The organism is Marinobacterium mangrovicola, assembly GCF_004339595.1.
Lineage (GTDB): Bacteria > Pseudomonadota > Gammaproteobacteria > Pseudomonadales > Balneatricaceae > Marinobacterium_D > Marinobacterium_D mangrovicola.
The window spans coordinates 1,485,966-1,542,434 of record NZ_SMFU01000007.1; the positions used below are offsets into that span (position 1 = coordinate 1,485,966).

The following is a 56,469-nucleotide window of genomic DNA, read 5'->3' on the forward strand; positions in this document are numbered from 1 at the left end:
AGATGAACGGGACAGACCAACCTGTGAAAGTCGAACCTGCCCCGTACCGGCCTGAGGTAGCGCAAAGGAGATCAGCTGACCGGCATCAAGCCAGTGCAGCGACTACCGCATCACCCATTTCGGATGTGCTGACCTCACGCATACCTGCGGACAGAATATCAGGCGTCCGAAGACCCTGATCCAGCACCTTGCTGACAGCCTGCTCAATGGCATCGGCCGCTTCGCCCTGATCCAGCGAGTAGCGCAACATCATAGCGGCTGAGAGAATGGTTGCCAACGGGTTCGCCTTGCCCTGACCGGCTATATCCGGCGCAGAACCGTGGCACGGCTCGTACATACCCTTGCCGTTTTTATCCAGGGAAGCAGACGGCAACATACCGATAGAACCAGTCAGCATCGCCGCAGCGTCGGAGAGAATATCGCCGAACATGTTACCGGTGACGATAACGTCGAACTGCTTGGGCGCACGCACCAGCTGCATCGCCGCGTTATCGACATACATATGGCTCAGCTCAACATCCGGGTACTCAGCCTTGAGCTCTTCCATGATTTCGCGCCAGAGCACGGTCACTTCCAGCACATTGGCCTTGTCAACAGAGCAGAGCTTCTTGTTACGGGCACGGGCCGCTTCGAAAGCGACCCGGCCGATACGACGGATTTCGTTCTCGTCGTAAACGTAGGTGTTGTAGCCTTCGCGGATACCACCCTCTTTCTCACGCACGCCACGCGGCTTGCCGAAGTAGATACCGCCGGTCAGTTCACGCACGATGAGGATATCCAGACCGGAAACCACCTCTTCCTTCAGCGTGGACGCATGCGCCAGCTGCGGGTAAAGAATTGCCGGACGCAGGTTGCCAAACAGCTCCAGTTCAGAGCGAATACCCAGCAGACCTTTCTCCGGACGGATAGCGAAATCCGGGTTAGTATCCCATTTCGGACCACCGACAGCGCCCAGCAGGATGGCATCGGCAGATTTGCAGGCAGCCAGAGTTTCGTCTGGCAGCGGCTTACCGGTGGCATCGATAGCGGCGCCACCCAGGTGCGCTTCGCTCAGTTCCAGACCCAGGCTGAATTTGGCGTTGACGCTCTCCAGCACTTTGCGCGCTTCGCTAACGATCTCCGGGCCAATTCCGTCACCCGGCAACAGCAGTACATTCTTGCTCATTGTTCTATTCCTGAATCAGTTATGAATGGCATCGAACAACCAGGGAGCTTCCTGGCGACGGCGCTCTTCGTAAGCTTTGATCGAATCGGCATTCTGCAGCGTCAGGCCGATATCATCGAGACCTTCGAGCAGGCAGTGGCGACGGAAGCCATCAACCTCGAAGGCGAACTCTTCGCCCGAGGGAGACACGACGACCTGACGTTCCAGATCGATAGTCAGCTGATAGCCTTCGTTGACCTCCACTTCCTTGAACAGCTGATCTACCTGGGAATCGTTCAGCACGATCGGCAACAGGCCGTTCTTGAAGCAGTTGTTGTAAAAAATATCGGCAAAGCTTGGCGCGATAACAGCGCGGAAGCCGTAATCATCCAGGGCCCAGGGAGCGTGTTCTCGGCTGGAGCCGCAACCGAAGTTTTCACGCGCCAGGAGCACACTGGAGCCAGCGTAACGCGGCTGGTTCAGCACGAAATCCGGGTTCAAGGGGCGACCGGAGCAGTCCTGGTCAGGCTGGCCTTCATCCATGTAGCGCAGCTCATCGAACAGGTTCGGCCCAAAGCCGGCACGCTTGATCGACTTCAGAAACTGCTTGGGGATGATCATGTCTGTATCGACGTTGGCACGATCCAGCGGAGCGACAACACCGGTATGCTGGGTAAACTTTCTCATTTTCCTGCTCCTCTTACTGGTTCATCAACTCACGAACGTCAACGAAGTGGCCGGCGACAGCAGCCGCTGCAGCCATGGCCGGGCTGACCAGGTGAGTACGACCACCGAAGCCCTGACGGCCTTCAAAGTTACGGTTGGAGGTGGATGCGCAGTGCTCGCCCTGACCCAGCTTGTCCGGGTTCATGGCCAGACACATGGAGCAACCCGGCTCACGCCATTCCAAACCGGCTTCGATAAAGATCTTGTCCAGCCCTTCTTTTTCCGCCTGCTCTTTCACCAGGCCGGAACCCGGCACCACCAGCGCCTGCTTCAGGGTGGCAGCAACCTTGCGCCCCTTAACCACCTCGGCAGCAGCGCGCAGATCTTCGATACGGGAGTTGGTGCAGGAACCGATAAACACACGATCCAGCTGAATATCGGTGATCTTCTGATCGGCAGAAAGACCCATGTACTTCAGCGCACGACGAATTCCGTCGGCTTTAACCGCATCGGCTTCCGCTTCCGGGTTCGGCACGTTAGCGTCTACCGGCAGCACCATTTCCGGAGAGGTACCCCAGGTAACCTGCGGTTTGATATCTTCCGCGCGGATCTCAACCACGTGGTCGAATTCGGCATCAGCGTCTGACACCAGGTCTTTCCAGGCTTCTACTGCGCGATCCCACTGCTCGCCTTTCGGGGAGAACGGGCGACCACGGAAATATTCAATGGTCTTATCATCAACGGCCACCATGCCGACACGGGCACCCGCTTCGATAGACATGTTGCAGATGGTCATACGACCTTCCACGGAGAGGCTCTGGATAGCGCTACCGCCGAATTCCATGGCGCAGCCGGTGCCGCCAGCGGTGCCGATCACACCAATAATGTGCAGCACAACGTCTTTCGCGGTTACGCCCGCGCCCAGCTGGCCATCGACACGCACCAGCATGTTCTTCATTTTCTTGGCGATCAGGCACTGGGTCGCCAGCACGTGCTCAACCTCAGAGGTTCCGATACCGTGCGCCAGCGCACCGAAGGCACCGTGGGTAGAGGTATGGGAGTCACCGCAGACCACGGTGGAGCCCGGCAACGTCATACCCTGCTCAGGACCGACCACGTGGACGATACCCTGACGCAGGTCGTTCATCTTGAATTCAACAATGCCGAAATCATCGCAGTTGGAGTCCAGAGTTTTTACCTGAATGCGGGAGACCGGATCGACGATCTGATCAACGCCACCGGCACGGGCAGTTGTCGGCACGTTGTGGTCCGGCGTCGCCAGGTTGGCATCGATACGCCAGGGCTTGCGCCCAGCCAGACGCAGGCCTTCAAAAGCCTGAGGCGAAGTCACTTCGTGCAGGATCTGGCGGTCGATGTAGATCAACGCGCTACCATCCTCATTTTGACGAACCAGATGGGCATCCCAGAGTTTGTCGTAAAGGGTTTTACCGGCCATCAGCTTTAATCCCCGTATTCATTATGCTTTGACAGTGGCGCCATGCTATTGCAGTTGCCCCTGGTAGACAAATTCATTATTTTCTTAAATTAAATTCCTTATCGGAATATAACGATGAACCCTCAACTCGATAGCGCCACATTGCAGGCCTTTGCCCAGGTAGCCGACAGCGGCTCTTTCTCCATCGCCGCAGAAAAACTGTTCCTGACCCAATCCGCGGTCAGCAAGAGGATAGCTCACCTGGAGGAGCAGGTTGATTGCCGACTGTTCGACCGCATAGGTCGACGCATCACACTCACCGAAGCCGGCAGAACCCTGCTGCCCCAGGCACAAAAGATCCTCCACGCCCTGGAAGATGCAGCCCTGTCGCTGCAGAACCTTTCTGGCGAGGTCGCCGGCCCACTTTCATTGGCAGCAAGCCACCATATCAGCCTGCATCGCCTGCCGCCGGTACTGCGGGATTTCAGCACCCGGTATCCGGGCGTTGAACTCAAACTCAGTTTCGATGAGTCCGAGGTCGCCTATGACCATGTACTCAATGGCGAGCTGGAGCTTGCACTCATAACCCTGGCGCCCAGCAACGACCCACGCATCCATGCGGAGGTTCTCTGGATCGACTCTCTGCATTATGTGGTCGCCAAAGACCACCCGCTGGCAGCACTGGAAAAGCCGGACCTTGAAGCGCTGACCCGATACCCGGCCCTGCTGCCCGCACCCAACACCTTCACCCACCAACTGGTGCAGAGCCAGCTGTCAGAACAGGGGCTCAAACCAAATCTGGGCATGAGCACCAACTACCTGGATACGATTCGAATGATGGTCCGTATCGGCCTGGGCTGGAGTCTGCTGCCTGCAACCATGATTGATGAGGGACTAACAACCCTACCGATCGCCAGCGAACCCATTCCGCGCCCGCTGGGGGTGATTTATCATCGCGATCGCACCCTTTCCAACGCCGGACGCGAGCTCGTCGCATTGCTGCGCGATTATAAGCAGCACGCTAGCCTTGACCCGAACTAGCACGTAAGATCGCAAGTACATTTTCCTAGGACGGAGTGCCCTGTGGCCGATGATCTGCTGAAGCTGATGCAACAGTGGGCGACCTATCTCGACGAACAGAGCCGTAATGCCCCGGGAGGCAAGCCTTTTCCCTGGCCGCCAGCCGATAAAGATGGATCGGCATCAGTCCCTCAGGCCGAGCTCGTAGCACTGCTGACTCAGCAGTCGGTGGAGTTCGCCCGTTTCGCAGAACAGATAATAGAACTGCTGGAACAGCAAGGCCGACAGACCGAGCTAAGCACCGTCATCAACCACTTTCAGGACCACCTGAGACGCCTGACTCAGGAGTGGATTCTGAGCCGCTGGCAATTACCCGAGCAACTGGGCGCCCTGTTCCGCACCCACAGCTTTCAGGACGACCTGTTGCTGGACAACCCGTTTATCCACGGCATGAAAAGCCTGCTGAACACCCCAGATCAACTGGGACTTCAGCACAGCCTGCAGCAACAGCTGAAAAACGGTGTCGACCTACTGATCGATTACGAACAGGCACTGCGCCAATACAGCGCGCACTACAGCGAAATAAACTCCGCCGCGACACGCGAGTTTCTGCAGCAGATCGAGATCGCCGATCCCGCCATCGATAGCCTGGGTCAACTGCACGATCTATGGGTTGAGTCCTACGAGCAGTGCTACGGCAAAACGATCGTCAGCCTGGAATATCGCGAGGCACATGGCCGGATCAGCAATGCAGTCATGCGCTTACGCCTGTTTCTTCAACAGCTGCGCAACGCCCAACTGCAGCAGCTTGGCATCCCAAACGAAGATCAACTCAGTCAGATTCACCAGCAACTGCATGAACAGCGCCGCACCATTAAATCACTCAAACGCGAGCTGTCGGCGCTGAGCGAGTTGCGCGCTGAAGTTGCGGCACTTAAACGCGAAATAGCTGACAACCACGACGCGAAAGATGGCCGCAAAGGCGGTCCTGCATGAAAGGTCTGGCGCTATCGGTAGAAAAGGTTCGCGAAGAGCTGCGCACGTTCAATCAGCGCCTCGGACAAAGTTACGAGGTCCTGCAGCAGATCGAAGAGGTGGATGTTGGCGGCACGCCGCGGCAGGAAATTTTCCGCAACGACAAGGTTCGGCTCTATTATTACGCCCCTGCCGAGGCCAGTGGATCGCCAGGGTGCAGCCCGGTATTGATCTGTTATGCACTGGTGAACCGCCCCTACATTGCCGATCTGCAGCCGGACCGCTCGCTGATCGCCGCACTGACAGCACAGGGCGTACCTGTATACCTGATCGATTGGGGCTACCCCGATCCATCCGACCGTTTTCTTGACCTTGAGGACTATATCGAGGATTACCTCGACAGTTGCGTCAAAGCCAGCAGCACACACTCCGACCACGACAAGATCAATCTGCTGGGTATCTGCCAGGGTGGCACGTTCAGCCTCTGCTACACCGCACTGCACCCCGAACGGATCGAAAAGCTGATCACCCTGGTCACACCGGTGGATTTCCACACGGCAGACTTCACCCTGAGCCATCTGGCAATGGAGGTGGATGCAGATCTGGCAGTAGCAACTTATGGGAACATCCCCGGCGAACTGCTCAACGACACCTATAACTCGCTAATGCCGATGCGCCTTGGTGTGCAGAAGAACCTCGGCCTTCCCGCACAGCTCAGTGACAAGGAAAAAGCGCTTAACTTCCTGCGTATGGAGAAATGGATCAATGATGGTCCCGATCAGGCGGGCGAGGCTTTCAAAAGCTTTATAAAGCAGTTTTTTCAGCAGAATCTACTGCTTAAGGGAGAGGTGAAAATTGGCGAACGAAAGGTGGATCTTAAGCAGATTACCCAGCCGATACTGAACATCATCGGGCGACAGGATCACCTGGTGCCGCCCTCGTCTTCCAAAGCCCTCAAGAGCGCCACCTCAACGGACGAATACCGGGAACTGATCGTCAACGCGGGTCATATCGGCGTATTTGTCAGCTCCCGCGCGCTCAAGCAGGTTCCGGCGGGCATTGTCGACTGGGTTAAAAACTAACCAACCGACTTACTCCTTCACCGGCCCAGCCGCCGCGAGCCGTCAGTCTTTTTTCTTACCGCTTTCCTCGGATGTGTCGCCCGCCGCCTTGGCGGCGTCAGCCGAGCTTCCCGCTTCCTCTTCGCCACGCTGGGAGAACATATTCCACACCGCCATATTCTGGTCTGCAAAACGGTTCATCATCGTCAGCGGGTTCGCCGCACCCATCATGGTCTGCATCTGCTCGCGAATGCGGTCCTGATGCTCCAAAAAGGCGGCAATACTCTGCTCAAGATACTGACTCATCATGCCCTGCATACTGTCTCCGTAAAAACGGATCAGCTGTTGCAGTACCTGGTTGGTCAAAAGCGTACCGTGACCTTCAGCCTCCTGCTCGGAGATGATCTGAAGCAGGATATTGCGGGTAAGATCGTTACCGGTCTTGGAGTCCTGAACCTGGAACTGCTCGCCGTTGAGCACAAGCTGCTTGACGTCTTCCAGCGTCACATAGCAACTACGGGAGGTGTCATACAGCCGGCGATTGGTGTATTTCCTGAGAATACGCACGTCCGTCTCCTTCATTGCCTCTCTTTTTCCTCGAGCTTCAATCAGTCTTTTGAGCCGTCCTTACGACCGTATTGACTCATCATGGTGAATAACATTTTCTGCAGCGCCTCCATGGAACCCACACTGGAGTTCATGTAAGGCTTGAGAAGACTTAGAGGATCGTATCCCTCGGCGCCAGCATCCATCTGCTCGCGCACACGATTGACCATATCATCCTGCAGGCCGCTTACATCCGGCAGCCCCAAAGCGCGGCGCAGCTCTTCCGGGGTCATATCGACATTAATTGTGAATTTCATACGAAACTCCGAGTTAACCGCCTGACTGCTTGAGCCATCATCTAACTACTTGAACTATAGTATATGACCTGCATTGCAAAACAACGTCAAGCGGGATTTTGCTGCACTTTTTCCGGATAGATCCAGAGTGTTGCCAGCACTATAGCAACCAGACATCCCAGGGCCGCCATCATGAACGCAGGCATCCCACCACCCCAGGCCCAGACATAACCTGCCGCTACTGAGCCCAGAAAACCGCCAGCACCAAAACCGAGACTGGAGAAAAATGCCTGCCCCCGTCCCTGAGTCAGCGGCGGGAAATAGTGCTGAACCAGAGCAATGCCAACGATATGCAGACTACCAAAGCTCGCCGCATGCAGAAGCTGAGCGAACACAAGAACCACCATCTGATCCGGAAACAGTGCCGTCAATGTCCAGCGCAGCACACTGAGCCAGAGACTGGCGAGCATAATGACGCGATAGGACCAGCGCTCCAGCACCCGATGCATCCAGATAAACAGCACCACTTCAGCGATCACACCCAGAGCCCAAAGTACTCCGATCACACCGCGATCATGCCCCAGCGACTCGAGCATCGGACTGAAAAAGCTGTAATAGGGCCCATGACCAAACTGCACCAGGAAACAGATGGCAAAAAACGCGATCACCTGAGGCTGACGCATCACCGCGCCGACAGAAACGGCCGCAGACTCTTGCCGCACCTCCTCCGGACGCTGGCCGACGATCAGCGTGTTCAGCCAGATCAGCACCAGCAGCCCGAAGAGCACCAGCGGCAGACTACGGATATCAAGCCAGTCCAGCAGCCAGCCGGTGCCGATCACTGCACCGATAAAGCCGATTGATCCCCAGACCCGGATACGGCTGTAGCGATGCTTCTCCTTGCCCAGGTGACGCAGGGTAACCACTTCAAACTGCGCCAGTATCGCGTTCCAGAAAAAACTGAAACCCAGAGTAACCAGAGCGATATAGAACGGGGTCTCAGCCCAGAAAATCAGCGCAAACACCAGCCAGGCGCAGCAACCGCCCAGCCGCACAATCAGCATGCGTCGACCGCTGCGATCCGCCAGCCAGCCCCATAGAGAAGGCGCCAGAATCCGCGTCGCGTGCAGCATTCCCATCAGCACACCAACGGTCTCGGCACCAAAGCCGAAGGAACCCAGATAGAGGCTCCAGTACGGCACCAGCGCCCCTAGAAAAGCAAAATAGAAAAGATAGAAGCCGGACAGGCGGATTCGCGGAATCAAAGCCGCCCCGCTAACGAGCTAGAGCATCAAGGATATACTGCGGCAGCGCAAAGCTCGCCAGATGCAGCTGCGGGTTGTAATAGCGGGTATGAATACCACTGGCCTCGAAACGACGACGCAGCTCCACCCCATCTGACATCCGTAGCGCCGGATTATCGCTCGCCCAGGCAAAGGTCATGATGCCGCCCGCATAAGTGGGCACGGCGGCAGAATAGAAGGACTGATCGACAAACAGCGGCCCCAGCCTCCTGGCGGTCGTGATCACCTCATCGAGCTGCAGGAAAGCCACGCCGTTTTGCGCTACAAAGACACCACCCGGCTTCAGGCAGCGTTTGCAGCCGTCATAAAAATCACTGGAGAAGAGCACTTCGCCTGGGCCTATAGGATCCGTGCAGTCAGAGATGATGACATCAAACTGCTGCGCCGCCTGACTCACATAATTCACACCATCATCGATAACCAGCTCAACGCGCGGATCATCGAATGCGCCATCGGAATGATTTGGCAGGTACTTTTTGCACATCTCGATCACTGACGCATCGATCTCGACTTGAGTCACATGCTCAACGGACGAGTGCTTCAGCACCTCTCGCAACATACCGCCATCGCCACCGCCGATGATCAGAACGCTGCGCGCATCGCCATGAGCAAGCAACGGCACATGGGTGAGCATCTCATGGTAGATAAACTCGTCTGCCTCGGTAGTCTGCACGATGCCATCCAGCGCCATTACCCGACCGAAACTCTGATTACGAAAGATAATCAGCTCCTGGTGCTCAGTGCGATGCTCAAACAACATCTCATCGATACTCAGAGCCTGGCCGTAACCGGCGTGGAGATTCTCTTCAAACCTGAGTGTGCCACTGCCGGGCTGATCAACATCAGTCATCGCTATCAACCCTGCCACGCTGCAACTCTTTCACTTTAAGCTCTCGCGGCGCAAAGGCCGTTTCCAGCACTGCAATACTCTGCTCGGGACGAGCCACGCCACACATAAACACATCGAAGGCGGCAAAATCGCGCTCGGGCCAGGTATGAACACTGATATGGGATTCGGCCAGAACGGCAACACCGGAAATACCGCCATTCGGAGTAAAGTGATGCAGATGAATATGCAGCAGCGTCGCCTCTGAGGCCTCTACCGCTTCACGCAGTGCTCGCTCCATGCTCTCAAGATCATCAAGATTGGAGGCACCGAAGAGATCGATGATCAGGTGCGTGCCAGCAAACTGATAGCCGTCACGCTGAATAAAGTAATCCTTGCGCACCTCGTCAGCAGATCCGGTCGGTTCGCCTGGTGCTCCAACGATTTCGCCCGGGGCGTTATCGACAGGTTTCAGCATAGTATTCCCTCCGAATCAGTTGACCAAAAAACAGAACCACCCGCATCGCGAGTGGTTTTCCCGATAAGCAGAGAATCAAATCTCTGACCTATCAGTTTTAAGCGCAGCTCTATCCCTGGCTCTTTTCGAACAGAGACAGGCTCGGCCTCAGCTCAGCTGCGGCGTTGTGCGGGCTACATCAGCGTTCTGCGCCCGGTCGCGCAGCAGATGATCAAGCAGCGTAATCGCCACCATCGCTTCGGCGATCGGCGTGGCGCGGATGCCTACACAGGGATCGTGCCGTCCTTTTGTGACAACTTCGATAGGCTCGCCCTGCGCGTTGATGCTTTTACCCGGTAAGCGAAGGCTGGAGGTCGGCTTAAGCGCGATACCCGCAACGATATCCTGACCGGTAGAGATACCACCCAGAATGCCGCCCGCGTGGTTGGACAGGAAGCCCTCGGGCGTCATCTCGTCACGGTGTTCGGTACCTTTCTGCTCAATAACATCAAAGCCATCGCCGATCTCTACCCCTTTGACCGCATTGATGCTCATCAGACCATGCGCAAGCTCAGCATCGAGACGATCGAAAATCGGCTCTCCGAGCCCCACAGGCACACCAGAAGCTACCACATTGATGCGTGCACCGACGGAGTTACCCTCCTTGCGCAGTGCATCCATGTACTCTTCCAGCTCAGGCACAATCTCCGCATCGGGCGAGAAGAACGGATTGGTATTTACCGCATCCCAGTCGAAACGGCTCATATCCACTTTCACCGGGCCCAGCTGTGACATATAGCCACGCACCTGCACACCAAACTGTGCCAGCACTTTCTTCGCCACCGCGCCAGCCGCTACACGCATGGCAGTCTCGCGGGCAGAGGAGCGACCACCGCCACGATAGTCACGGATCCCGTATTTCTGGGTGTAGGTGTAATCGGCGTGGGCCGGACGGAAGGTATCCTTGATGTTGCCGTAATCCTTGGAGCGCTGATCGGTATTCTCAATCAGCAAACCGATCGCGGTACCGGTGGTCTTACCTTCGAAGACGCCAGAAAGAATACGCACCTCATCCGCCTCACGGCGCTGGGTTGTGTGGCGCGAGGTACCGGGCTTACGGCGGTCCAGCTCGACCTGCAGATCCGCTTCGGACAGCTCAACCCCTGGAGGACAGCCATCAATAATACAGCCCAGTGCAGGGCCATGACTTTCACCAAAGGTGGTCAGGGTAAAAAGTTTACCAATGCTGTTTCCGGACATATTTTCCTATCCTGCCTGGGGCCGATTACTTAGGCCCGATCAAATACTATCAGCGAACTGGCGCAGTTCAGGCGCCGTTATCGTAAACACACCGTTTCCGCCTGACTCGAGCTCAACCCACATCAGCGGCAGGTCGGGATACTGCTCCATCAGGTGAACTTCTGAGTTACCTACCTCGATGATCAGCAGACCATCGTCGGTAAGAAAGTCGGGCGCCTGCCGCAAGATACGGCGGGTAATATCAAGCCCGTCTGGCCCTGAACCCAACGCCAGCTCAGGCTCATGGTGAAACTCGGAAGGCATGGTATTGAGATCAGCTTCATCCACATAGGGAGGGTTGCTAACGATCAGGTCATAGCGCGTACCGGCGGCAATGCCGTCAAACAGGTCGCTCTCAACGGCATAGACCCTGTCCTGCAGCTGATGACGGGCGATATTTTTTCCCGCCACCTCCAGCGCATCGGCAGAGATGTCAACCAGATCGACCTCCGCCTCAGGAAACGCAAAGGCTGCTGCTATACCGATGCATCCGCTCCCGGTACACAGGTCGAGCACACGATCCACCGGGCCCGGACGCAACCAGGGCTCAAAGCTGTTTTCGATCAGCTCACCGATGGGCGAACGCGGAATCAATACCCGCTCATCCACATAAAACGGCAACCCCATAAACCAGGCCTCACCGGTGATATAGGGCAGCGGCTTGCGCTCCTGCACACGCTGACGCAGATACTCCAGCACACGCCGGCGTTCGCTACGCGTGAGGCGTGCGTCCAGCACTTCAGACTGGGTATCCCAGGGTAGATGCACCGCGTTTAGTACCAATTGCACCGCCTCGTCCCAGGCATTGTCGGTACCGTGACCGAAAAAAACACCATGCTCGTGAAAAGCACTGAGACTGAAACGGATATAATCGCGAATGCTTTCCAGCTCATCGAGTAGAGAAGCTTGATCCAGATTCATTACAGGTCCGATAATGGGAGGCTTAAACAGGCCGCACATGTTAATTAAATCACGCCCTAAACGCCATGTCTGATAAGCCGCAAAGCAACCCATCCGAGTTTTTCCAGGCCGTAGCCGATGTTTCGCCGCTGCAAAGCGATCGAGCACAACTGCGAAAAAATCAGAGTCTGCGTAAGCCCAGCGATGAAGCAACCGATTACCGTCGACAGGCTGCACAGCAGGAGCCGGAGGTGTTCGTGGACGGGCTGTCGACCACTGCCGTCGAGATCATCGAAACGGAACAGGACCTGCTGTTCGTAGGCCCGGGGATACAGATCCGCGAGATTAAAAAGCTGCGCCGGGGACATATCCCCTGGCACGCGGGCCTGGACCTGCACGGTTACACGCTGGAAGCCGCGCGCGAGGAGCTGTCACGATTTATCCGCGACAGCAAAAACTCAGGGATACGCTGTGTTCTGGTCGTACACGGCAAGGCCTATTCTCAGCCAGGACAACCGGCGCTGATTAAATCCCACGTCAACGACTGGCTGCGACAACTGCCTGCGGTTCTTGCGTTCTGCTCCGCGCAACCAAAGGATGGCGGCACCGGGGCCGTCTATGTCTTATTGAAGCAAAAGCCCTAGTACAAAACTGTGTTATCTTTACCTTCGTGGCCCGATGTCGTAATTTAGCCCACTTTTTTTACAGCGCAACCGAGAGAGATACCTCACCGATGGATTCAGAGATGGAAAACGCCTACGCCAAGATCATCGAGCGGCTCGGTGAAGATCTGGAACGTGAAGGCCTTAAAGATACGCCGAAACGCGCCGCCAAGGCGATGCAGTTTCTGACCCGCGGCTACCAGCAGTCACTCGAAGAAGTCGTTAACGGCGCACTTTTCCCGTCCGACAACAGCGAGATGGTGCTGGTCAAGAACATCGAACTCTATTCCATGTGCGAGCATCACCTGCTGCCGTTTATCGGTAAGGCCCATGTAGCCTATATTCCCAACGGTCAGGTTGTCGGTCTATCCAAGATTGCGCGTATCGTCGACATGTTCGCCCGCCGCCTGCAGATCCAGGAAAACATGACCAAGCAGATCGCAGAGGCAATTCAGGAAGTGACCGGCGCCCAGGGCGTTGGCGTCGTGATCGAAGCGAAGCATATGTGCATGATGATGCGCGGTGTTGAAAAGCAGAACGGCGAGATGAAGACCTCAATGATGCTGGGGACCTTCCGCTCCAATCCGGCCACCCGGAATGAATTCCTTTCCCTTGTTAACTAATCAGAGTTAACTGATCAGAGCCAAGTGATCACTGATCGACCGAGTCGAACTCGATACCCGGCTCCAGATCGCCCTGTTCGAAAGCATCCAGATGACGCCGCGCCATCTCCCGGCCGGCGTCGATCAACGCTTTTGCCCGATGAAATTCATGAAAACCACCTATATCCTTGGGCACACGGATAACCAGGTCTGGGCTATAGCCAGCGATCTTGTACTTGGTCAGCGCGCTCTGCATCACCTCAATGGTGCTTAGCAGTATTCCGGCCCGACCCAGGTTCCCCGCCCGCATCTGATTCAACTTCTGATCCTCCAGCTGTTCAGTCGGTAACTGACCGGCCAGCTGTTCAGTCGGTAACTGACCGGCCAGGGATAGTTGCCTGGCGTTTACATCTACCGCAATAATCAGATCCGCCTGTTGCGCAACTGCTGCAACGATAGGCAAGGGGTTGAGCACGCCACCATCCACCAACAGGCGACCACCCTGAACAATCGGGGTCACGATACCGGGAATAGCTACCGAGGCGCGCATGGCAGCAAGCAAACTACCATGCCGAAACCAGATCTCCTTACTGGAATGAAGATCCGTGGCAATCGCGGTATAACCTATAGGAAGAGACTCGATATCAGGATCACCAATCATCTCACGAATGCGACCAAACACCTTGTCGCCTCGCACGCTCACATCCCTAAAGCTCAGATCGAGCAGACGTACCACATCAATCCAGCGCAACGTTTCCGCCCAGCGACGATAGTCCTCAAGACCTCCCGCCGCATAGAGCCCGCCAACAACAGCCCCCATAGAGCAGCCAGACAGACCAACAATACTGTAACCGCGCGCCTCCAGCTCGGCGATCACTCCGATATGAGCATATCCCCTGGCGCCACCTGCGCCCAACACCAGAGAAACGGTTGCCATAGCTACATCCTCATCCCCTTACAGCGCCGGCACCTGTATCACCACCGCTAACTGCTTGCGACCGCCGAGGACCTCTGGTGCCAGCGCGCCGGCACCATAGGCCTGAATCCGGCGTGAATCGATGCCTTCAGCCACCACCTGATCCTTTAACCGACTGGCCAGCTCGCGAGATTGACGCAGACTCAACTCGATATCGCGCCCCTCCTGATGCAGTACCAGCACCAGATTAAGACCCGGCCTTTCGGTCAGTACCGAAACCAGATTCTGAATGGCTCTATCAGGCGCATCCGGCCAACCCGGCAGATCCGCATAGCCCTGCTGCTCCAGCGTCGTGACCCAGCCACTGCTATCTCCAGACTCGTCCTGGACCCAGTCAAGGTTAAGAAATACCCGGCCATTACCGCGGCGCACGGCATAAACTACCAGATAATCACTGCCTCGCCGGGCAGCCAGATAACGCTGGGTTTCATCCACGCCATACAAACGAGCCGTTTCGAAAAGATCGTTGGCCCAGATATTACTGGCACCGCACTGGCGACCCTCACATTCGAAGAGGATATCCGCACCGTTACGCTGCAGCTGATCCCGAAGGCTCCTGAAACCTGTTTCAGGCGTCTCTCCCGAAGGAAGCTGCCAGGTGGTACGTTGCAGCGAACCGGCCAACTTAAGCTCCCGGTCGGTGCGGATCAGACCATTGATCTTCAGCACCCTGCCCAACATCACCCGATAATCGGGCGCAGGCATGGCGCGATCCTGCACGACACTGCTTCTCGCCACCGGCTCAAGCCAGTCCGGCGATTCAGCAACAGCCGGCAAGCTCAGGCAAGACAACAGCGCAGCAAGACCATAACCCAAGGTACCTAATCGCATATTTCCGCCTTTTCCCTGAATTCGGTTTTTTCCATACTACGGTAGAACGTCGCGATCGTATCAACCACAGCAGCCAGCGTATCCTCTTCAAGATGCGGATGGTGACCACCTTTTATCTCGACGAGACGCACATCTTTCAGCCAATCCAGGCGCCGCATGGATTCCGGCGTTGCGATTCCACCATCCGCAAGACACACCAGCACAGGCTGAGCAATCTGCTCAAAAAAGCTTTTGACTTCCGCTTCTGTCAGCCTCGCCACGGAAGGAGCCAGCAAGCGTGGATCGTGGGACCAGCAATAGCCCCCTTCCTCTCTGACTACCCCCCGACTCACCAGCAACCGAGCAGCAGCCTCGCTAACGGGAAACCTGCCGAAAGTTCTTGCTCGAACCATACGATCCAAATCCTGATAGAGCGACGGAGCCTTAGGCGGCGCCAATCGCCACTCCAGCGCCTTGACCATCTGCAAACGCGCCTCTGCAGGACTCTGGGTCAGCGGCCCTAACCCTTCCAGCATGACCAGACTTCCTACCCGCTCCGGCAGCACCGCCGCGAGCATCGATAAAATACCGGCCCCCAACGAATGCCCCAGCAGATGCACCCTGTCGAGCTCCAGAAGATCCAGTGCCGCGTGAAGATCCAGCACATAGTCCCAGATTGCGTACCAGTCGCCCGGCGCACGCCACTCGGACCGACCATGCCCGGGTAGATCAAATGCAATTAAGCGAACATCCCCCAGACGCGGCGCCAGCAGAGCGAAACTGGCCGCATTATCCAGCCAGCCATGGCATGCCAGTATGGTTACCGGCGCCTGGGCCGAACCAAACTCAAGCCCCGCCAGGGTGCGCCCATTTACCTGAATTTTCAGCTCTTTTGGTTTCATCACTTCCCCTAGTTCTGCTTCCCCAAGCATAACCGATCCGCTAGGATCTCACACTGAAGCCTGCAAGGAGCCTTTATGCCAACCCTGGAACGTACCGCCGGCAACCGCGACCAGCGTGTTTTCTTTATCACTTTCACCTTACTGGCGCTTGTCGCCCCCTTTTATTACCAACCCAATATGGGCGGCGAGGGACTGTTCCTGCCTTATAACGCCAGCATCTGGACTGCAGGCTTGCTGGTATTGGCCTCTGGGGTTATGACACTGATGAACAGTAACCAGGTGGTGATCCCACGGCACACCTGGTTACTGATGCTATTCCCTGCGGGTCTGATACTGGGAGGTTTTCTCACCGGTATAGATCGGCCGTCTGAATGGTTGATCCGGCTTGGCGTCATTGCAGGCGGGATGCTGTTCTGGTTTTTCCTTTTCCAGCACCGCCTCAACCGTCGCCAGATTGATGCCGCCACCTACCTGCTCCTGTCCGGTATCATGCTGCAGGGAATGGTCGGACTGATCCAGATGTTGCCGGACAACCCGCTGCAGCAATGGATCCCCTGGGTCTCCGGCAAGACAGCACCTGCAGGCATCTACCAGCAACCTAATCTGCATGCATCCATGATGGCCACAGGCCTGGCACTTGCTCTCTACCAAGCCACTACACCGGCTTTTTCCAAGCTGCACTGGCCATTCAAGGCTCTGGTGTTAATGACACTATTTCTCTGTGCCTGCAACGTCATGCTCAGCGGTTCACGCGTGGGGCTGATCGGCGGGCTTGTTGCGGTGTTATTTATCCTGGCAGCCCGCTACCGCCAACTGGCGAACCGCAAACTTATAACCCTTGGGATTGTCGTAACGATCGGCGCGGGCGCGGGCGCCGGTGCCGGCACCGGCATCAACAGCGGCGTGCTTCATGCTTTATCAAAGATGGACCGTTTGACTGCCAGCGAAGGTGTCAGCTCCGACGCCAGACCTCATATCTACCGCATCGCATGGCGCAACTTTCTGGAAGCACCACTTAAAGGACATGGGATCGGCAGTTTCCAAAGGGAGTTTCAGGATGAGCGCCCTGCGTACTATGCCGAAACACCCAATTACAAACTCGACGACAAACGCTTCAGCCACCCGCATAACGAACTGCTGTTCTGGATGATAGAGGGCGGGGTGCTTGCCCTTCTTTCAATAGCCGCCGCTGCCATTGCCGTACTCTGGCAGCTGGTCCAGATGGGGTGGCAACGCGGCGTCGCCATGGCCGGGCTGCTCATTCCTATAACTCTGCATACCCAGGTCGAACTACCCTTCTACATCTCCAATGTGCACTGGTTTGTCTTCCTGTTCGTTCTGTTCCTGGTATTCCATCCCGGCAGCAAAACCAAGACTCTAAATATGAGCAGCTCTGCACGTAGCGTCTGCAGTGCATCCTCAGTGCTGCTACCCTCGCTACTGGCGGTTTTTCTGACCCACTCCCTGCTCGCCAACGCAGCTCTGGTGCAATACATGCGCAGCAAGGGCGCCGAGCTTAAACACCTGCAACCGGTACTGGACGATTTCTACTTCCGGGAAATAGGCCAGTTCTATCTGCTGCGCACGCTTCTCTATACCGATATTCACAACGGGACCCACAAAAACACACAAGACTTTATCGACTGGGCGGAAAATTTCCTTGCCCAGATTCCGGACAAGCAAACCTATCAGGATCTGGCGAAGGCCTACCTGCACCAAGGGGAAAAGTCCCAGGCTATAGCCACACTCGATGAAGTACACGCCATCTACCCGGACGACCAGCGCCTGGCGAACTATGCCGAACAGGTAAAAGCGGGAAAATTCAATTTGGGAAGTGGTGCCAGCGGCGCAGATAACCTAATCCAGCCGCCGGCCAGTCAAGGTCAATAACCGCCATATCGGCAGGAGAAAAAGCCCAGGGAGGGGCATGAAAGCCGTCACAGAGCAGCGCGGCGAGTTTTCCAACAAGAGGCTGATGCGCAACCAACAGCAACACATCCACCTCTACTGACTCAAGCCTCTCAAGAACAGCCTCAGGGTCGGCGGAAGGAAGCAGCAGATCAGTATGCTGCACCGTTTGCGCCGCTGTCCTTGACCGCATTAATGCAGCGGTTTGCTGAGCCCTGAGCCAGGGGCTGGCCAAGAGCTCACTCACCTCGGACAACGCCACCAAAACAGCCTGCCCCGGGTGAGACAAGGCCTTACAACCGGCCTCCGTCAGCGGACGCAAAGGGTCATCATCCCGACCAGGGACAGCCTCAGCATGACGCATCAGCAATAGACGCATAAGCTACCCTGCAGGTTACTAATCGGGCAAATGGGAGATTTAGTCCCTCGGCAGGACAAACTCCACATCACTGGGCTGTTCATTCATCATCATGCGGCGGGCCACCTCGCTGATGGGCGCATTTTCGAAAACCACCTGGTAGAGACCATCAACCAGCGGCATGTAGACGTCTTGTTCGGCCGCCTTCTCGCGCACCAGCTTCAGGGTATTAACCCCCTCAGCCACCTCACCAAGCGCCTCAACCGCCTGAGCCAGAGTCTTACCCTCACCCAGCGCATAACCGACGCGATAGTTGCGACTCAGCGGTGACATACAGGTAACGATCAGATCACCAACCCCGGCAAGCCCCAGGAACGTGAGAGGATTAGCGCCCATGCTGACCGCGAAACGACTCATTTCCGCAAGACTGCGGGTCATCAGCATGCTTTTGGTATTTTCCCCCATACCAAAGGCTGCACTCAGGCCCGCGGCGATAGCGTAGATATTTTTCAGCGTTCCGCCCAGCTCAACACCGTAAGTATCGCTACTTGCGTAAACACGGAAATAAGGACTGTGCAGAAGCGCCTGAATACGGTCGCGCAGCTCTTCATCTGCGGAGGCGATAACCGTGCCGGTCAGCTCCCGGCGCGCAACCTCCTTCGCCAGGTTCGGACCACTCAAAACACCGACCCTGGCCTGAGGTACCTCTGCGGCCAGAATCTCACTCATGAGACTGAAACTACCCGCCTCAATCCCCTTGGTGGTACTGATCAGCATCTGATGCGGCTTGATCAACGGTTTCACCCGCTGCATCAACTCCCTGACAGCACTGGAAGGTACAGATACAAAGATGATATCGACACCGTTGAGAGCCGCTTCAAGATCACTGGTCGCGCGGAGGTTCTCAGACAGCTCATACCCCGGGACGTAACGGGTGTTTTCCCGCACGGCATTGATCTTCTCGGCCGCCTCCACGTTACGCATCCAGAGGCGCGTTTCCACGCCCTTTTCCGCAACCATGTTGGCAATGACGGTACCGAAGCTACCGCCACCCAGTACTGCAACCGGCGCTGTCTCGGTCATGCCTGTCTCCTTCTCTACTCGATCTTGTCCAATAGACGATTGATGCCGTAGAAGGCCAGCTTCACAACACCAAACGCGACAGCCGCCAATACCGCGAACAACAGGAGCTGACGAATATCGTCGGTGCGCTGATAACCAGCAATACCTACCGCAGCAAAAAAGGCGCTGGCGATTATCGCCAGCAGATTACTGATTCGCGCCGTACGGTGTCGATCCACTGACTAGCCTCCGATTAACTCTGTTTTTCCCGCTCCAGATCAGCATCCCGAGCCTGATCGACCTGCTCCGGTGCCTCGCCCTCAGCGCTGTCATCGTCGGATTCAGTCTTCGCCTCAGACCCATTTTCAGATACCGATTCAGGCTCAGCAGAGGCTTCCACTGCAGAAGAAGCTTCCTCTGTATCGACTGCAGAATGCTCCACCTCGTTAGAATCCAACGCCTCAGGTTTTACCTCAGACTGCTCGTTGACCTCGTTAAGGACAGACGCCGATGTGCTGCTATCGCCCTGATCCTGGGAGACCTTTTCCTCAGCCTGCGGCGCTGCAGGCTCGGAATCAGCAACCACTTCAGACGCGCTGTTTTCGCCAGCCTCAGTGGAGCTTTCGACTTCGCTCTCAGGCTCAACCGCCGCTTCGACCGGTTTTTCGTCATGCGCCTCTTGGCTATCACTCTTGTCCTGAGTTACAACCGGCTCCTTCTTCTCGAGCGGTTTCAGCAACTCGGGATCAGGGTGCACGCACTCAAGCTTAACGCCGGTTTCTTCCTCAACCTGGGGAATCATGAAGGAATCATCCTCGCAGGCGAAGCAGATGGAGGTACCGCTCGCACCAGCACGTCCGGTACGACCGATGCGGTGGACGTAATCGTCCGCATCATCCGGCAACTGGTAGTTGATCACGTGAGTTACGCCGTCTATATGGATGCCGCGACCGGCCACATCCGTAGCCACGAGGACCTGGATTTTGCCACTACGGAAATCCTCCAGCGTCTTGAGGCGCTTGTTCTGCGGAATCTCGCCGGACATCAGCGCGGCACGCAGACCATCTTTGCGCAATTTCTCGGCCAGTGAGCGCGTTTCATGGCGACGGTTACAGAAAACAATCGCCCGCTCGATACCGTTAACCTGCAGATAGTTGATCAGAAGCTGGTATTTCTCATGACTGGAAACCAGGAACACCGTCTGGGACACGTTGTCCGTGGTTTTATGCTCCGACTCGATCTCGATATGCACCGCATCCATGGTCCACTGACGTGCCAGGCGCATCACATCTTCAGTGAATGTGGCGCTGTAGAGCAGTGTCTGGCGCTCCGCGCCCTTGCGTGGCGTCTGGCGGATAATAGTGCGCACATCCGGGATGAACCCCATGCTGAGCATGCGGTCCGCCTCATCAAGCACAAGTACTTCGATGTTGTAGAGATCGATCTCCTTGCCGCGTACAAAGTCGATCAAACGACCCGGGGTGGCAACAAGAATATCGACAGGCGCTTCGGACAACTGCTTGCGCTGCTTATCGTAATCCATGCCGCCGACGAGAGAGACGACACTCAGGCCTGCGTATCGGCAGAGCCCTTCCGCATCCGACGCGATCTGCAGAGCCAGCTCACGAGTCGGTGCGATGATCAGCGCTCGAGGCTCGGCCAGTTTACGTTCGCCCTCGATCTGAAAGTCCAGCAGGTCGGTGATAATACCGATCAGGAAAGCGGCCGTTTTACCGGTACCGGTCTGCGCCTTGCCGATAATATCCTTACCCTCAAGGGCGGGCTCAATTGTCTCCGCCTGAATCGGCGTGCAGTACTGATAGCCCTGGTCAGCGATGGCATGCATCAGCACATCAGGCAGACTGAAATCATGGAAGCGTTTTTTACCTTCCGCAGGCTCAACCTTGAAGCAGGCCGGAGTCCAGCCCTGCTGTACCGGCTTTTTCTTCGCCGCTGCAGGCTTGCGTGAACGGCGACGACGACGCGGTTTACGGTTTTTGTCGCCGTTATTTTCGCCGCTCTTGTCTGCGCTGTTGTTTTCCGGATTCGGCTGATTTTTCTCGTCTGTACTCAAAGGACTACCTATGTAATTTGTCGAATCAATATGCTATTTCGCGGCGAAACGGCGGCAAAGCGTCCAGAAGCAGTCGGCCGTAGCGCCGGGTCACCACTCGGCGATCCAGCAGCACCACGCGCCCACTATCCTCCTCTGTTCGCAACAGACGGCCCACCGCCTGGGTGAGCCGCATGGAGGCGGTAGGAACCGACCAATCGGAAAATGCATTCCCGCCCTGCTGTTCTATCCACTCCGCGAGTGTGGCATCCACCGGATCATCCGGAACGCCAAACGGCAATTTGGTGATAATAACTTCGGTCAGGTATCCGCCGGGCAGATCCACCCCCTCCGCAAAGGAGGCCAGACCGAAAATAACGCTAGGCTCTCCGCTGTCAACGCGCTGACGATGACACTTCAAAATCTCCTGGCGACTCAGATCACCCTGAGCGAGGACCCTATTCTTAATGGATTCAGGCTGGCGTTCAAGGGCTGTCCGCATTTGGCGCCAGCTGCTGAACAGAACGAGGGCTGCGCCAGCCTTGGCTAAACGCGCCGTGAGGATCTCTGCCACCTCTTCGGTGTGCGACTGAGGGTCGCCGGGATCGGTACGCATCGCCGGCACTTCCAATACCCCTTTATTGTAGTGATCAAAGGGGCTTTGCAGCTTCTCACAGAGCGTGTCGGCCGGCAGGCCCAGCTGCTCCAGCAGCCGATCAAAACGGCCCAGAGCCGTCAAGGTGGCAGAGGTCACCACCGCCCCAAAGCAGACATCCCATAGATGCTCCTTCAACGTATCGGCGGACGACACCGGCGCACTGCGCATTTCCAGATCGGTCAGGCCATTATTGTCGATCCGTGAAACCCAGCGCGCCGTCGGTGAGCGCCCTTCCAGGTCTTTGGTCGCAAAACTGCGAGCCAGCCAGCTAAGCTGCTGCACACGCCCCCAGAGCCTGCCAAGCTGCGGATACCAGCGTTCAGCAAGGCTTCGGTCCACCTCGGCGATTTCACCTTCCATCGCCTCTCGCAACACTGAAACAACCTGTTCAAGGTGCTGAGAAACTCGCTCTGATGAGCTTGTCAGGTCGCGACAGGCCAAACTCAGCGCTTCGGATACACGCCCCTGAGGGAAGCGCACACGAGAGGTCGACTCTTCACTGTCAAAGAGTGCATGCAGGATGGGATCTATCTGTTCCAGCGTTAACAACGCATCACTAACCGGCCGCTGCAGCCGCTCAGCCGGATCCCGCAAAGCGATCGCACCTTCCGCCTCCTCGACCAGCGCACCAAGCTTGCGGGGAATCCCCTGCAGCAGCTTCTGGCTGGCCCCGAGTCGCGCCGAAAACGCGAAATGGCCACTGGCTTTATCAGCCAGATGATGACCCTCATCGAAGATATAGATGGTATCAGCCGGATCCGGCAGTATTGCACCACCGCCAAGCGCCAGATCAGCCAGCACCAGGTCGTGGTTGGCTACAACCAGCTGAACACTATCCAGCTGTTCGCGGGAGCGATAAAAGGGGCAGGCGGAAAAGTTGACGCAGCGCCGGTTACTGCACTGCATATGATCGCTCGTCAGCGGCCGCCAGATCTGATCGTCCAGGGTATCCGGCAGATTGTCTCGATCGCCATCCCAACGACCGGAGGCCAGCTTGTCGACCAGATCCCGATACAGTGCGCGGGTTGCCGGGTCGAGCACCTCAGCTTCTTCATCTTCATAAAGCGCCATCTGGCCGAGATCGCCCTGGCGTTCCAGGTGCTGCTCTATCTTATTGATACAGAGATATCGCCCACGCCCCTTCGCCAGCTGGTAGTCGATAGAGATACCGGCATGCTCGACAATTTCAGGCAGATCCTTGTTAACCAGCTGTTCCTGCAGCGAGACCGTCGCGGTCGAGAGGACAACCTTCTTCTTCCGTGCCGCAGCCACCGGCAGAACAGAGAGCAGATAGGCGATGGTTTTACCTGTACCGGTACCCGCTTCTACGACAGTGACATGCTTCTCACCGAGGCGCTCACCTTTTTCACCGGTACCTATAGCCGCAAGACCACGAGCAATCACCGCGATCATCTGTTTCTGGGCGCCACGCGCTCTCAACCCCTTACTGCCCAGAAAACGGCTGTAAGCAGACTGAATACTCTCTTTAAGCGCTTTGTCCAGCAAACCTGGAACCTCCCGGATCGAAACGGCGGGCATCATAGCAAGAGCGCGCATATTAAAACAGACGATTGCTTGACGCAGAAAAAATACTGTATAAAACTACATGTACTGTATAAATAGACATATGACGATGAAACTAACAAAACGCCAAAGCGAAGTACTCGACTGCATCCGCCGCCACATCGATGAGACCGGCTACCCGCCGACGCGTGCCGACATCGCCCGCGACCTGGGTTTCCGTTCTGCCAATGCCGCTGAAGAGCACCTCAAGGCACTGGCCCGCAAAGGCGCCATCGAAATCACACCGGGCACCTCCCGCGGCATCCGCCTACCGGAAGCCCCGCAGGAAGCCGCCAACGATGGCTTGCCCATTGTCGGCCAGGTTGCTGCAGGTGAGCCGATCCTGGCCCAGGAACACATCGACAACTATTGCGCCATCGGCGCCGAGTTTTTCCGCCCCAACGCCGACTACCTGCTGCGGGTACGCGGCATGAGCATGAAAAACATCGGCATCCTGGATGGCGACCTGCTCGCGGTACATCAGACACCGGAAGCCCGTGAGGGCCAGATAGTGGTGGCACGCATTGGCGATGAGGTCACCGTCAAACGCTTTCATCGTGAAGGACAGATGGTTTACCTGATTGCGGAAAATGAAGAGTTCGCGCCCATCGAGGTAGACCTGGCTGAACAGGAACTTCAGATCGAGGGGCTGGGTGTCGGCGTGATCCGGCAAAGAGCCGACCTTTAAAGACAGACAGAGGTGCCAGCATGTACGCATCAGCGATAGATTACAGCGCCAATCCGGCTCAGGCTCATAACGCCCAGCCGAGCAATGCATTAACCGGACGGGTTACCGAGATCATCCAGCACAGCAAAGAGGTATCACTTGCTGGCCTGTTGCTGCCTATGCTGGCCCAACTGAGTCGTCAAAACCGCTGGCTGGCCATCGTTGGCGCACCCGCGGAGATCTCGCGCGAATCTCTGGCCGAAGCCGGTGTCGACATGGAGCACCTCTGGTTTCTCAAACCCAGCGAAAAACACTCCACGCTGGACCTGGCCAGAAGAGCCCTGGAAGCCCGTACCTGCCACGCGGTCGTATCCTGGCACTCAGATCTAGATGAGACAGGAATGAGCCAGCTGCAGCTCTCTGCGTCGGCCAGCGATACTCAGGGGATCGTGGTGCGCGGCGGGCACTAAGCCCGCCGGTGAATACCGCTACAGCCGCAGAAAATTCTCTACCACTCCAGCATGGAGCCGCGCAGACGCTCCACCAACTGATCCAACGCTGTAAACCAGCTGCGGTATTCCGCCAAAAGCTCCGGATCTTCAGAGTGATCTGGATTGACCTGCACCACGTGAATTTCCGACAGACTTTGTGATTGATCAGAACGCTGCGGGTGCCCATCCGTAGCCGACCAGCAGGCATCGTAGGCACGATAGAGCCTGCTCAGCCAACTCTCCCTTGAATCCACCAGCTGCACCAGCTCATTGGCCTCAGGAGCCTCCTGACCGGTCTGTTCCAGCTGTCGCTGGAGATCACTGACGCTACCGATCATCGACGGATCGATTCGATAACGTTCAGCGATCTCACGCAGGAAAGAGTGCACCGCGCCGGCAAGATGGAACAGCACCGACTCGTTATAGGATTCAACCAAACCATGCCTGTTCCAGCTGTTGCTCACCTGGGACGCATCGAGCGCCTCCAGGTGAAGCCGAACGAAGCTGAGCTTCTGGTTGGTCCGCGATAGATAGATGTCGCTCATCAGGCCTCCGCTGAGCAGCTACTTTTTCTTGCGCGCATGTTCTGTGCGCCACTGGCCGTCCACGTAATACGCGCGCCAGCCTGTAGCTTTACCATCCTTCTCGGACATCACATATTGCTCTTTCGTCTTGCGGCTGTACCGAACCACTGCCGGATTGCCCTCTTCATCCTTTTCAGGCGCATCAAGCAGGTAGTGATACTTGGGATCAATATCCGCGCGGTGCGGGATCAGCTCACTGACCAGCGGGGCACGGGTTTCCCGGTTTTTCGGGAACTGACTGGCCGCCAAAAACAGTCCACTGGCACCATCACGCAGCACATAGGTGTCATCGACTTTTTGGCACTGCAGTTCCGGCATCGGCACGGGATCGATCTTCGGCGGCGCCACTTCACCGTTTTTCAGCAACTTGCGCGTATTTTTGCAATCACCGTTCGTACAACCAAAGAACTTGCCGAAACGGCCAGTCTTAAGCTGCATCTCGGAACCACACTTGTCACACTCGATCACCGGGCCATCATAACCCTTGATCTTGAAGCTGCCCTTTTCGACCTCGTACCCCGGGCAGTCCGGGTTGTTACCACAGACATGCAGCTTGCGCTCAGTGTCGACCAGATAGGCCTCCATCGCCGCACCACAGAGATCGCAGCGATGTTTGTTGCGCAGAATGCGGGACTCCTCTTCGTCATCCCCATCCACGCTGACTACCTCATCCCCCGGAATCAGGTTGATGGTCGCCTTGCAACGCTCTTTCGGCGGCAGGTTATAACCCGAGCAGCCAAGAAACACACCGGTACTGCCGGTACGAATCATCATCTTGCGTCCACATTCCGGGCAATCGATATCGGTGGGCGTCGGCGTATTCGGTCGCATCCCCTCTTCAGGATCCTGCGCCTGCTCCAGCTTCTTCTCGAAGTCGGTATAGAAACGGTTGAGCAACTGTTTCCAGTCCATATCGCCCTGAGCCACCTCGTCGAGGTACTCTTCCATACGGGCGGTAAAGCCGTAGTCCATCAGATCAGAGAAGTTTTCACCAAGCCGCTCGGTAACGATATCGCCCATCTTTCTGGCATAGAAACGGCGTGCCTGAACCTCTACATAACCACGGTCCTGAATCGTCGAGATGATCGACGCATAGGTCGACGGGCGGCCAATACCCCGTTTTTCCAGCTCTTTAACCAGGCTTGCTTCGGTGTACCGCGGTGCAGGTTTGGTAAAGTGCTGCTTCGGATCCAACGCCTGCAGTACCAGCGATTCGCCCGGCTTCACATCCGGCAGAATCAGGTCTTCATCACCCTTACCCTTGCTGCCCATCACCCGAGTGTAACCGTCAAACTTGAGAATACGGCCCTTGGTGGTCAGTTCGAATTCGCCGGCTTTCACCTGCAAGCGCGTGCTGAGATAACGCGCCGGCGTCATCTGACAAGCCAGGAACTGGCGGCGGATCAGGTCGTAAAGACGCACAGCATCCGCATCCATACCGACCAGCGAATCGGGTGCCATGTTGACGTCGGACGGGCGAATCGCCTCGTGCGCTTCCTGGGCTCCCTCTTTGGAACTGTAACGAACAGGATCGGCGGGCAGGTATTCATCGCCGAACGTACTCTGGATATGCGCGCGACAAGACTCCACCGCCTCAGCACTGAGGTTGGTAGAGTCGGTACGCATGTAGGTGATATAGCCCGCTTCATACAGGCGTTGCGCCAGCGTCATCGTCTTCTTGACGCCAAAACCAAGCCGGGTGCTGGCAGCCTGCTGCAGGGTCGAGGTAATAAACGGCGCCGACGGCTTGCTGCTGGTAGGCCGGTCTTCCCGGTTGACCACCTCGAAAGTTTCACCGCGCAGCAGCTTGAGCGCCGCTTCTGTCTGTTCTTCATTGGTCGGGCGGAAGTTGGCGCCGGACTGTTTGACCACCTGAAGGCGCAACGCCTCTTCTTTGGGGGTTAACGCATCGGCATGCACTTCCCAGTACTCATCGGGCACGAACGCGCGGATCTCACGTTCCCGCTCGACAACCAGCTTTACCGCAACCGACTGAACACGGCCGGCGGAAAGGCCGCGGGCGACCTTTTCCCACAACAGCGGGGAAACCATGTAGCCGACCACGCGATCAAGAAAACGCCGCGCCTGCTGGGCGTTGACGCGATTCAGGTCCAGCTGACCCGGTTCCTCGAAAGCTTCCTTGATCGCTTTCTTGGTAATCTCGTTGAAAACGACTCGACGGAAACGCGAATCATCGCCACCGATGGCTTCCCGCAGGTGCCAGGCGATCGCCTCCCCTTCGCGGTCCAAATCCGTTGCGAGATAGATTTCGTCGGCGGAGCGGGCGAGCTTTTTCAGCTCATCAACCACTTTCTCCTTGCCAGGCAGTATTTCGTAGTGAGCGTCCCAATCTTTTTCGGGATCCACACCCATCCGCGCAACAAGCTGCTCTTTTGCCTTGCGCTTTTTATATTCCGCCTTGTCTTCCGGCGACATCTTACGTGTTAACGCTGCCTGCTTGGCGCGCTCTTTGGGATCGCTCTTGGTCGCACTGCCACTGGTCGGCAGATCGCGAATATGACCAACGCTCGACTTCACCACGTACTGGCTGCCGAGGTACTTGTTGATCGTTTTCGCCTTAGCCGGCGACTCCACAATAACGAGCGTTTTACCCATCAAGAAAAATCCTTAAACAAACTAAATCCGACCCCGGAAGCTGCGTGCATATATAAGTGTTGCCTGTACAGGGGTCAAGCAAAGGCGTTAAATCGGCCAACAATAGAGGAATACGGAGATGAAGGCCGGTAGATCGCAAAGTCAGCGCGGGCACTTTATACTTCATGGCGCTAACTGTCTCTTTTTTCAGAGTGCCAAACTTAATGCTGTCAGACAATCTACTCTATGTCGTGCTTATTGCACTGGTCGGTCTTGCCGCCCTGGCGGCGAACTATGTCATCACCACTCGGGAGGCCCAGAATAAGTTTCGCGCCAACCGCCTGAAGTGGCTTAAACAGCAATCCGAACATACGCTTAACGCACTCGCCGTCCTCAAGGAAGTAGGCTCCCGCCCGGACATCATCGACAAGCTCAACCAGCACGCTATGTCGCTTATCGAAGAGATCAATGCCCTGGCTCCAGACTCGGATCTAATGCAGGAGATCGTCCGCAGCAAGGAATCCACCGACCGTATTCAGAAGCGCCCTGGCGGACTGGAAAGCGACCGTGCGGTGCGTCGTGCACAAATCTATCTGAACTTTGCTGAAAAACTTCTGCTGGAGATGGGCAAGAAGGGACGCATCACGCCACAACTTGCCCAGGCCTATCAGCAGGAGCTGTACTGGCTCAACGTATCCATGGTCACCGAAGCGCACATCAACCAGGCGGAACGGATGCAAAAGAACGGCGAACGCCACGGCGCCCTGGCGCACTACAAACACGCCAAGGCGGTTCTGGTGCGCGCCACGGTGCCACAGCAACAAAAACAGGCACTGCAACAGCGCCTGCAGCAGGAGATCGACAAACTGCAACCCAAGCGCGATTACGGTGCTGGCGCTCTGGCCGATTCGCTGGACGATTATTTAAACCAGTAGACCAGTCACAGCTGCCGCTTCAGACCGGCTCGAAACGCGCGACCTGCTCTCCACTGTCCACCACTACCTTTTCGGTAAACATATCGTAGGGCCTCACCCAGAGACCGAAATCGCCATACAACGGGCGATAAACCACCAGCCACTCTTCGGTTTCCGAGTGGCGTGCCAGCCCGATAACCTCGTAGTCTTTTCCCTTGTAATGACGGTAAATTCCGAGCGCAAGCTGCGGGGCACTGCTCATTTCAGACCTCATATATCCGGTTTCCCATGCAGATCTCATTTAGATTCGGGCTTCGATCAACGGATCGATGGCAGCTTTGATCCGATCCAGCGCGGCTTCATCACCTTCTCGCCAGAATACATTCAGATGGATCGGGGTCGATTCCAGCGCTATCGCATCGGCTGGCAAATCAGCAAGCGTCTCACACAGTGCCGCCAACCGCGCACCGTCCAACCGGCCCTCGCCACTGATCCAACTCCAGCCTTGCGGCAACCCCTCTTGATCCAGGGTTTCTGCGCGGCAGACCTGCCAGCTCACCCAGCTATCTTTCTGCTGACTGCTGAGATTGGTGCGCACCTGACGGTAAACGGGAACACTGAGTGTCTCAGCTTCCGCCTCCCCTTTCTGGCGCGGCATTTTTAGCTGCGCGATCTGCACCTGAAACCCCAGCCCCCGGGCCTTCAAGCGCAGGTTAGCCTGAAACCTCTCTCTTGGACTCGGCATGACCCACATCACCGATCCCACGAGAGATGACACCACCAGGATGATGATTAACCATTTCATGATGTTATTATCCTTAAAGAGATACTAAAAAAACCCGGTCGTACCCCACGGCCGTGGTCCAGTCGACAAGGAGCCCAGACTATGGCCCGTTATTCTCGAATTCTGCTTGCCATCGACCTGTCCGAGGAGTGCCCTCAACTTTCGGATCGCGCGGTTGAGCTTGCCCGCATGAACCAGGCCCAGCTGAGTCTGATCCACGTGGTCGAGCCCCTTAGCTTTGCTTATGGCGGTGATGTGCCCATGGATCTCTCCACCATTCAGGAGCAGCTGGACGAACATGCCCGCAGCAAACTCAACGCCTATGCCGAACAGCTGAGCTACCCGGTAGACAAAAAGTTTGTCGTTACAGGCAATACCGAAACTGAGATCCACCAGGTTGCCAGCAACGAAGATACCGACCTGATTATCGTCGGCAGCCACGGCCGCCACGGCCTCGCGCTGCTGCTTGGTTCGACCGCCAACGGCGTGCTGCACGGCGCGCCCTGCGACGTGCTGGCCGTGCGCGTCAAGAAAGACTGACAGACCTGCCCGACCAGGCCGGGTCAAGACCCGGCCTGCATCTCCTCCAGCTCCACCCAGCGCTCCATCAGCGCCTCCAGCTTCAGTTCCTGGGCGCTTAGTGCCTCAAGCCGCTCAGTCACATGGGCATGATCCTGGCTATAGAAGTCAGCGGCACTGGTTTCCGCCTGCAGCGCCTCAAGCAGCGCTTCAGCCTCCTCCATCTGCGCCGGCAAGGCATCCAGCTCGCGCTGGAGCTTGTAGCTCAGTTTGCGTCCCGCCTTTGGCTTGTCTGCCTTAGCCTGCCTGGCGGCTTCCGAGGCTTCACTGCCGGCAGGTTTGACCGAAGCCGTCGCCGCCACTCTACGCTGGCGTAACCAGTCCTGGTATCCACCCACATATTCGGACACGCGCCCCTCACCCTCAAATGCCAGGGTGCTGGTGACCACATTATCGAGGAAACGACGGTCGTGACTGACCAACAGCAGAGTGCCCTCGTAACTGAGCAGAATCTCCTCCAGCAGCTCCAGGGTTTCCATATCCAGATCGTTGGTAGGCTCATCAAGCACCAGCATATTGGCGGGCTGACTGAACAGCCGCGCCAGCATGACACGGTTGCATTCACCACCGGAGAGCGCCTTCACCGGCGTGCGGGCACGCTCGGGGCTGAACAGGAAGTCCTGCAGGTAGCTGATAATATGGCGGTCGCGGCCATTGATAGTGATACTTTCACGGCCGCCGGAGACGTTATCGATGATGGTTTTTTCCGGATCCAGCTGGCCACGAAGCTGATCGAAGTAGGCCACCTCCAGCTTGGTACCGAGGCGCACCTTGCCCTGATCCGGTTGTAGCTCGCCAAGCAGGATTTTCAGCAGTGTACTCTTGCCGGCGCCGTTGGGACCAATCAGACCGACGCGGTCGCCGCGCTGAATCGCCAGGGTCAGATCCTGGATGATTGTCTGCCCTTCATAGGCGTGGGAGACGTGCTCAAGCTCTACCACCAGCTTGCCAGACTTGGACGCATCCTCAAGGTTGAACTGGGCAGCGCCCTGACGCTCACGGCGCTCACCACGCTCCTCACGCAGTTTTTTCAACGCCCGGACACGCCCTTCGTTACGGGTTCGTCTCGCCTTGATACCCTGGCGAATCCATTTCTCTTCCTGAGCCAGCTTCTTGTCGAACTCCGCATTGCGGCGCTCCTCTTCCTGAAGCTGCGCCTCTTTCTGCTCAAGATACTTGCTGTAATTACCCGGGAAGGAGCTCAGATGGCCACGATCAAGCTCGATAATCCGCGTCGCCAGGCGATCCACCAGGGCACGGTCATGGGAAATAAACAGGACACCACCACGGAAGGCCAGAATCTGTTCCTCCAGCCACTCGATGGTTTCTATATCCAGATGGTTGGTGGGCTCATCGAGCAGCAGCAGATCCGGCGCCTGCACCAGCGCAGCACCGAGTGCCGCTCGGCGACGCCAGCCACCGGAAAGCTCTGCCATGGTCTTATCACCCGGCAGAGAAAGACGGTTTAGGATCGTCTCCACACGCTGTTCCAGGTGCCAGCCATCGCGGGCTTCCAGCTCATGCTGAAGCGTTTCGAGCTGCGCCAGGGACGCCTGATCATGGCTGTTCGCCAGCGCTTCGTACTCGTTACGCAGACGTACGACTTCCGCAAGGCCCGACATCACCACATCTTCGACGCGGCGCTCATCGGCCGCCGGCAGCATCTGCGGCAGCTCGGCGATGCGGATCGCAGGATCCTGCCAGTACTGGCCGGCATCGGGATGCTGGTAACCGGAGACCACTTTCAGCAGGGTCGATTTACCCGCCCCGTTCAGGCCCACCAAAGCCACACGCTCGCCCGGCTCGATCTGCAGGTTTACATGATCAAGCAGCGTGCGTGTCCCGAAACTCACACACAATTCATCAAATTTAATCAGCGGCATAAAACGTCATGCACTCTTTTCAGTTTCAAGCGCGCTAGTCTACCTGAAACAGGGGGTAGAAATGAAAAACCCTCAACGATCGCACATTCTGCTCCAGTCACGGTAGACTGCTACCAATTAAAAAGCGTAACCCCAAATCGAGCTATCAGAGGATGAATCGCCGATGAAGCGCCAGAAGCTGCTACCCGTTATCTCTACTCTTTTGCTTCTCACCCCTTTATCGACCCAGGTCGCAGCCCTTACCCAACAGCAGGAGCTATACCGCGATACGCTAAAAGCCGCCCGCAGCAGCGACAACCCCCAGGTGGTCACAGGGCTCAAGCAGCTCGGCGACTACCCGCTCAAGCCCTATATTCTCTATACCCAGCTCCGAGCCAAGCTCGACCAGCTGGACGCACAGGACGCCCTCAACTTCAGCAGTCGTCACCCGGATATTCCTCTCGAGGGGCGTTTACGCTGGGCGCTGGCCAGCTCACTGGGCGAACGCGGCGACTGGCAAGGCTTTTCCCAGCTGTATGAAACGCTCGATCGACCCAGCACGACCCAGGAGTGCTATGCCGGTCGCGCGGCACTGGCGGCCAACCAACTGAATGAGGCATTCACCATCGCCGGGCGCCTTTGGGTTGAAGGCAAATCCCAGCCCAATGCCTGCGACCCGCTTTTCGAGCGCTGGATGCAGGCCGGAAAGCTAACCGACGCCCATGCGCTAAAACGCGTTTTGGCTGCACTCGAGGCGGGCAACCCTTCACTGGCAAAATACGCCGCCAAACAGGCCAAGAGCCCGGCAACCAAAGAACAGATCGCTTTTGCACAATCCCTGTACGAGAACCCGCTACAGCTGCTTGGCAACCCCGCGATCCTCACCAAAGCCAATCCTGAGCACCGCCGTCTGCTGATGCTCGCCGTTAACCGGCTGCGCCGCTCCGACCTGGATGCCGCCATCGACCTCTGGGTACGTGATCGCGACCGCCTGGCCGTGCCACTCGAGGAGCAGTACGCCATTACCGATCGTATCGGCACTTACAAGGCGAAACGCTTCCAGCAGGATTCCGCCCAGACACTGGCGAAACTGGACCCCAACTTCAGCCGCGACGATCTTACCGGTTGGCGGGCCCGCCTGGCGATGATCGAACAGGACTGGAAAGGCGTTGAGACACTGATAGGAAAGCTATCCGCCGAAGAGCGCCAGACAGAGCGCTGGCAGTATTGGCTCAGCGTGGCACAGCGCAAACAGGGACAGACGGTCAACGAACAGCTCAAACAACTGAGCAAGGACCGCACCTTCTACGGTTTTCTCGCCGCCGAGCTGAGCGACTCCCCCTTCAGCATGAATCACGAACCGGCGGCCTTGAATGAGGCCACGCTGACGCGCCTCGCTAACCTGCCCGCATTCCAGCGCATGCACGAACTGTTCGAACTCGGAGAACTGTATGACGCCCGCTCGGAATGGAACCAGATCACGCAGACACTGACACCGGCAGAACAGCACCTGGCGTCGCACCTGGTCAACAGCTGGGGCTGGTATACCCAGGGTATTCGCGGCGCAATCCAGAGCGAGCAGTGGAACGATCTGGAAATCCGCTTCCCGGACCCTTTCCGCTCCCTGTTTGACACAGCAGCGGAGCGCAACGGTATTACCAAGACCTGGGCCACCGCCATCGCCCGCCAGGAGAGCGCCTTCTGGATTCAGGCGCGCTCCCACGCCGGCGCCCGCGGTTTGATGCAGCTGATGCCTGCCACCGCGCGCGACACGGCGAAAAAGCACCAGCTGCCGCTGAACGGCCTGGGCTCACTCTATGATCCGCAGACCAACATCGACCTGGGTAGCGCCTACCTGGGTGAGATGTACCGCCGCTTTGACAGCAACCGGGTGTTTGCCACCGCAGCCTATAATGCGGGGCCACACCGGGTGAATCGCTGGCTCAGGGACCGCGGCGAGCTGCCGCTGGATATCTGGATTGAAACGATTCCGTTCGACGAGACCCGCAACTACGTCCAGAACGTGCTCTCTTTCGCCGTCATCTACGACACCCGCGCCGGACGTCCGGCACAGCTGCTTAGCGATAGCGAGCAAAAACTGCTGGCGTTCTATCAGGCAGATTGATCACCAGTAGCGCAGATAGCCGCAAGAAAGACGCTGAACTGGCCTTCATCAAAGGGCCAGTTTAGCTCCCTGCCTGATCGCGGCTCCCGTACAACGGGTATCCGCGTGGCGTAGGTGTCCATTAGCACCTCATCGAAAGCGATATCCACCAGGTCCACCTCCGCATCGCCAGGCTTCAGCACTGCGAGTAGCACAGCCACCGCCTCATCACAGAGGTGGCATCCATCGGTTGTCATCAATTCGAGATAAGGCATAAAAATCGTTTCCAGCGCTGTAGACATCTATTGGAGATCGCAGGATACCCACCCGAGCTTTCACACGCGACCCTGCAGAACACGAGGATCGTCCGCATCACCGGCGCAGATAGGGTATTTTTTTGATGTCAGCTTATGCAGACAATACCTTCGACGCTCTCACTATTCTCTGCATACGCAGCCTGTCGTTTATCTTCAAAAATCGCTCAAGGCTTTAACTGACGGGGCTTTCAGCCAACCGCCCAGAACTAAAAAAATGACGACAACCTTTCTGCAACAACCCTATGCCACTCTGTTTTGTGCGGATTTGGCGGATACAGACAATAACCTCTCATTATTTGTGGTTGTTCTCTCCAACGCCTGAGTCTATGCTCAAAAATCAGTCAAATGCTAAGGGCGCGAGCCCGCAGCTCCGGTACAGCACACCTATACCAGCAATGGAGTCGGCATATCTATGGATAAAAAAACAGAGAGCGGTAACTATTCCATCGATCCTCAGGAGTTCATGAACTACGTCGCACATGAAACCAACAAAGTGCTGGATATGTTTTCAGCCAGCGGTGGCGACGACATTTTTCGGCAGTTCACCCAGTCCTGGACCGAGCTGGCAACGCGCTCGCTGGAAGATCCGACCGTCTGGATAAAGGCTATCACCGATTATCAGCAGGCCCAGTTCAATCTCTGGCGCAACCTGCTCAGCGGCAATACCAGTGAAACTCCGGTAGCCCAACCGGAAAAAGGCGACCGCCGCTTCCAGGGCGAAGAGTGGTCCACCAACCCGATTTACGATTACATCAAGCAATCTTACCTGCTGACCTCCCGCATGCTGGTGGATATGGCTGCCAACGCCAAGCTGGCGCCGTCCGAGCAGTCCAAGCTTGAGTTCTACACCAAGCAGTATGTCGATGCCCTGTCACCGACCAACTTCGCACTGACCAACCCGGAAGTTCTGCAGCAGGCCCTGGAAACCAAGGGCCAGAGCCTCGTCGACGGCCTGCAGAACCTGCTCGCCGATATCGAGAAGGGCCGGATTTCCATGACCGACGAGGAAGCCTTCGAGCTGGGTACCAACCTGGCGACCACCGAAGGCGCGGTCGTGTTCCAGAACGATATTTTCCAGCTGATCCACTACAAGCCGGAGGGCGATCAGGTCTACGAGCGCCCGACACTGATCGTGCCGCCGAGCATCAACAAGTTCTATATTCTCGATCTCCAGCCGCACAACTCCTTCGTGCGCTACTGTGTCGAACAGGGTCAGAACGTCTTCCTGGTTTCCTGGGTTAACCCGACCGCGGATCAACGCGACCTGAGCTGGGACGACTACGTCCAGGACGGGGTATTGAAGGCGATCGAACTGACCAAAGAGATCGGTGGCTCCGAGAAGATCAACGCCGTTTCCTGGTGTGTCGGCGGCACGCTGCTCGCCACCGCTCTGGCATTGATGGCTAACCGTAAAGACGCCACCGTTGGCTCCGCCACCTTCCTGACCACCCTCACCGACTTCGAAAACCCGGGCGACCTCTGCGTTTTCATCGACGAGTACCAGGTCAAGCAGCTGGAAAGCAAGGTAAATTCCCAGGGCGTGCTCAACGGCAAGGAGCTGGCCACCTCGTTCAATATGCTGCGCTCCAATGATCTGATCTGGTCCTACGTGGTCAACAACTACCTCAAGGGCCAGACACCACCGCCGTTCGACATCCTTTACTGGAACAGCGATTCCACCAACCTGCCGGCCAACATGTACACCTTCTACATCAACAAGATGTACCTGGAGAACAAACTGTCCGAGCCGGACGGACTGGAAGTCTGCGGCGAGCCGATTGACCTCGGCAAGATCAAGATCCCCTGCTATTTCCTCTCCACTGTGGAAGATCATATCGCGCCGTGGAAAGGCACCTTTAAGGCGACCGAAACCTTCGGCAGTAACATCGAGTTCGTCCTCGGAGCCAGCGGTCATGTGGCAGGGGTTATCAACCCGGCCTCCAAAAACCGCCGCAACTACTGGATCAAGGGCGAGCAGGGCCAGGGACCGGACCACTGGCTGGAAACAGCCGAGCGTCAGGAAGGCTCCTGGTGGCCAAACTGGGCGGAGTGGGTTCGCCGTCGCGCCGGCAAGAAAATCGACGCGCCGAAAGAGTATGGCAACGAAACCTACAAAGCGATCGAGCCCGCACCCGGTTCATACGTGCGTCGTCGTATCACCTGAGCAGATCCCCTCGCGAAAAACCACCATTAACGGGGCGCCTTGAGCGCCCCGTTTGCTATCATGGCCTGCTTCGAATGTGACCGAGCGCTCGTTAAATGCTTCAGGCCAATACTCTTTCCGATAAAGGCTGCCGCGTTTGCCGCGAGACAGGCATGATCCTCGGCCTTGCCTGGCCGATCATGATCACCCAACTGGCTCAGGAGGCGATGGGCTTTGTCGACACCCTGATGACGGCCAGAGCCGGCACCGACGAACTGGCCGCCATCGCACTGGGCACCAGCCTCTGGCTACCGCTGATGTTGACGATGATCGGCACACTGATGGCCACCACCCCACTGGTGGCACAGCAGGTGGGCGCAGACCGGGAGGCGGCCACCGGCGCACACCTTGCCCAGGCCTTTAGCATCGCGGCCTGCCTTTCGATCCTTGCGCTATTTTTACTGAATAACAGCGAACCGCTGCTGCGCCTGTTTGAACTGCCAGAGCACCTGGCCCGAAAAACCGCTGGCTACCTGGAGGCGATCAGCTGGGGCTTTCCTGCACTGATGTTTTTCCAGGCTCTGCGCAGTTTTATGGAAGGCTTTGGCTCCACTCGCCCGGTCATGCTGATCGCTTGCGCAGGAGTGCTGCTCAATATCCCACTAAACTATCTGTTTATCTTCGGCGGCCTGGGCATCCCCGCGCTGGGTGGCGTAGGCTGCGGCTACGCCACCGCTATCGTATTTTGGAGCGGGTTCATCCTGGCTACGGCCCAGCTGTTACGATCAGCCCGCTTTCGCCAGGTGCGCAACAGCTGGCAATGGATACTGCCGAGCCTGACTGCTTTGATCCATTTTCTTCGCCTTGGCGTACCCATAGGGTTCGCACTGTTGATCGAATCGAGCATGTTTTCGGTAATCGCACTGCTGATTGCCAACGATGGGGCCGAGGTAATTGGGGCACACCAGATCACCTTCAGCCTGACCGGCGTAATCTTTATGATTCCGCTGAGCCTGGCGCTGGCCCTGACTATCAGGATCGGACAGTTGATCGGCGGGAGTGAGCATCAGAAGGCGAGATTTACCGCCCGCATCGGGCTTGGCCTGACCCTGCTGATAGCACTGGCGAACTCCGCTTTACTTCTGCTGGCTGGCCCCGAACTCGCCTCGATCTATTCAGATTCTGCAAGGATGATCGAGCTCACCGTAGCACTGATCGGCATCGCAGCACTGTTTCAACTGGCGGACGCCATGCAGGTCTGCGCTGGAGGTATGCTCAGGGGCTACAAGGATACGGCCGTCACCCTGGCGGTGGTGTTCCTGGCCTACTGGATCATTGGCCTGCCTGCAGGGCATCTGCTGGCACGCCATTGGGAACTCGGCGTCGCCGGTTACTGGTGGGGACTGCTGGCCGGCCTGACCACCGGCGCCGTCCTGCTGACAAGTCGGCTTTATAGGATAAGTCATGCGCGCACTACTGCTAACAGCACTGCTGACCAGCTTGGCGGTCAGCGGCTGCAGTAAACCCACCGCCCGGGATATGCTGGAAACGTACACCGAACGTGTAGGCAATGCGCTGGAGCAGGAGGTTGAGACCGATTTCGACCTTGCCCTGTCGCAACGTCCCGCCTATCCGCCGCGACGCGAGCGCCTGCTGGAGATTCCAGACATCCGCGAGGGGCTGATCGATGTTCTCGACTTCAGACACTGCGACCTGCTCTACCGCATCGCTGAACGCAACACTTCACTGGCCAAACTGGCGCCAGGATCCCAGCGCCTGATCTACGAACTGGAGATGCTACCGGCCCTGAGAGAATGCCATGACAAACTTGCAAACAGCGATGATGAGGACCTCCAGGAGCTCGACGCCCGCCTGAAGACAATCATCGATAGCAAACAGCAAAGCCTGCCCAGACTGGCCTGGAACGCGATCTACAATAGCGAAGAGATGGAGCAGCAGTTCGCTCTTGGCGCGCCGCCCCTGCCACAGAGCGAGCAGGGAACCACCCCAGCGCCGACAGAAGCCCTGCAGCACTTTGCCGATATTGCCAGCCTCTCACAGCGACAAAACTGGCAGACACCGGCCTTTACACAAAATCTTGAAAAAGATTTCGAACAGCTCTACCGCTCAAGCTTTGGCGCCGAATGGCTTACCAGCCTGGCACTGCTGACACATACTCTCGAACAAACAGCCGCGGCAATCGATCGCCGCCTGGAGCGCCGGCCTATCTGCTTCAAGCAGCAGCCAAATAACCAGGCGCGCATCATCCGCAATGTATTTCAGCAGTTCTATGCGGGACAGTTCCAGCCCTACCTGTCAGCGGTGGAACGCGCCGGGCGCACCTGGCGCGAACAGCAACTTACCATCACACAACAACTCCCCCTGCCTCCGGCCGCAGCCGAATTCTTCACTGCGGTATTTGATGCGGAACGACCGGATGCCCTCTGGCATCGCTACATTAAGGCCCGCGACCAACACACCCAAAACTGGCAGCGTTTACTACGCCAGTGCGGGATGATGCCGGGCAGCCAGTCTTAAGCGCCAGCTAACTGGACTTGAGCGACTCTCGGTTTTCCCCCAAGATGAGGGCGCTCAACCCCGCTGGACAGGGCATAGAACTATCTCAGAGCTCAGCAGGCGCAAGCGCTTGGGCGCGCTCCGCCTTTCCCATCTGATCGGCCTCTGCTGCGCGATCGTTTTTCTGCTGGCCATTGTTGGCCGGGCAGAGGAAGGCGTGCGCCTGACTCCTGAGCAGGTCGAGCAGTTTCGCGAGCTGTACGGCGAAGCGGCCGGCAAACGACTGCGAGCCTGGCAAGACCTGATCAAGGAGCTGACCAACGCGCCTGAAGAAGAGCAACTGAAGCGGGTCAACGCCTTCTTTAACCAGGTGCGATTTATCGACGATATTATCCACTGGAAGCAGGAAGACTATTGGGCCACACCGGTGGAGTTTCTGATTACCAATGGTGGCGACTGTGAAGACTTCGCCATCGCCAAGTACTACACCCTGAAAGAGCTCGGCGTACCGGTCGACAAGATGAGCCTGACCTATGTCAAGGCGCTGGAGCTGAACCAGGCACACATGGTACTGACCTACTACCCATCACCGGATGCCATACCGCTTGTCCTCGATAACCTCATCGGGGAGATCCGTACAGCGGATAAACGCCCGGATCTGCTTCATGTGTATACTTTTAACGGCGATAACCTCTGGCTAAGCAAACGCGGGCGACGGGCAGAGTTGGTGGGAACCTCCGACCGTTTGAAACCCTGGGTCAAGCTACAGTCCCGGGTAAACGCCAATAACGTCAACGTTGAATAAAGGGTCACAAGGATATGTCTCTGGTCAAGCAACTGATCGCCGCCGTACTGACCGTCCTGATAGGTCTTGCATCAGGCACGCTGTTTGTCATGTCGGACAGCGGCAAATCGATGCTTCTGCGCCAGCTCGAATCCCACGCCCTGGACAGCGCCACCCACCTGGGACTCTACATCTCGCCCTATATGGCTGCGAAGGACAGCGCGACCATCGAAACGGCGGTCAATGCGATTTTTGACAGCGGCTTCTATCAGCGTATCGCGGTGACGGACCCCAGCGGAGAACCGCTTTACATCAAGGAAACCGCACCCGAGATATCAGACCGTGTCCCGGGCTGGTTTGTCAGCCTGGTCCATATTGACCCTCCATCCATGGAGCGCCCCATCGCCCACCAGTGGCGTAACGTCGGCACCATCCACGTTCAAAGCAGCGCCGGTTACGCCTATGAGCGTTTCTGGGAGGGAGCCCAGCGCGCGCTGTTGCTGTTCGCAGTCCTCGCACTGCTGGCAGCGCTAATGATAACCCTGCTGATGCGTTACCTGCTCAGACCGCTGGGCGCCGTGGAACGCCAGGCCGAAGCCCTGGCACACAAAACCTATATCGAACAGCCCGAGCTACCCAAAGCGCGGGAGTTACGCAGTGTCGTTGAGGCAATGAATACGATGGTGCGCCAGGTACGACAGATGTTCGAGGAACAGGCGCGCAATATCGACGAACTCAGAACCATCGCCTACCGCGACCCCCTGACCGGATTGCTTAATCAACGCGCCTGCATCGCGCAGCTCCGGGCACGCATCGATTATGAGCGCGATTTTGGCCCCGCCACTTTGACGCTTATGCGATTAAGGTCACTTGCCGAGATCAACCGCGCCTGTGGGGAGGACAGCACCAACCACCTGCTTAAATTGATCGCGGATAGCCTCCGTGAGCTGGCGGACGGCCAGAGCGGCAACAGTCTTATCGGTCGAATCAGTGGCTCGGAATTCCTGCTGCTGACAGAGCAGGAACCGCTGAAGAGTTTACGCCCCCGGCTTGAGCGCGCGCTTGAACAGGTTGATGCGCAAATAGCCAGCCTGTATGACGGCAGCCCTGTGCCGCAACGGCCGCTGCTTGCCGGTATAAGCCATTCCGAGGATAAGGGAAGCGCAGCTCTGCTACTGTCCGAAGCACGGCTGGCACTGAGTCACGCAGAGGAACAGGGTGAAAGGATTTTTGAGTACACCGACAACACGATGACTCAGGAAAACCGCTCCCAAAACTGGCAGCAGCATGTGGCGACCGCCATCCGCAACGGGCAGGTATTTCTGCAATACCAAAGCCTGATGGATGGCACCCATCAGCAACTCCACGGCGAACTGCTGGCCCGCATTCTTGACGAAGAGAACGAGCCCTGCCCGGCGAGCCGTTTTATTGGCGTGGCACGGGAGCTGGGCTTACTCGATGCGATGGATCGAGCGACCATTTCAACAGCTCTCAGTTACCTCAGACGGGAGCCGGAAGGGATCCGAATCGCCATCAACCTGGGCCAAGATAGCGTCACAGCCTCCGATTTCGCGAAATGGCTGGGTGAGCAGCTGAAAAACCTGCCTGCGCCGGAGCGAGTGAGCTTTGAAATCAACGAGACGGTTATTCTGAACAACCCGGAGCGGGTACAAGCACTGCGAGCCCAGATGCGCGCTATCGGCGTGACATTCGGGGTCGACAACTTCGGCATCCACCCGCGCGGCTTCAGTTATCTGTACAACCTGAAGCCAGATTACCTGAAAATAGATGGCTCACTGATTCGTGATATCGATAGCAACGACGAAGACCGCTTTTTCGTACGCAGCCTGATCGGCGTCGCTCACAACATCGACGTTCAAGCCTACGCCGAACACGTGGAGCGCAACAGTCAGCAGCAACAGCTACTGGCCCTGGGCATCGATGGCACCCAGGGCTATCTGCACGGCAAACCGGAAGCGTTGAATTAAAACTGAAGGTCAGAGTGCGCTGGAGATCCAGCTTTCCAGCGAGCGCTGATCCAACGCGCCAGACTGACGCGCGACCTCGCGACCACCTTTAAACAGGATAAGCGTTGGAATACTGCGAATAGCATAGCGCTGCGCCAAAGCCGGAGCCGCTTCGGTATCCACTTTGATAAAACGCGCTTGAGGTTCAAGACTGGCCGCCGTGCGCTCAAACACGGGCGCCATCATCTTGCACGGCCCACACCACTCGGCCCAGAAATCGACCACCAGCGGCAGCTCTGTATTAGCCAGCATGCGATCAAAACCGGCCTGATCCAGCGCCACAGGCTTACCCTGAAACAGCGCTTCGCCACAGCGACCACAGTTGGGACGGCCACCCAGTCGCTCCTGTGCCACGCGATTGGTGGCAAGGCAAGCAGGACAGCTGAGAGTAAGGCTTGTAGACATATCATTCCCCATCAACAGTAATACGCCGGTCTGGCAACCGGCGTTTCTGCACTGTTAGATGGGGGTGTTGCAGCGAAAGATCAAGCGACGATCAACGTGCCCGCTTGTTCAGCTGCATCAGCATATCCAGCTTCTTGTTGATGCGCTGTTCTTTGACCTGCTCGGCCTGCTGCTTCTGCTTTGCGCGCTCGTCCTTCTGACGCTCGCGGCGCTGCTCTCGAATCTGCTTCAGTTTTTCCTGAGCATGAGCCGCCTCTTCCTCGCTCACCTTGCCTGCCGCACTGCCATCGAGACCAACGCGATCGGCGCCGGCCTGAAGGCTACGCAGGTAATGCGGGTTACGCACATAGCTGGCCAGCGCTCGCTTGATACGATTGCGCGCCAGTTTTTCATCAGCAATCAGATCTTCCTGAATCCCTATTTTAAGGGGACGCACATTATCGCGACTGAACACTTCGGGGTAAGTATCGAACAGCAGCTGGAGCGCTGCCTGATTCGCTGCCCGGTTCTTGGCGCGGTTGCGATTACTGGTTTCCGGTGACTTTTCGGTCTGGTTCACTGACACACTCTCTGGTTTTTCACTCTGATCACTGCAGCCTGCCGACTCCAGCGCCTGTAAGCGACGCTCACACTCATCAAGCAGCGTCTCCGTTGCCTGTCGCAGCTGTTCCACATCAGCCACGTTCAGGCATCCCCTTTACGGATGAAGTAGATAAACACTTCATCTTCGACTAACTCTTCCAGCAGCTCATGCCCCAGAAACTGGCAGAACTTGGGAATATCACGCTGCGTAGACGGGTCGGTAGCGCGAATACACAACACCTCACCCACTGCGAGCTCGCGCACGTGATTATGCAACATCATGACCGGCTCCGGGCAGAACAGACCGCACGCATCCAGAACCTGACTGGCTTCAATTTCGCCCATTATCCAATCCGTACCGTATAAAGTCGGCCATTGTCGCAAATTCGCTGGCACAGAGAAACCGGAGTTGCGCCTTAGTGCAGCTGAATTATGCTTTAAGCATAAATACATCACAGGGAGTTAACGGCGAATGATTAGAGTATTGATCGAAAGGCAGATCGCCGAGGACCTGGGCATCCATTACGACCATCTTTCCCGCGAGCTATTGCAGAAAGCGATGCATTCGCACGGCTTTATATCCGGGGAGGTGCTACACGACATGGACGACCCGAACCATCGATTGGTGATGGCGACTTACCGAACCGTAAGCGACTGGCAGCTGTGGTATGCGAGCCCTGAACGACGCGAGATGATGGAGACGCTGGGCCCGCTACTGGAACGGGAAGAAAAAATCACCGTTTACGAGCACTGAGCCAGCACCGGACAAAACTAGAGACTCAGCCAGCAAGTGATCTCTTCGCGATCATGGTAAAGCTGTTTTGCTCGCAAGATACCGCGAATACCGGCCGCATCGAGCTCTTCGCGGATTTGCGCCAGACAACGACTGGCTTCGACATAACGCTGCTTCATCGGCAGTTTGAGGTTGAAAATCATATTCCGACTCCGGCCGTTCAGCGCCCAGTCTATGACCATGGCGGTCGTGCGCGCCGGTTTTTCAACCACGTCACAAACCATCCAGTCCACCGGTTTGCTTGGGTAATAGGTAAAAGCATCTTCCCTTAAGTGCTCCACCTGACCGGTTTCCATCAGATCTTCATTCATCGGCCCGTTATCGATGGCGGTAACAAACATCCCCCGCTTGACCAGCTGCCAGGTCCAGCCCCCCGGAGCCGCGCCCAGATCAACCGCCCTCATTCCCGGGGCCAGCTCGGTGTCCCACTGATCACGGGGGATAAACCAATGCCAGGCTTCCTCAAGCTTCAAGGTGGACCGGCTAGGTGCCGCTGCCGGGAATTTGAGACGCGGAATCCCTCCGGGGAGCGCAGCACTGTTGTTGACTGGCGCTACACCGACAAACATTTCCCGACCACTGAGGATAAATAGATGCAGACGATATTTGGCACGGCTCTTCCGTGGCAGCATCAAGTCATGCTGACGCAGATAAGGCGCCAGTGCTGAAGCCAGCTTGCGACCGAAGCCCTGCAGCTCACGCCCATCCGTGGTATCCGGCGTCTCAACAACCACTTCCGCGCACTGGGGCAGCTCCGCGACCTGTTCAGCCAGCGGCGTGAGCCGATCCTTGGGAGGCAGATCCACCAGCCCCGGAAGACAGGCAAACCACTGGCGGGTGAAAATCAGATCGTCGAAACGGATCCGGGAAACCAGGTCGACGGCATCACCACCCTGAATATGGAAGCAGACATAACCGCTCCCTTTTTCCAGTTTTGGATAGCCATAAGCGCCTGCTGCCGCGACCACGTCTGAGATTTCAGAAGCGCATTCGCCCTCGAACCCGGAACGACATAAAAGAATAAGTGTGTCAGCCTGGCTCATCGGACCTCTCCAGCCTCGTTTCTAATGGTCGCGCACTATAGTCAGGTATACCGCCATGCTCAACCGGCGTATTGAAGAAGTCCTACTAAAAAACCGGGATAAATCAGGCGGTATAAGCTGCTTGATCCACATCAAGCAAAGCAAGCTTAGTCTTAAGCCCTAAGTCTAATTACACCGTAAAAAAGCCCCGAAACGGTCAAGAAAGCCCATTTAAAAGACACCCCACACTCGAAATAATTCTTTAGTTTCAAAACGATAGAAAGCATCCATTTTCATACAGTTGTTTTACTTTCGGATACGAACCCAGTTTTGCCCGGTGCGACAAAGAGCCACACTAAAACACCACATCGCGTTGAAAAGGTGGGGGTATTACCAGATAATTGCCGGCGGAACTCTTCTTACTTTTCTAGCTTGTTGATGAGAGCCTGACATGAGCACTGCAACTGAACAACCGACTTACAATTACAAAGTCGTGCGCCAGTTCGCCATCATGACGGTGGTATGGGGTATTGTCGGTATGGGCGTTGGCGTCCTTATCGCGGCCCAGCTGGTATGGCCGGCACTGAACTTCGACCTTCCCTGGTTGAGCTACGGACGTATCCGTCCGTTACACACCAACGCGGTAATCTTCGCGTTTGGTGGTTGTGCACTTTTCTCGACGTCTTACTACGTCGTGCAGCGCACCTGTCAGACCCGTCTGTTCTCTGACGGTTTGGCCGCGTTCACTTTCTGGGGTTGGCAGCTGGTGATCCTGCTGGCGGCGATCAGCCTGCCGCTGGGCTTCACCTCCTCCAAGGAATACGCCGAGCTGGAATGGCCGATCGATATTCTGATCGCCGTGGTATGGGTATCCTATGCCATCGTGTTCCTCGGCACAGTGAAGATGCGTAAAACCTCCCACATTTACGTGGGTAACTGGTTCTACATGGCCTTCATCCTGACCGTTGCCGTCCTGCACATCGTGAACAGCATGGCAATGCCGGTCAGCCTGACCAAGTCTTACTCCATGTACCCGGGCACCGTCGACGCCATGGTTCAGTGGTGGTACGGCCATAACGCTGTCGGCTTCTTCCTGACTGCTGGCTTCCTGGGCATGATGTACTACTTCGTCCCGAAGCAGGCTGAGCGTCCGATCTACTCTTATCGCCTGTCAGTCGTGCACTTCTGGGCTCTGATCGCCACCTACATGTGGGCCGGCGGCCACCACCTGCACTACTCTGCCCTGCCTGACTGGACTCAGTCAGTCGGCATGGTGATGTCTCTGATCCTGCTGGCTCCTTCTTGGGGCGGTATGATCAACGGCATGATGACCCTCTCCGGCGCATGGCACAAACTGCGTACCGATCCGGTACTGCGCTTCCTGGTTGTTTCTCTGTCCTTCTACGGTATGTCCACCTTCGAAGGTCCGATGATGTCAATCAAGACTGTAAACGCCCTGTCTCACAACACTGACTGGACCATCGGCCACGTACACGCCGGCGCTCTGGGCTGGGTTGCGATGATCTCTATCGGTGCTGTTTACCACATGATCCCGCGTCTGTTCGGCAAGGCACAGATGTACTCTGTTGGCCTGGTTAACGCCCACTTCTGGCTGGCTACCATCGGTACCGTTCTCTACATCTGCGCGATGTGGGTCAACGGCATCCTGCAGGGTCTGATGTGGCGTGCGGTTAACGAAGACGGCACCCTGACCTACAGCTTTGTGGAAGCACTGGAAGCAAGCCACCCGGGTTACCTGGTTCGCTGGATCGGCGGCTTGTTCTTCCTCTCCGGTATGCTGCTGATGGCGTTCAACGTGTGGCAGACCGTTCGTGCCGGTAGCTCTGTTAAAGCAGCTGAGCCTTCAGCCCAGACTGCTTGATCGAGACTAGGAGCAGATAGCAATGATCAAACACGAAACAATTGAAAAGAACATCGGACTGATGGTCCTGCTGATCATCATCGTCATCAGTGGCGGTGGTCTGGCAGAGATCGTACCTCTGTTCTTCCAGAGCTCTACAACCAAGCCGATCGAAGGCCTGCGCACCTATAACGCGGTCGAACTCGAGGGTCGCGACATCTACATCCGTGAAGGCTGCAACGTCTGCCACACTCAGATGATTCGCCCCTTCCGTGCGGAAACCGAGCGTTACGGTCACTACTCCACCGCTGACGAGCACGTATGGGAACACCCGTTCCTGTGGGGCTCCAAGCGTACCGGTCCTGACCTGGCTCGCGTAGGCGGTCGTTACTCCGATGACTGGCATCGTGCTCACCTGTACAACCCGCGTGATGTTGTACCTGAGTCCAAGATGCCGGCTTACCCCTGGCTGTTCGAAAACAGACTGACGGGTTCGGATACCGCTGCGAAGATGCAGACCATGCGCAAACTTGGCGTACCTTACACCGACGAGCAGATCGATGGCGCGCAGGAAGCCGTTGCAGGGCAGTATGAGATCGACGCCCTGGTCGCTTACCTGCAGGCACTCGGAAAGCTGCATGGCGAATACACCAACAAGCGGTAACTAATTGTGAGTTACGAAGTTTATGGCCCTTACCTGCCAGTCATAATGCTGATCACGTTCATCGCCCTGTTTTTCTGGGTGCTGAGCCCAAAGAACAGCAAACGATTTGACGACGCCGCGCAGGCTCCCTTCGCCGATGAAGAGGAGCACGCAAAGGCTACCGGCCAGGTCAAGGACGCCAATAACGGGAGAGACGACAAATGAGTGCTTTCTGGAGCGCATGGGTAACTGTCATTACCCTGGCCGTGATTTTTGGCTGCACCTGGTTGCTGTTCGCAACTCGGAAGAGCGAAAAACACAAGGAAATGACCGAAGAAACCGTCGGTCACGAGTTCGACGGTATTGCTGAGTACGACAACCCGCTGCCGCGCTGGTGGTTCATGATGTTCATCGGAACCGTCATTTTCGGTCTGGGCTACCTGGCCCTGTATCCGGGTCTCGGTAGCTTCCAGGGCCTGCTCGGCTGGAGCTCCCACGGTCAGTGGGAAGAAGAGATGCAGCACGCAGAAGAGGTTTACAAGCCTGTTTTCGCCAAGTATGCGGCTCTGTCTGTCGAGGAACTTCAGGACCCCAGCAATGAAACCGGCCTGCGTATGGGTCAGCGCATGTTCGCCAACAACTGCTCAGTCTGCCACGGCTCTGCAGGTACCGGCGCGTATGGCTTCCCGAACCTGACCGACAACGACTGGCTGTATGGCGGCGAGCCGGACACCATCAAAACCACTATCGTCAATGGTCGTAACGGCGGCATGCCGGCCTGGGGCCAGGTACTGGGTGAAGATGGCGTTCGCGATGTAACCTCCTACGTACTGTCACTGAGCGGCAAGGAAGTTGACGAAGCAGCATCGGCACGCGGCGAAAGCCAGTTCCAGGCGCTGTGTGCAGCCTGCCACACTGCCGAAGGTACAGGTATGCACGCCCTGGGCGCGCCTAACCTGACCGACGACATCTGGCTTTACGGTGGCAGCTTCGAACAGGTTGCTCACACCATCCGTAACGGTCGTGCGGGCGTAATGCCGGCTCACAAGGATCTGCTGTCTGATGACAAGATCCACCTGATTACCGCTTACGTCTACAGCCTGTCTAACAAGTAAGTAGCAGGCAACTTAAAACAAAGGCGATATGACTCAGGTCATATCGCCTTTTTTGTTGTTCACCTATCATTAACGGTACAGTTGCGACGGGAGACTCAAAGTTATGACTAACAGTTTCTCGTGCGAATGACAGTCAGCCCGACTACAACACCAATAAAATGCCGCCCTGACCAGCCGGTCAAAGGAGCGTCAAAGCGCCTGCCTCAGCCATTCGCAAAAACCTAATACAAGACCTCACCAAGGGTCGTCTCTGTGTGGTGATTAGACATGAACCAGATTCCGGTAAAAGATCTCACGCCCAAAAAAGGTGCCGGCGACGGAAAGGACACCTACGATCTTTACGCCAAGCGTGAACATATCCACGTTAAATATTACAAAGGCTTCTTTAAGAATTTCCGCATTATCTCCGGCGCGATAATGCTCATCATGTTTTATGGCTTTTCCTGGTTGCAGTGGGATGGCCGCCAGGCAGTACTGTTCGACCTGCCCAACCGCCAGTTCCATGTTTTTGGCCTGACCTTTTGGCCCCAGGACTTCATGCTGCTTTCGTGGCTGCTGATCATCCTTGCCTTTACGCTGTTTTTCGTCACCGTGTTCGCTGGACGACTCTGGTGCGGTTACGCCTGCCCACAATTTGTATGGACCTGGCTCTTCATCTGGGCGGAGCGGATCACCGAGGGTGATCGCAACAAGCGAATGAAGCTGGACAAGGCGAAGATGAGCAAGGAAAAGGCTCTGCGCAAAACAGCGAAGCATTTACTCTGGCTATTTATAGCGGCAGCAAGTGCCATCGCCTTCGTCGGCTACTTCTCACCGATCCGCGAACTGATCCCCAACGTCCTGGTTTGGGATCTCGGCCCCTGGGAAACCTGGTGGCTCGCTTTCTTTACCGTGGCGACCTACGGTAACGCTGGCTGGCTGCGCGAACAGGTCTGCATCTACATGTGCCCCTACGCCCGCTTCCAGAGCGTCATGTTCGACCAGGACACACTGATCATCTCCTACGATGAAGACCGCGGCGAAAAACGCGGCAGCCGCAAGAAAGGCGTTGATTACAAGGCGCAGGGCTTAGGTGACTGCATAGACTGCGGCAACTGTGTCCACGTCTGCCCGGTCGGCATCGATATCCGCGATGGTCTGCAGTACGAATGCGTCGCCTGTGGTGCCTGCGTTGACGCCTGCGATGACATCATGGACCGGATGAATTACCCCCGCGGCCTGGTGCGCTACACCACCGAACACCAGCTGGAAGGCAAGCAGACGCACATCCTGCGCCCGCGCCTTATCGGATATTTCGCAGCACTGATGGCCATGTTTATCGCCTTTGGCTTTACGCTGGTAAACCGCGTACCGCTGGAGGTAGACATCATCCGCGACCGCGGCCAGCTGTACACCAACACCCCCTCCGGTATGATCGAGAACGTCTACACCCTGAAGATCGCCAACAAGGAACAGGATGATCATCAATACCGGATCAGCGTCTCCGGCGTTGAAGGCGTGGAGCTGCGCACCGAAAGCCAGGTATCGATCAGCGCCGGCGAACTACTTGAATACCCCGTGCGTCTGCAGATGGATCCCGCGGATATCGAACGACCGAACTACGACATCAAATTTACTGTCGAAGCGATCGACGATCCCGCGATCAGCGTCACTGAGGACAACCGCTTCATCGGTCCTGCACGCCGCCGTTAAATCGATCCACGTTAAACGGGAATTAGTTTAGAATGGCGGCCGGAAAACAACCGGCCGCTCTGTTTTTTTAGAGGTAGTTCATGCACGAAGAAGCCCAAGCCCCCTGGTACAAACAGACCTGGCTCTGGTTTGTCCTGGCTCCCCTGATCGCCACCGTGATTTACGGTACCACCTTTCTTTATCTGTCGATCGTTACCAACGACGGACTGGTGAAGGATGACTTCTATAAAGTTGCCCGCGGTATCAGCGAGAATCCTGCGCGGGAGAACCGGGCGGTAGAGCTCAACATCAACGGTCAGTTGACCCTGGACAGCCTGACTGGCGACGTGCAGCTGCAGCTAAACAGTGATGAAGCCCTGCCGAGCGAACTCCAGCTGGTACTGGTTCACCCGACACATCAGAAATACGACCAGGTATTACAGCTTCGTTCAGTCGGCAACAGCGGACTCTACAGCTCCAGCCTTCAGTCACAGATCGAAGGCAAGCGCTATGTGATCCTGGAGCCTATGGATCAGAGCTGGCAGGTACAGGCAGAGACACTGCCGCCCTATGACCATAACACCTTCGCCCTGGGCTCATCGAACTAACGGAAGCCCGGTGGAATGAACTCTCGCGTCGAGACCGGCTCGCAAAGCCACTGCTATCACTGCGGCCTCCCTGTACCCATGGGCAGCGATTACCGTCTCTGCATCGATGGTAAAGAACGGTCGATGTGCTGCCCGGGTTGTCTGGCGGTAGCGGAAACCATTCTCGGCGGTGGTCTGGATAATTTTTACCGCCATCGAGATAAGCAGAACGCGACCAGCGAGCGAGTCCGTGCCACCAACACCGAGCAGCGCGCGCAAGAACTGCGCCTGTTCGACACCAAAGAGGTTCAGGACACCTTCGTTCATACCAACGAGCAGGGGCAGCGCGAAGCCCTGCTCGTCATCGAAGGGATCACCTGCGCAGCCTGTGTCTGGCTGCTGGAGCACCACCTGGAGAAACAGCCGGGCGTCAGTCAGATCAGCGTCAACCTGACCACTCACCGCGCACGACTCACCTGGGACCCCGAGCAGACACTGCTCAGCACTCTGCTCGGCGAATTTGACCGCATCGGTTATCAGGCTCACCCCTACCAGCCCAACCGCGAAGAAGCCCTGCTCGAGCAGGAGAAAAAGCGCGCTATCCGACGCCTGGGAATCGCCGGCGTATTCACCATGCAAGTGATGATGCTTGCCGCAGCCCTTTACGCCGGTGACATGAGTTCCTCCATGGAGGGACGATTTGTTGATTTTATTCGCTGGGCTTCCTTTGTGCTTGCCACGCCGGTAGCACTGTATGCGGCGCTTCCATTCTATAAGGCAGCGCTGCGAGATATCCGAACCCGTCAACTGAGCATGGATGTACCTGTATCCATTGCCATTATCTGCGCCTACCTGGCCAGCGTCTGGGCCACGATCACCGGCACCGGCGATGTCTATTATGATTCGGTCTCCATGTTTACGTTTTTCCTGCTGGTCGGGCGTTTTATGGAGATGCAGGCGCGCCACCGTACCGGCCGAGCCGGCAACGCGCTGCTGAACCTGCTGCCCACTAGTGCGCTGCGCCTGATCAACGGCGAAGAGCAGCTGGTCCCGGCAACCCAGCTAAAACGCGACGACCGGGTACTGGTAAAACCCGGACATACCATTCCTTGCGACGGAATCATTGTCCGCGGCACCACTTCTGTCGATGAATCGGCCCTGACCGGTGAATACATCCCCCAGGCTCGCGGTATCGATGACCCAGTGGTCGGCGGCACCCAGAACGTCGAACACGCAGTGGAAGTGCGTGTTACAGAGACCGGCAGCGAATCACGTCTGTCTACCATTGTACGCATGCTCGACCGCGCACAGGCGGAGAAGCCTGCGGTTGCTCGCATCGCCGACCGCGTCGCCCGCTATTTCGTCGCCGCAACTCTGGTCACAGCGGTCATCGTCGCCACGAGCTGGTGGTTCATTCGTCCGGAAGACGCCTTCTGGATTACGCTATCCGTACTGGTGGTGACCTGCCCCTGCGCCCTCTCCCTGGCCACACCGACCGCGCTTACCACCGCCACCGGCACGCTGCGCGCCAGCGGCCTGTTGATCAGCCGCGGTCATCTGCTTGAAAGTTTTGCCACCGCCACCCACGTGGTCTTCGATAAAACCGGAACCCTCACGGAAGGCAATCTGCAGATCCAGCGGGTGCATACGCTGGGGTCCACCTCTGACAAAGAACTGTTACGCCTCGCCGCCGCTCTTGAATCTGCCTCTGAGCACCCCATTGCCCAGGCCTTCGCTGCTTTCGGCGGACACCAGGCCGAAGAGGTTAAAAACCATCTTGGGCAAGGGCTTGAAGGCTGGATCGAAGGCCGCGGCTATCGCATCGGCAAACCGGTGTTCGCTGCCGAAATCACAGGCCACCCAGCACCGGAGCAGCCAGATGAAAGCGGATTATGGCTACTGCTCTGCACCGAAGCGCAGGCTCTGGGCTGGTTCCAGCTCGATGACCAGATCCGCCCCGAAGCGGCCAAGGTGATTGCAGAGCTCAAGCAACTCGGCCTCACGAGCGTGATGCTGACCGGTGATGCCTCAATGGCTGCGGACGAAGTCGCCGCCACACTCGGCATCGATACGCTGAAAAAAGGTGTCAAACCAGAGCAAAAACTGGCCTTCCTGAACGAACTGGATCAGCAGGGCGCCGACGTGATCATGGTGGGAGACGGCATCAATGATATTCCTGCACTGGCGGGCGCCCGCGCCTCCGTCGCCATGGCTGGCGCTACCGATCTGGCAAAAACCAATGCCGACGCGGTGCTTATTGCTAACGACCTGCAGCGGTTGAGCGATGCAGTGCGTGTGGCAAGAAAAACGCGGGCGATAATACGAGAGAACCTGGCCTGGGCAGCATGCTACAACCTGCTGGCCCTGCCATTGGCCGCAACCGGGTTTATCCCTCCTTACATGGCGGCCATCGGCATGTCGGCAAGCTCACTGGTCGTCGTCGGTAACGCACTGCGACTCAGTCGAGCACCGCGCAAAAGCGGGCACTAATCCGGAGTCATTTATGAGCATTATCTACCTGTTGATCCCTATCGCGATCATTCTGGCGTCTATCGCCATCTGGGCTTTCTTCTGGAGTGTGAACTCCGGTCAGTTTGATGACCTGGAATCACCTGCCCACAAGATCCTCTATGATGACGATGACGATCTGATTCCGAACGATGCTAAAAAAGGCAGCGTCCACGAAACCGGCCATAACGACAATGCAGGCCGAGATGGCGGCTGAACCTCTCGCCTTCTCGATGGCATTGCTGATCGGCCTGCTGGGCGCCACCCACTGTGTCGGCATGTGCGGCGGTATCGCCGCCAGTGTCAGCATGGGGCAGAAAGATACACGCCGTGGCATTCCACTCATCATCGCCTACAACCTCGGACGTATTTCCAGCTATGCGGTTGCGGGAGCGCTGATTGGCCTGATTGGATACCAGATCACCAGCGGTGGAGCCGGCCTTGTTCTGCGAACCCTGGCCGGGCTGCTACTGATTTTAATGGGCCTCTATGTAGCGCAGTGGTGGCAGATTTTGACGCGACTGGAGCGCGCCGGCGGAATCCTCTGGCGTTATCTTCGGCCGTTGGCCTCACGACTGCTACCCGCTGACACACTACCAAAGGCCCTGCTGTTAGGCGCACTCTGGGGCTGGCTGCCCTGCGGGCTGGTTTACTCCACGCTGATCTGGTCGTCAGCAGCCGGTCACTGGTATGACAGCGCCCTGCTGATGATCGGTTTTGGTCTGGGCACACTGCCCGCCATGCTCACCACAGGCCTTCTTGCCCAACAGGTAAGATCCCTGATGCAACGCCAGGGCGTTCGCAGTGGCGCAGGGCTGCTGATTATACTCTTTGGCGTTTACACGCTTCCCTTTTCCGCTCTGGCCGGCCATTGATGTCGGTCAAGTGATACACAAAACGGGCTGTTATACTTGCGCCCCGCGACAACGTTTTACGAGGATTGAACCGAAGTGAGCAGCACAAACCGCATTCAGTGGGACCTTGATCTCATTCGCCGCTACGACCTCTCCGGGCCAAGATACACCTCCTACCCGACAGCGCTTCAGTTCGACCCTGAGCTGTCCGCCCGGACCCTGGTAGAAGACGCCCGCAGCAGTGCCGACCAAAGCAGTCCGCTCTCACTCTACGTTCACATCCCGTTCTGCGAACACGTCTGCTATTACTGCGCCTGCAACAAGGTGATCACCCGCCGACGCGATAAGGCCCAGCCTTATCTGGACACCGTCTACCGGGAGATGGAGCAGCTGTCACGCTGGTACAGCGGTGAACGCCAGGTTAACCAGCTGCATTGGGGCGGCGGCACGCCGACCTTTATCTCCGATCAGCAGATGCGTGAGCTGATGGAACACCTGCGCGCGAACTTCAACCTGCGTAGTGATGACAAGGGCGATTACTCCATCGAGGTGGATCCCCGCGAAGCCCAGGACACCAGTCTCGAGGTACTGCGTGAGATCGGCTTTAACCGTATCAGCCTTGGTGTTCAGGACCTGGATCCCAAGGTGCAGGAAGCGGTTAACCGTATTCAGCCCACCGAGCAGACCCTGAGGGTACTGAACACATCCCGGGCACTGGGCTTCAAGTCGATCAACATGGACCTGATCTACGGCCTGCCACACCAAACCCTGGATGGCTTCAACGCCACCCTCGATACGGTGATTGAGATGTCGCCGGACCGGCTGTCCGTGTTCAACTACGCCCACCTGCCGGACCGCTTCCGTTCACAGCGCCATATTCAGGCCGAGCATCTGCCGAGCCCGGAAACCAAACTGGAGATTCTGCAGAGTACTATCGAGAAACTGCTCGCGGCCGGTTACGTGTACATCGGCATGGACCATTTCGCCAAGCCCGATGACGAGCTGGCGCTGGCCCAGGCTAGCGGACACCTGCACCGTAACTTCCAGGGTTACACTACCCACTCCGACTGCGACCTGGTCGCCATGGGCGTCTCGGCGATCAGCCAGATCGGCGATGTCTATTACCAGAATGAGCACGAGATAGGCGCCTACAGCCAGGCGGTGGCTGATCACGGCTACGCAGTACGACGCGGCGTTAAACTGACCACTGACGACCACATTCGCCGCGCTGTGATCACCCAGCTGATCTGCCATTTCGAGCTGGAGCCAGGCAAAATCGAATCAGACTTTGGTATAAGCTTCAGCCGCTATTTCGAAACGGAACTGGCCAGCCTGACGCAGTTTGCGGAAGACGGCCTGATCAGCATGAACGCCGATCTGATCCGCGTCACCGCTGCGGGACGCCTGCTTATCCGCCGGATCTGCATGGCGTTTGACGCCTACATTCCACAGGAAACAGCGACCCGCCGCTACTCCAGGATCATTTAGGTGGTCACTTCAAGCCAAGCGCCAAATGTTACATAATGCGACATTAGCCGCTTGGCTTGTGAGTGACCAAAGCCACCTCGAGAAAGGGAATGCCCCATGGGTGATCAAAATAGTGAAGGTAAACTGCGCAGCCTGCAGCAGGTTCACTGTAATACCTGCAGCCTGAGTTCGCTGTGTCTACCGGTTTCGTTGAATATGACGGAAATGGAACGACTCGATAACATCATCGAGAAAAGCCGCCCGATCAAAAAGGGTGAGCACCTGTTCCACCAGGGAGAGACCTTTACAACGGTGTACGCGGTACGCGCCGGCACCATCAAGAGCTACACGCTCACCAATGAGGGCGAAGAGCAGATCACCGGTTTCTACTTCCCCGGTGAATTGGTTGGTATGAGCGGCGTCGACGGCGTCACCTATCCGGTCTCCGCCAAGGTACTGGAAACCACCACCGTGTGTGAGATCCCGTTTGAGCGACTCGATGACCTGGCCGGCCAGATGCCCGAGCTGCGTCGCCAGATGCTGCGCACCATGAGCAAGGAGCTGCGTGACGATCAGCAGATGATGATGCTGCTGTCGAAGAAAAACGCCGAGCAGCGTGTAGCGACCTTCCTGATCAAACTGTCCACCCGCTTCCGCGCCCGTGGTTACTCACCGTCTCAGTTCCGTCTGTCCATGTCGCGTAACGAGATCGGTAACTACCTGGGCCTCGCCGTCGAAACAGTGAGCCGTATCTTCACCCGCTTTCAGGCGATGTCCCTGATCCGCGTTGACGGTAAAGAGATCGAACTGTGCAACCTCTCCGAGCTCTATGACCTGGCCGGCGAGTGCAACCCCTTTGAAGAATCTGACAGCAGCTCCCAGCGCGGCTGACACCAAGCGACTGCGCATAAAAAAGGCGCTTATCCACAGGGATAAGCGCCAGAACAGTTGCACAATGAAGTAGCCATCTCAATGTGTAACCCAACGCCGTCCATTAGACACCTTCACCCTTCCCCACACATTGAGTTAGATCAACAGCAAGCCTTGAAGCCGAGGAGCCTTTCCCATGTCGTACGACGAGTTTTACGTCAAATCCGTTATCCGTTCGCT

General features: G+C 56.9%; 56 protein-coding genes and 1 pseudogene (1 of these 57 cut by a window edge). 29 read left to right on the plus strand and 28 right to left on the minus strand.

The window, feature by feature from the left end; all coding sequences use genetic code 11:
- Positions 1 to 85: 85 nt before the first annotated feature.
- Genes leuB through leuC form a run of 3 tightly spaced genes read right to left on the minus strand, consistent with a single transcriptional unit; the run spans position 86 to position 3,266 of the window.
- Complete coding sequence (gene leuB, locus CLV83_RS07670; protein ID WP_132289751.1) at positions 86 to 1,165, minus strand: 3-isopropylmalate dehydrogenase; 1,080 nt, start codon at positions 1,163 to 1,165, stop codon at positions 86 to 88.
- A 15-nt stretch (positions 1,166 to 1,180) separates the two neighbouring features.
- Positions 1,181 to 1,831 (minus strand): 3-isopropylmalate dehydratase small subunit, encoded by a 651-nt coding sequence (leuD, locus tag CLV83_RS07675; RefSeq protein WP_132289754.1) that lies wholly within the window; start codon positions 1,829 to 1,831, stop codon positions 1,181 to 1,183.
- Positions 1,832 to 1,844: 13 nt separating this feature from the next.
- Positions 1,845 to 3,266 carry a 3-isopropylmalate dehydratase large subunit gene (gene leuC / locus CLV83_RS07680; protein WP_132289757.1) on the minus strand — a complete coding sequence of 474 codons (1,422 nt, stop codon included), beginning with the start codon at positions 3,264 to 3,266 and terminating at the stop codon, positions 1,845 to 1,847.
- Positions 3,267 to 3,380: 114 nt separating this feature from the next.
- On the opposite strand from leuC, the gene CLV83_RS07685 reads away from it, so the two are divergent.
- From CLV83_RS07685 to phaC, 3 genes are read left to right on the plus strand one after another with little or no spacing between them, the layout of a single operon-like run.
- Positions 3,381 to 4,286 carry a LysR family transcriptional regulator gene (locus CLV83_RS07685; RefSeq protein WP_132289760.1) on the plus strand — a complete coding sequence of 302 codons (906 nt, stop codon included), beginning with the start codon at positions 3,381 to 3,383 and terminating at the stop codon, positions 4,284 to 4,286.
- 42 nt (positions 4,287 to 4,328) lie between these two features.
- Positions 4,329 to 5,261 carry a poly(R)-hydroxyalkanoic acid synthase subunit PhaE gene (locus CLV83_RS07690; protein ID WP_132289763.1) on the plus strand — a complete coding sequence of 311 codons (933 nt, stop codon included), beginning with the start codon at positions 4,329 to 4,331 and terminating at the stop codon, positions 5,259 to 5,261.
- Positions 5,258 to 6,322, plus strand: a complete 1,065-nt coding sequence (phaC, locus tag CLV83_RS07695; protein ID WP_132289766.1) for a class III poly(R)-hydroxyalkanoic acid synthase subunit PhaC — start codon at positions 5,258 to 5,260, stop codon at positions 6,320 to 6,322. Before CLV83_RS07690 ends, phaC begins: the two co-directional genes overlap by 4 nt.
- Before the next feature lie 42 nt (positions 6,323 to 6,364).
- Here phaC and phaR read toward each other — a convergent pair whose 3' ends face one another.
- From phaR to prmB, 7 genes are all read right to left on the minus strand, one after another.
- Positions 6,365 to 6,883, minus strand: a complete 519-nt coding sequence (phaR, locus tag CLV83_RS07700; protein ID WP_132289769.1) for a polyhydroxyalkanoate synthesis repressor PhaR — start codon at positions 6,881 to 6,883, stop codon at positions 6,365 to 6,367.
- Between the two features lie 26 nt (positions 6,884 to 6,909).
- Complete coding sequence (locus CLV83_RS07705; RefSeq protein ID WP_132289772.1) at positions 6,910 to 7,164, minus strand: DUF6489 family protein; 255 nt, start codon at positions 7,162 to 7,164, stop codon at positions 6,910 to 6,912.
- 86 nt (positions 7,165 to 7,250) lie between these two features.
- A complete protein-coding gene (locus CLV83_RS07710) occupies positions 7,251 to 8,408 on the minus strand; it encodes an MFS transporter (RefSeq protein ID WP_132289775.1) in 1,158 nt (385 codons plus the stop codon).
- Positions 8,409 to 8,418: 10 nt separating this feature from the next.
- Positions 8,419 to 9,297: a polyamine aminopropyltransferase gene (gene speE, locus CLV83_RS07715; RefSeq protein WP_132289778.1), complete on the minus strand. Its 879-nt coding sequence runs from the start codon at positions 9,295 to 9,297 to the stop codon at positions 8,419 to 8,421.
- Positions 9,290 to 9,751, minus strand: a complete 462-nt coding sequence (gene speD / locus CLV83_RS07720) for an adenosylmethionine decarboxylase (protein ID WP_132289781.1) — start codon at positions 9,749 to 9,751, stop codon at positions 9,290 to 9,292. The genes speE and speD overlap by 8 nt, the downstream gene beginning before the upstream one ends.
- A 147-nt stretch (positions 9,752 to 9,898) precedes the next feature.
- Entirely contained in the window at positions 9,899 to 10,990 is a 1,092-nt protein-coding gene (gene aroC / locus CLV83_RS07725; RefSeq protein ID WP_132289784.1) for a chorismate synthase, read from the minus strand.
- A 39-nt stretch (positions 10,991 to 11,029) separates the two neighbouring features.
- Positions 11,030 to 11,950 carry a 50S ribosomal protein L3 N(5)-glutamine methyltransferase gene (prmB, locus tag CLV83_RS07730; protein ID WP_132289787.1) on the minus strand — a complete coding sequence of 307 codons (921 nt, stop codon included), beginning with the start codon at positions 11,948 to 11,950 and terminating at the stop codon, positions 11,030 to 11,032.
- Positions 11,951 to 12,015: 65 nt separating this feature from the next.
- Here prmB and CLV83_RS07735 point away from each other — a divergent pair, with 65 nt between their 5' ends.
- Positions 12,016 to 12,573: a Smr/MutS family protein gene (locus CLV83_RS07735; protein WP_132289790.1), complete on the plus strand. Its 558-nt coding sequence runs from the start codon at positions 12,016 to 12,018 to the stop codon at positions 12,571 to 12,573.
- 101 nt (positions 12,574 to 12,674) lie between these two features.
- The gene (gene folE / locus CLV83_RS07740) at positions 12,675 to 13,214 is read left to right on the plus strand and encodes a GTP cyclohydrolase I FolE (protein ID WP_207894810.1); all 540 of its coding nucleotides are present in this window, start codon (positions 12,675 to 12,677) and stop codon (positions 13,212 to 13,214) included.
- A 28-nt stretch (positions 13,215 to 13,242) separates the two neighbouring features.
- Here folE and CLV83_RS07745 read toward each other — a convergent pair whose 3' ends face one another.
- From CLV83_RS07745 to CLV83_RS07755, 3 genes are read right to left on the minus strand one after another with little or no spacing between them, the layout of a single operon-like run.
- A complete protein-coding gene (locus CLV83_RS07745; protein ID WP_132289796.1) occupies positions 13,243 to 14,130 on the minus strand; it encodes a patatin-like phospholipase family protein in 888 nt (295 codons plus the stop codon).
- Positions 14,131 to 14,148: 18 nt separating this feature from the next.
- Complete coding sequence (locus tag CLV83_RS07750; protein ID WP_132289799.1) at positions 14,149 to 15,000, minus strand: DUF4892 domain-containing protein; 852 nt, start codon at positions 14,998 to 15,000, stop codon at positions 14,149 to 14,151.
- The gene (locus tag CLV83_RS07755) at positions 14,991 to 15,881 is read right to left on the minus strand and encodes an alpha/beta fold hydrolase (protein ID WP_165900255.1); all 891 of its coding nucleotides are present in this window, start codon (positions 15,879 to 15,881) and stop codon (positions 14,991 to 14,993) included. The genes CLV83_RS07750 and CLV83_RS07755 overlap by 10 nt, the downstream gene beginning before the upstream one ends.
- A 75-nt stretch (positions 15,882 to 15,956) precedes the next feature.
- Here CLV83_RS07755 and CLV83_RS07760 point away from each other — a divergent pair, with 75 nt between their 5' ends.
- Positions 15,957 to 17,771: a PglL family O-oligosaccharyltransferase gene (locus CLV83_RS07760; RefSeq protein ID WP_132289805.1), complete on the plus strand. Its 1,815-nt coding sequence runs from the start codon at positions 15,957 to 15,959 to the stop codon at positions 17,769 to 17,771.
- Here CLV83_RS07760 and sixA read toward each other — a convergent pair.
- From sixA to dinG, 5 genes and pseudogenes are all read right to left on the minus strand, one after another.
- Complete coding sequence (gene sixA, locus CLV83_RS07765; protein WP_132289808.1) at positions 17,704 to 18,168, minus strand: phosphohistidine phosphatase SixA; 465 nt, start codon at positions 18,166 to 18,168, stop codon at positions 17,704 to 17,706. The genes CLV83_RS07760 and sixA overlap by 68 nt on opposite strands.
- Before the next feature lie 39 nt (positions 18,169 to 18,207).
- Positions 18,208 to 19,230, minus strand: coding sequence for an NAD(P)H-dependent glycerol-3-phosphate dehydrogenase (locus tag CLV83_RS07770; protein WP_132289811.1), 1,023 nt, complete (start codon positions 19,228 to 19,230; stop codon positions 18,208 to 18,210).
- Between the two features lie 14 nt (positions 19,231 to 19,244).
- Complete coding sequence (locus CLV83_RS07775) at positions 19,245 to 19,448, minus strand: hypothetical protein (protein ID WP_132289814.1); 204 nt, start codon at positions 19,446 to 19,448, stop codon at positions 19,245 to 19,247.
- Between the two features lie 494 nt (positions 19,449 to 19,942).
- Positions 19,943 to 21,283, minus strand: a pseudogene (rhlB, locus tag CLV83_RS07780) (ATP-dependent RNA helicase RhlB); the annotation flags it as partial.
- A gap of 25 nt (positions 21,284 to 21,308) precedes the next feature.
- The gene (gene dinG, locus CLV83_RS07785; RefSeq protein WP_132289820.1) at positions 21,309 to 23,426 is read right to left on the minus strand and encodes an ATP-dependent DNA helicase DinG; all 2,118 of its coding nucleotides are present in this window, start codon (positions 23,424 to 23,426) and stop codon (positions 21,309 to 21,311) included.
- A 121-nt stretch (positions 23,427 to 23,547) separates the two neighbouring features.
- Here dinG and lexA point away from each other — a divergent pair, with 121 nt between their 5' ends.
- Together lexA and CLV83_RS07795 are read left to right on the plus strand one after the other, a co-directional pair.
- On the plus strand, positions 23,548 to 24,171 hold the full coding sequence (gene lexA / locus CLV83_RS07790) for a transcriptional repressor LexA (RefSeq protein WP_481318831.1): 624 nt from the start codon (positions 23,548 to 23,550) through the stop codon (positions 24,169 to 24,171).
- A 20-nt stretch (positions 24,172 to 24,191) separates the two neighbouring features.
- Positions 24,192 to 24,620 (plus strand): cell division inhibitor SulA, encoded by a 429-nt coding sequence (locus tag CLV83_RS07795; RefSeq protein ID WP_132289826.1) that lies wholly within the window; start codon positions 24,192 to 24,194, stop codon positions 24,618 to 24,620.
- Between the two features lie 38 nt (positions 24,621 to 24,658).
- Here CLV83_RS07795 and CLV83_RS07800 read toward each other — a convergent pair whose 3' ends face one another.
- Both CLV83_RS07800 and topA read right to left on the minus strand, forming a co-directional pair.
- Entirely contained in the window at positions 24,659 to 25,186 is a 528-nt protein-coding gene (locus tag CLV83_RS07800; RefSeq protein ID WP_132289829.1) for a DUF6586 family protein, read from the minus strand.
- 18 nt (positions 25,187 to 25,204) lie between these two features.
- The gene (gene topA / locus CLV83_RS07805) at positions 25,205 to 27,841 is read right to left on the minus strand and encodes a type I DNA topoisomerase (protein ID WP_132289832.1); all 2,637 of its coding nucleotides are present in this window, start codon (positions 27,839 to 27,841) and stop codon (positions 25,205 to 25,207) included.
- Positions 27,842 to 28,044: 203 nt separating this feature from the next.
- On the opposite strand from topA, the gene CLV83_RS07810 reads away from it, so the two are divergent.
- Positions 28,045 to 28,755, plus strand: coding sequence for a DNA topoisomerase I (locus CLV83_RS07810; RefSeq protein ID WP_132289835.1), 711 nt, complete (start codon positions 28,045 to 28,047; stop codon positions 28,753 to 28,755).
- 19 nt (positions 28,756 to 28,774) lie between these two features.
- Here CLV83_RS07810 and CLV83_RS07815 read toward each other — a convergent pair whose 3' ends face one another.
- Positions 28,775 to 28,996, minus strand: a complete 222-nt coding sequence (locus tag CLV83_RS07815; RefSeq protein ID WP_132289838.1) for a DUF1653 domain-containing protein — start codon at positions 28,994 to 28,996, stop codon at positions 28,775 to 28,777.
- Between the two features lie 39 nt (positions 28,997 to 29,035).
- Positions 29,036 to 29,539 (minus strand): hypothetical protein, encoded by a 504-nt coding sequence (locus CLV83_RS07820; protein ID WP_132289841.1) that lies wholly within the window; start codon positions 29,537 to 29,539, stop codon positions 29,036 to 29,038.
- Between the two features lie 81 nt (positions 29,540 to 29,620).
- Between CLV83_RS07820 and CLV83_RS07825 the strand changes: the two genes are divergently transcribed.
- Entirely contained in the window at positions 29,621 to 30,058 is a 438-nt protein-coding gene (locus tag CLV83_RS07825; protein WP_132289844.1) for a universal stress protein, read from the plus strand.
- Between the two features lie 23 nt (positions 30,059 to 30,081).
- Here CLV83_RS07825 and CLV83_RS07830 read toward each other — a convergent pair whose 3' ends face one another.
- Positions 30,082 to 31,980 (minus strand): ATP-binding cassette domain-containing protein, encoded by a 1,899-nt coding sequence (locus CLV83_RS07830; protein WP_132289847.1) that lies wholly within the window; start codon positions 31,978 to 31,980, stop codon positions 30,082 to 30,084.
- A gap of 163 nt (positions 31,981 to 32,143) precedes the next feature.
- Here CLV83_RS07830 and CLV83_RS07835 point away from each other — a divergent pair, with 163 nt between their 5' ends.
- Complete coding sequence (locus CLV83_RS07835) at positions 32,144 to 34,084, plus strand: transglycosylase SLT domain-containing protein (protein ID WP_132289850.1); 1,941 nt, start codon at positions 32,144 to 32,146, stop codon at positions 34,082 to 34,084.
- Here CLV83_RS07835 and CLV83_RS07840 read toward each other — a convergent pair.
- Positions 34,072 to 34,365 (minus strand): glutaredoxin family protein, encoded by a 294-nt coding sequence (locus tag CLV83_RS07840; protein ID WP_243642311.1) that lies wholly within the window; start codon positions 34,363 to 34,365, stop codon positions 34,072 to 34,074. The two genes, CLV83_RS07835 and CLV83_RS07840, sit on opposite strands and share 13 nt — an antisense overlap.
- A 427-nt stretch (positions 34,366 to 34,792) precedes the next feature.
- On the opposite strand from CLV83_RS07840, the gene CLV83_RS07845 reads away from it, so the two are divergent.
- The 5 genes from CLV83_RS07845 to CLV83_RS07865 all read left to right on the plus strand — a co-directional run bounded on the left by CLV83_RS07845 (position 34,793) and on the right by CLV83_RS07865 (position 41,812).
- Positions 34,793 to 36,544, plus strand: a complete 1,752-nt coding sequence (locus CLV83_RS07845; RefSeq protein WP_132289853.1) for a PHA/PHB synthase family protein — start codon at positions 34,793 to 34,795, stop codon at positions 36,542 to 36,544.
- 95 nt (positions 36,545 to 36,639) lie between these two features.
- On the plus strand, positions 36,640 to 38,046 hold the full coding sequence (locus CLV83_RS07850; RefSeq protein ID WP_243642312.1) for an MATE family efflux transporter: 1,407 nt from the start codon (positions 36,640 to 36,642) through the stop codon (positions 38,044 to 38,046).
- Positions 37,988 to 39,061 carry a DUF3080 family protein gene (locus CLV83_RS07855; RefSeq protein ID WP_132289859.1) on the plus strand — a complete coding sequence of 358 codons (1,074 nt, stop codon included), beginning with the start codon at positions 37,988 to 37,990 and terminating at the stop codon, positions 39,059 to 39,061. Before CLV83_RS07850 ends, CLV83_RS07855 begins: the two co-directional genes overlap by 59 nt.
- Positions 39,062 to 39,170: 109 nt before the next feature.
- Positions 39,171 to 39,845, plus strand: a complete 675-nt coding sequence (locus CLV83_RS07860; RefSeq protein ID WP_341540375.1) for a transglutaminase-like cysteine peptidase — start codon at positions 39,171 to 39,173, stop codon at positions 39,843 to 39,845.
- 14 nt (positions 39,846 to 39,859) lie between these two features.
- Complete coding sequence (locus CLV83_RS07865; RefSeq protein WP_132289862.1) at positions 39,860 to 41,812, plus strand: bifunctional diguanylate cyclase/phosphodiesterase; 1,953 nt, start codon at positions 39,860 to 39,862, stop codon at positions 41,810 to 41,812.
- A 9-nt stretch (positions 41,813 to 41,821) separates the two neighbouring features.
- Here CLV83_RS07865 and trxC read toward each other — a convergent pair whose 3' ends face one another.
- The 3 genes from trxC to tusA all read right to left on the minus strand — a co-directional run bounded on the left by trxC (position 41,822) and on the right by tusA (position 43,183).
- Positions 41,822 to 42,256: a thioredoxin TrxC gene (gene trxC, locus CLV83_RS07870; RefSeq protein WP_132289866.1), complete on the minus strand. Its 435-nt coding sequence runs from the start codon at positions 42,254 to 42,256 to the stop codon at positions 41,822 to 41,824.
- Positions 42,257 to 42,347: 91 nt separating this feature from the next.
- On the minus strand, positions 42,348 to 42,938 hold the full coding sequence (locus CLV83_RS07875) for a ProQ/FINO family protein (protein WP_132289869.1): 591 nt from the start codon (positions 42,936 to 42,938) through the stop codon (positions 42,348 to 42,350).
- 2 nt (positions 42,939 to 42,940) lie between these two features.
- Positions 42,941 to 43,183 (minus strand): sulfurtransferase TusA, encoded by a 243-nt coding sequence (gene tusA / locus CLV83_RS07880; protein ID WP_104001415.1) that lies wholly within the window; start codon positions 43,181 to 43,183, stop codon positions 42,941 to 42,943.
- Between the two features lie 127 nt (positions 43,184 to 43,310).
- Between tusA and CLV83_RS07885 the strand changes: the two genes are divergently transcribed.
- Positions 43,311 to 43,592 (plus strand): antibiotic biosynthesis monooxygenase family protein, encoded by a 282-nt coding sequence (locus tag CLV83_RS07885; protein ID WP_132289872.1) that lies wholly within the window; start codon positions 43,311 to 43,313, stop codon positions 43,590 to 43,592.
- A 17-nt stretch (positions 43,593 to 43,609) separates the two neighbouring features.
- Here the strand turns inward: CLV83_RS07885 and rlmM are convergent, their stop codons facing one another.
- Complete coding sequence (rlmM, locus tag CLV83_RS07890; protein WP_132289875.1) at positions 43,610 to 44,674, minus strand: 23S rRNA (cytidine(2498)-2'-O)-methyltransferase RlmM; 1,065 nt, start codon at positions 44,672 to 44,674, stop codon at positions 43,610 to 43,612.
- Between the two features lie 430 nt (positions 44,675 to 45,104).
- On the opposite strand from rlmM, the gene ccoN reads away from it, so the two are divergent.
- From ccoN to CLV83_RS07950, 12 genes are all read left to right on the plus strand, one after another.
- Complete coding sequence (ccoN, locus tag CLV83_RS07895; protein ID WP_132289878.1) at positions 45,105 to 46,535, plus strand: cytochrome-c oxidase, cbb3-type subunit I; 1,431 nt, start codon at positions 45,105 to 45,107, stop codon at positions 46,533 to 46,535.
- Positions 46,536 to 46,557: 22 nt separating this feature from the next.
- Complete coding sequence (gene ccoO, locus CLV83_RS07900; RefSeq protein WP_132289881.1) at positions 46,558 to 47,178, plus strand: cytochrome-c oxidase, cbb3-type subunit II; 621 nt, start codon at positions 46,558 to 46,560, stop codon at positions 47,176 to 47,178.
- Positions 47,179 to 47,184: 6 nt separating this feature from the next.
- Positions 47,185 to 47,382, plus strand: coding sequence for a cbb3-type cytochrome oxidase subunit 3 (locus CLV83_RS07905; protein ID WP_243642313.1), 198 nt, complete (start codon positions 47,185 to 47,187; stop codon positions 47,380 to 47,382).
- Positions 47,379 to 48,272, plus strand: a complete 894-nt coding sequence (gene ccoP, locus CLV83_RS07910) for a cytochrome-c oxidase, cbb3-type subunit III (RefSeq protein WP_132289884.1) — start codon at positions 47,379 to 47,381, stop codon at positions 48,270 to 48,272. The genes CLV83_RS07905 and ccoP overlap by 4 nt, the downstream gene beginning before the upstream one ends.
- 267 nt (positions 48,273 to 48,539) lie before the next feature.
- Positions 48,540 to 49,964, plus strand: coding sequence for a cytochrome c oxidase accessory protein CcoG (ccoG, locus tag CLV83_RS07915; protein WP_132289887.1), 1,425 nt, complete (start codon positions 48,540 to 48,542; stop codon positions 49,962 to 49,964).
- Between the two features lie 80 nt (positions 49,965 to 50,044).
- Entirely contained in the window at positions 50,045 to 50,551 is a 507-nt protein-coding gene (locus tag CLV83_RS07920; RefSeq protein WP_132289890.1) for a FixH family protein, read from the plus strand.
- Positions 50,552 to 50,566: 15 nt separating this feature from the next.
- Positions 50,567 to 53,020 carry a heavy metal translocating P-type ATPase gene (locus CLV83_RS07925; RefSeq protein WP_132289893.1) on the plus strand — a complete coding sequence of 818 codons (2,454 nt, stop codon included), beginning with the start codon at positions 50,567 to 50,569 and terminating at the stop codon, positions 53,018 to 53,020.
- Positions 53,021 to 53,033: 13 nt separating this feature from the next.
- Positions 53,034 to 53,255 carry a cbb3-type cytochrome oxidase assembly protein CcoS gene (gene ccoS / locus CLV83_RS07930; protein ID WP_132289896.1) on the plus strand — a complete coding sequence of 74 codons (222 nt, stop codon included), beginning with the start codon at positions 53,034 to 53,036 and terminating at the stop codon, positions 53,253 to 53,255.
- On the plus strand, positions 53,245 to 53,913 hold the full coding sequence (locus tag CLV83_RS07935) for a sulfite exporter TauE/SafE family protein (protein WP_207894769.1): 669 nt from the start codon (positions 53,245 to 53,247) through the stop codon (positions 53,911 to 53,913). The genes ccoS and CLV83_RS07935 overlap by 11 nt, the downstream gene beginning before the upstream one ends.
- 75 nt (positions 53,914 to 53,988) lie before the next feature.
- The gene (gene hemN / locus CLV83_RS07940; RefSeq protein ID WP_132289902.1) at positions 53,989 to 55,380 is read left to right on the plus strand and encodes an oxygen-independent coproporphyrinogen III oxidase; all 1,392 of its coding nucleotides are present in this window, start codon (positions 53,989 to 53,991) and stop codon (positions 55,378 to 55,380) included.
- A gap of 96 nt (positions 55,381 to 55,476) precedes the next feature.
- Positions 55,477 to 56,250, plus strand: coding sequence for a fumarate/nitrate reduction transcriptional regulator Fnr (gene fnr / locus CLV83_RS07945; RefSeq protein ID WP_132289905.1), 774 nt, complete (start codon positions 55,477 to 55,479; stop codon positions 56,248 to 56,250).
- A gap of 175 nt (positions 56,251 to 56,425) precedes the next feature.
- Positions 56,426 to 56,469: the start of an adenine phosphoribosyltransferase gene (locus CLV83_RS07950; RefSeq protein ID WP_132289908.1), read on the plus strand. It continues 499 nt past the right edge of the window; 44 of the gene's 543 nt are visible here — the first part of the coding sequence; its start codon is at positions 56,426 to 56,428; its stop codon lies beyond the right edge, outside the window.

Excerpts from the sequence above, each read along its gene's own strand:
- CLV83_RS07835 (WP_132289850.1), top strand. The coding sequence starts at position 32,144 with ATGAAGCGCCAGAAGCTGCTACCCGTTATCTCTACTCTTTTGCTTCTC.
- CLV83_RS07745 (WP_132289796.1), bottom strand. The coding sequence starts at position 14,130 with ATGGCAACCGTTTCTCTGGTGTTGGGCGCAGGTGGCGCCAGGGGATAT.
- CLV83_RS07845 (WP_132289853.1), top strand. The coding sequence starts at position 34,793 with ATGGATAAAAAAACAGAGAGCGGTAACTATTCCATCGATCCTCAGGAG.
- CLV83_RS07885 (WP_132289872.1), top strand. The coding sequence starts at position 43,311 with ATGATTAGAGTATTGATCGAAAGGCAGATCGCCGAGGACCTGGGCATC.
- tusA (WP_104001415.1), bottom strand. The coding sequence starts at position 43,183 with ATGGGCGAAATTGAAGCCAGTCAGGTTCTGGATGCGTGCGGTCTGTTC.
- leuB (WP_132289751.1), bottom strand. The coding sequence starts at position 1,165 with ATGAGCAAGAATGTACTGCTGTTGCCGGGTGACGGAATTGGCCCGGAG.
- ccoS (WP_132289896.1), top strand. The coding sequence starts at position 53,034 with ATGAGCATTATCTACCTGTTGATCCCTATCGCGATCATTCTGGCGTCT.
- CLV83_RS07685 (WP_132289760.1), top strand. The coding sequence starts at position 3,381 with ATGAACCCTCAACTCGATAGCGCCACATTGCAGGCCTTTGCCCAGGTA.
- fnr (WP_132289905.1), top strand. The coding sequence starts at position 55,477 with ATGGGTGATCAAAATAGTGAAGGTAAACTGCGCAGCCTGCAGCAGGTT.
- CLV83_RS07705 (WP_132289772.1), bottom strand. The coding sequence starts at position 7,164 with ATGAAATTCACAATTAATGTCGATATGACCCCGGAAGAGCTGCGCCGC.
- CLV83_RS07810 (WP_132289835.1), top strand. The coding sequence starts at position 28,045 with ATGCTGTCAGACAATCTACTCTATGTCGTGCTTATTGCACTGGTCGGT.
- leuC (WP_132289757.1), bottom strand. The coding sequence starts at position 3,266 with ATGGCCGGTAAAACCCTTTACGACAAACTCTGGGATGCCCATCTGGTT.
- CLV83_RS07755 (WP_165900255.1), bottom strand. The coding sequence starts at position 15,881 with ATGAAACCAAAAGAGCTGAAAATTCAGGTAAATGGGCGCACCCTGGCG.
- CLV83_RS07925 (WP_132289893.1), top strand. The coding sequence starts at position 50,567 with ATGAACTCTCGCGTCGAGACCGGCTCGCAAAGCCACTGCTATCACTGC.
- CLV83_RS07800 (WP_132289829.1), bottom strand. The coding sequence starts at position 25,186 with ATGAGCGACATCTATCTATCGCGGACCAACCAGAAGCTCAGCTTCGTT.
- speE (WP_132289778.1), bottom strand. The coding sequence starts at position 9,297 with ATGACTGATGTTGATCAGCCCGGCAGTGGCACACTCAGGTTTGAAGAG.
- rlmM (WP_132289875.1), bottom strand. The coding sequence starts at position 44,674 with ATGAGCCAGGCTGACACACTTATTCTTTTATGTCGTTCCGGGTTCGAG.
- trxC (WP_132289866.1), bottom strand. The coding sequence starts at position 42,256 with ATGTCTACAAGCCTTACTCTCAGCTGTCCTGCTTGCCTTGCCACCAAT.
- ccoO (WP_132289881.1), top strand. The coding sequence starts at position 46,558 with ATGATCAAACACGAAACAATTGAAAAGAACATCGGACTGATGGTCCTG.
- CLV83_RS07760 (WP_132289805.1), top strand. The coding sequence starts at position 15,957 with ATGCCAACCCTGGAACGTACCGCCGGCAACCGCGACCAGCGTGTTTTC.
- CLV83_RS07830 (WP_132289847.1), bottom strand. The coding sequence starts at position 31,980 with ATGCCGCTGATTAAATTTGATGAATTGTGTGTGAGTTTCGGGACACGC.
- lexA (WP_481318831.1), top strand. The coding sequence starts at position 23,548 with ATGACGATGAAACTAACAAAACGCCAAAGCGAAGTACTCGACTGCATC.
- CLV83_RS07735 (WP_132289790.1), top strand. The coding sequence starts at position 12,016 with ATGTCTGATAAGCCGCAAAGCAACCCATCCGAGTTTTTCCAGGCCGTA.
- ccoN (WP_132289878.1), top strand. The coding sequence starts at position 45,105 with ATGAGCACTGCAACTGAACAACCGACTTACAATTACAAAGTCGTGCGC.
- speD (WP_132289781.1), bottom strand. The coding sequence starts at position 9,751 with ATGCTGAAACCTGTCGATAACGCCCCGGGCGAAATCGTTGGAGCACCA.
- CLV83_RS07855 (WP_132289859.1), top strand. The coding sequence starts at position 37,988 with ATGCGCGCACTACTGCTAACAGCACTGCTGACCAGCTTGGCGGTCAGC.
- aroC (WP_132289784.1), bottom strand. The coding sequence starts at position 10,990 with ATGTCCGGAAACAGCATTGGTAAACTTTTTACCCTGACCACCTTTGGT.
- topA (WP_132289832.1), bottom strand. The coding sequence starts at position 27,841 with ATGGGTAAAACGCTCGTTATTGTGGAGTCGCCGGCTAAGGCGAAAACG.
- CLV83_RS07850 (WP_243642312.1), top strand. The coding sequence starts at position 36,640 with ATGCTTCAGGCCAATACTCTTTCCGATAAAGGCTGCCGCGTTTGCCGC.
- ccoG (WP_132289887.1), top strand. The coding sequence starts at position 48,540 with ATGAACCAGATTCCGGTAAAAGATCTCACGCCCAAAAAAGGTGCCGGC.
- leuD (WP_132289754.1), bottom strand. The coding sequence starts at position 1,831 with ATGAGAAAGTTTACCCAGCATACCGGTGTTGTCGCTCCGCTGGATCGT.
- phaR (WP_132289769.1), bottom strand. The coding sequence starts at position 6,883 with ATGAAGGAGACGGACGTGCGTATTCTCAGGAAATACACCAATCGCCGG.
- CLV83_RS07815 (WP_132289838.1), bottom strand. The coding sequence starts at position 28,996 with ATGAGCAGTGCCCCGCAGCTTGCGCTCGGAATTTACCGTCATTACAAG.
- CLV83_RS07795 (WP_132289826.1), top strand. The coding sequence starts at position 24,192 with ATGTACGCATCAGCGATAGATTACAGCGCCAATCCGGCTCAGGCTCAT.
- phaC (WP_132289766.1), top strand. The coding sequence starts at position 5,258 with ATGAAAGGTCTGGCGCTATCGGTAGAAAAGGTTCGCGAAGAGCTGCGC.
- CLV83_RS07840 (WP_243642311.1), bottom strand. The coding sequence starts at position 34,365 with ATGTCTACAGCGCTGGAAACGATTTTTATGCCTTATCTCGAATTGATG.
- prmB (WP_132289787.1), bottom strand. The coding sequence starts at position 11,950 with ATGAATCTGGATCAAGCTTCTCTACTCGATGAGCTGGAAAGCATTCGC.
- CLV83_RS07825 (WP_132289844.1), top strand. The coding sequence starts at position 29,621 with ATGGCCCGTTATTCTCGAATTCTGCTTGCCATCGACCTGTCCGAGGAG.
- CLV83_RS07750 (WP_132289799.1), bottom strand. The coding sequence starts at position 15,000 with ATGCGATTAGGTACCTTGGGTTATGGTCTTGCTGCGCTGTTGTCTTGC.
- ccoP (WP_132289884.1), top strand. The coding sequence starts at position 47,379 with ATGAGTGCTTTCTGGAGCGCATGGGTAACTGTCATTACCCTGGCCGTG.
- folE (WP_207894810.1), top strand. The coding sequence starts at position 12,675 with ATGGAAAACGCCTACGCCAAGATCATCGAGCGGCTCGGTGAAGATCTG.
- CLV83_RS07865 (WP_132289862.1), top strand. The coding sequence starts at position 39,860 with ATGTCTCTGGTCAAGCAACTGATCGCCGCCGTACTGACCGTCCTGATA.
- CLV83_RS07920 (WP_132289890.1), top strand. The coding sequence starts at position 50,045 with ATGCACGAAGAAGCCCAAGCCCCCTGGTACAAACAGACCTGGCTCTGG.
- CLV83_RS07770 (WP_132289811.1), bottom strand. The coding sequence starts at position 19,230 with ATGACCGAGACAGCGCCGGTTGCAGTACTGGGTGGCGGTAGCTTCGGT.
- CLV83_RS07820 (WP_132289841.1), bottom strand. The coding sequence starts at position 29,539 with ATGAAATGGTTAATCATCATCCTGGTGGTGTCATCTCTCGTGGGATCG.
- CLV83_RS07935 (WP_207894769.1), top strand. The coding sequence starts at position 53,245 with ATGGCGGCTGAACCTCTCGCCTTCTCGATGGCATTGCTGATCGGCCTG.
- sixA (WP_132289808.1), bottom strand. The coding sequence starts at position 18,168 with ATGCGTCTATTGCTGATGCGTCATGCTGAGGCTGTCCCTGGTCGGGAT.